This is a genomic window from Streptomyces sp. NPDC029138, assembly GCF_055564375.1.
Map to the genome: position 1 here is coordinate 1 of NZ_JBVHWM010000020.1, position 57,671 is coordinate 57,671.

The 57,671-nt window shown below is 70.6% G+C and carries 48 protein-coding genes and 1 pseudogene (1 of these 49 running past the window's edge); 15 read left to right on the plus strand and 34 right to left on the minus strand.

Annotated elements, in window-relative coordinates; genetic code table 11:
- From ACZ4WH_RS18135 to ACZ4WH_RS18155, 5 genes are all read right to left on the minus strand, one after another.
- Positions 1-331: ATP-binding cassette domain-containing protein (locus ACZ4WH_RS18135; protein WP_468181486.1), on the minus strand; the 331-nt coding region annotated here is incomplete at its 3' end.
- On the minus strand, positions 315-1,298 hold the full coding sequence (locus tag ACZ4WH_RS18140; RefSeq protein ID WP_468181488.1) for an ABC transporter ATP-binding protein: 984 nt from the start codon (positions 1,296-1,298) through the stop codon (positions 315-317). The genes ACZ4WH_RS18140 and ACZ4WH_RS18135, both read right to left, overlap by 17 nt.
- Before the next feature lie 8 nt (positions 1,299-1,306).
- Entirely contained in the window at positions 1,307-2,287 is a 981-nt protein-coding gene (locus tag ACZ4WH_RS18145; RefSeq protein ID WP_468181491.1) for an ABC transporter permease, read from the minus strand.
- Complete coding sequence (locus tag ACZ4WH_RS18150) at positions 2,280-3,200, minus strand: ABC transporter permease (RefSeq protein ID WP_468181494.1); 921 nt, start codon at positions 3,198-3,200, stop codon at positions 2,280-2,282. The genes ACZ4WH_RS18145 and ACZ4WH_RS18150 overlap by 8 nt, the downstream gene beginning before the upstream one ends.
- Positions 3,201-3,206: 6 nt before the next feature.
- Positions 3,207-4,823 carry a peptide ABC transporter substrate-binding protein gene (locus tag ACZ4WH_RS18155; RefSeq protein ID WP_468181495.1) on the minus strand — a complete coding sequence of 539 codons (1,617 nt, stop codon included), beginning with the start codon at positions 4,821-4,823 and terminating at the stop codon, positions 3,207-3,209.
- Positions 4,824-5,332: 509 nt separating this feature from the next.
- Here ACZ4WH_RS18155 and ACZ4WH_RS18160 point away from each other — a divergent pair.
- The 6 genes from ACZ4WH_RS18160 (at position 5,333) to ACZ4WH_RS18185 (ending at position 12,579) form a co-directional block, all read left to right on the plus strand.
- Positions 5,333-6,322: an ABC transporter permease gene (locus ACZ4WH_RS18160; RefSeq protein WP_468181497.1), complete on the plus strand. Its 990-nt coding sequence runs from the start codon at positions 5,333-5,335 to the stop codon at positions 6,320-6,322.
- Between the two features lie 84 nt (positions 6,323-6,406).
- Positions 6,407-8,167 carry an ABC transporter substrate-binding protein gene (locus ACZ4WH_RS18165; protein ID WP_468181499.1) on the plus strand — a complete coding sequence of 587 codons (1,761 nt, stop codon included), beginning with the start codon at positions 6,407-6,409 and terminating at the stop codon, positions 8,165-8,167.
- Positions 8,168-8,262: 95 nt separating this feature from the next.
- Entirely contained in the window at positions 8,263-9,243 is a 981-nt protein-coding gene (locus ACZ4WH_RS18170; protein ID WP_468181501.1) for an ABC transporter permease, read from the plus strand.
- Between the two features lie 71 nt (positions 9,244-9,314).
- A complete protein-coding gene (locus ACZ4WH_RS18175; protein WP_468181502.1) occupies positions 9,315-10,352 on the plus strand; it encodes an ABC transporter ATP-binding protein in 1,038 nt (345 codons plus the stop codon).
- 26 nt (positions 10,353-10,378) lie between these two features.
- Entirely contained in the window at positions 10,379-11,422 is a 1,044-nt protein-coding gene (locus ACZ4WH_RS18180; RefSeq protein WP_468181503.1) for an ABC transporter ATP-binding protein, read from the plus strand.
- 395 nt (positions 11,423-11,817) lie between these two features.
- Positions 11,818-12,579, plus strand: coding sequence for a class I SAM-dependent methyltransferase (locus ACZ4WH_RS18185; RefSeq protein ID WP_468181504.1), 762 nt, complete (start codon positions 11,818-11,820; stop codon positions 12,577-12,579).
- 19 nt (positions 12,580-12,598) lie between these two features.
- Here ACZ4WH_RS18185 and ACZ4WH_RS18190 read toward each other — a convergent pair.
- From ACZ4WH_RS18190 to ACZ4WH_RS18230, 9 genes and pseudogenes are all read right to left on the minus strand, one after another.
- Positions 12,599-13,595, minus strand: a pseudogene (locus tag ACZ4WH_RS18190) (IS5 family transposase).
- Positions 13,596-13,722: 127 nt separating this feature from the next.
- On the minus strand, positions 13,723-15,069 hold the full coding sequence (locus ACZ4WH_RS18195; RefSeq protein ID WP_385513668.1) for an FG-GAP and VCBS repeat-containing protein: 1,347 nt from the start codon (positions 15,067-15,069) through the stop codon (positions 13,723-13,725).
- A 290-nt stretch (positions 15,070-15,359) separates the two neighbouring features.
- A complete protein-coding gene (locus tag ACZ4WH_RS18200) occupies positions 15,360-16,481 on the minus strand; it encodes an ABC transporter ATP-binding protein (protein WP_468181506.1) in 1,122 nt (373 codons plus the stop codon).
- A 13-nt stretch (positions 16,482-16,494) separates the two neighbouring features.
- Positions 16,495-17,556 (minus strand): ABC transporter ATP-binding protein, encoded by a 1,062-nt coding sequence (locus ACZ4WH_RS18205; protein ID WP_468181508.1) that lies wholly within the window; start codon positions 17,554-17,556, stop codon positions 16,495-16,497.
- Between the two features lie 15 nt (positions 17,557-17,571).
- Positions 17,572-18,549, minus strand: coding sequence for an ABC transporter permease (locus tag ACZ4WH_RS18210; RefSeq protein WP_468181510.1), 978 nt, complete (start codon positions 18,547-18,549; stop codon positions 17,572-17,574).
- 92 nt (positions 18,550-18,641) lie between these two features.
- Positions 18,642-20,435, minus strand: coding sequence for an ABC transporter substrate-binding protein (locus ACZ4WH_RS18215; protein WP_468181512.1), 1,794 nt, complete (start codon positions 20,433-20,435; stop codon positions 18,642-18,644).
- A 103-nt stretch (positions 20,436-20,538) separates the two neighbouring features.
- The gene (locus ACZ4WH_RS18220) at positions 20,539-21,579 is read right to left on the minus strand and encodes an ABC transporter permease (RefSeq protein ID WP_468181514.1); all 1,041 of its coding nucleotides are present in this window, start codon (positions 21,577-21,579) and stop codon (positions 20,539-20,541) included.
- Between the two features lie 481 nt (positions 21,580-22,060).
- A complete protein-coding gene (gene typA / locus ACZ4WH_RS18225) occupies positions 22,061-23,977 on the minus strand; it encodes a translational GTPase TypA (protein ID WP_468181515.1) in 1,917 nt (638 codons plus the stop codon).
- Between the two features lie 171 nt (positions 23,978-24,148).
- Positions 24,149-26,437, minus strand: coding sequence for an ABC transporter family substrate-binding protein (locus ACZ4WH_RS18230; protein WP_468181517.1), 2,289 nt, complete (start codon positions 26,435-26,437; stop codon positions 24,149-24,151).
- A gap of 313 nt (positions 26,438-26,750) precedes the next feature.
- On the opposite strand from ACZ4WH_RS18230, the gene ACZ4WH_RS18235 reads away from it, so the two are divergent.
- Genes ACZ4WH_RS18235 through ACZ4WH_RS18250 form a run of 4 tightly spaced genes read left to right on the plus strand, consistent with a single transcriptional unit; the run spans position 26,751 to position 30,637 of the window.
- Positions 26,751-27,038 (plus strand): hypothetical protein, encoded by a 288-nt coding sequence (locus ACZ4WH_RS18235; protein ID WP_468181519.1) that lies wholly within the window; start codon positions 26,751-26,753, stop codon positions 27,036-27,038.
- Positions 27,039-27,067: 29 nt separating this feature from the next.
- The gene (locus ACZ4WH_RS18240; RefSeq protein ID WP_468181521.1) at positions 27,068-27,889 is read left to right on the plus strand and encodes a hypothetical protein; all 822 of its coding nucleotides are present in this window, start codon (positions 27,068-27,070) and stop codon (positions 27,887-27,889) included.
- Positions 27,890-27,911: 22 nt separating this feature from the next.
- Positions 27,912-29,867 (plus strand): fumarate reductase/succinate dehydrogenase flavoprotein subunit, encoded by a 1,956-nt coding sequence (locus tag ACZ4WH_RS18245; protein WP_468181522.1) that lies wholly within the window; start codon positions 27,912-27,914, stop codon positions 29,865-29,867.
- Positions 29,864-30,637, plus strand: a complete 774-nt coding sequence (locus ACZ4WH_RS18250) for a succinate dehydrogenase/fumarate reductase iron-sulfur subunit (RefSeq protein WP_468181524.1) — start codon at positions 29,864-29,866, stop codon at positions 30,635-30,637. The genes ACZ4WH_RS18245 and ACZ4WH_RS18250 overlap by 4 nt, the downstream gene beginning before the upstream one ends.
- Here the strand turns inward: ACZ4WH_RS18250 and ACZ4WH_RS18255 are convergent.
- On the minus strand, positions 30,615-31,895 hold the full coding sequence (locus ACZ4WH_RS18255) for a hypothetical protein (RefSeq protein ID WP_468181526.1): 1,281 nt from the start codon (positions 31,893-31,895) through the stop codon (positions 30,615-30,617). The genes ACZ4WH_RS18250 and ACZ4WH_RS18255 overlap by 23 nt on opposite strands.
- A gap of 80 nt (positions 31,896-31,975) precedes the next feature.
- Between ACZ4WH_RS18255 and ACZ4WH_RS18260 the strand changes: the two genes are divergently transcribed.
- Entirely contained in the window at positions 31,976-33,625 is a 1,650-nt protein-coding gene (locus tag ACZ4WH_RS18260; RefSeq protein ID WP_468181528.1) for a hypothetical protein, read from the plus strand.
- Positions 33,626-33,709: 84 nt separating this feature from the next.
- Here the strand turns inward: ACZ4WH_RS18260 and ACZ4WH_RS18265 are convergent, their stop codons facing one another.
- From ACZ4WH_RS18265 to ACZ4WH_RS18290, 6 genes are all read right to left on the minus strand, one after another.
- The gene (locus ACZ4WH_RS18265) at positions 33,710-36,298 is read right to left on the minus strand and encodes a SpoIIE family protein phosphatase (RefSeq protein WP_468181530.1); all 2,589 of its coding nucleotides are present in this window, start codon (positions 36,296-36,298) and stop codon (positions 33,710-33,712) included.
- 272 nt (positions 36,299-36,570) lie between these two features.
- Positions 36,571-36,999: an ATP-binding protein gene (locus ACZ4WH_RS18270; protein WP_468181532.1), complete on the minus strand. Its 429-nt coding sequence runs from the start codon at positions 36,997-36,999 to the stop codon at positions 36,571-36,573.
- A gap of 113 nt (positions 37,000-37,112) precedes the next feature.
- Positions 37,113-37,592 (minus strand): (deoxy)nucleoside triphosphate pyrophosphohydrolase, encoded by a 480-nt coding sequence (locus ACZ4WH_RS18275; RefSeq protein WP_468181534.1) that lies wholly within the window; start codon positions 37,590-37,592, stop codon positions 37,113-37,115.
- A gap of 30 nt (positions 37,593-37,622) precedes the next feature.
- A complete protein-coding gene (locus ACZ4WH_RS18280; protein WP_030649874.1) occupies positions 37,623-37,814 on the minus strand; it encodes an SPOR domain-containing protein in 192 nt (63 codons plus the stop codon).
- 397 nt (positions 37,815-38,211) lie between these two features.
- Positions 38,212-38,964, minus strand: a complete 753-nt coding sequence (locus tag ACZ4WH_RS18285; protein ID WP_468181536.1) for a GntR family transcriptional regulator — start codon at positions 38,962-38,964, stop codon at positions 38,212-38,214.
- Between the two features lie 149 nt (positions 38,965-39,113).
- Entirely contained in the window at positions 39,114-40,184 is a 1,071-nt protein-coding gene (locus ACZ4WH_RS18290) for a DUF4190 domain-containing protein (RefSeq protein ID WP_468181538.1), read from the minus strand.
- Between the two features lie 235 nt (positions 40,185-40,419).
- Here ACZ4WH_RS18290 and ACZ4WH_RS18295 point away from each other — a divergent pair, with 235 nt between their 5' ends.
- Complete coding sequence (locus ACZ4WH_RS18295; RefSeq protein ID WP_468181540.1) at positions 40,420-41,637, plus strand: serpin family protein; 1,218 nt, start codon at positions 40,420-40,422, stop codon at positions 41,635-41,637.
- A 6-nt stretch (positions 41,638-41,643) separates the two neighbouring features.
- On the opposite strand, the gene ACZ4WH_RS18300 is transcribed toward ACZ4WH_RS18295, so the two are convergent.
- The 11 genes from ACZ4WH_RS18300 to ACZ4WH_RS18350 form a co-directional block, all read right to left on the minus strand.
- Positions 41,644-43,443 (minus strand): ABC transporter substrate-binding protein, encoded by a 1,800-nt coding sequence (locus ACZ4WH_RS18300; protein WP_468181542.1) that lies wholly within the window; start codon positions 43,441-43,443, stop codon positions 41,644-41,646.
- On the minus strand, positions 43,440-43,832 hold the full coding sequence (locus ACZ4WH_RS18305; protein ID WP_468181544.1) for an avidin-fold protein: 393 nt from the start codon (positions 43,830-43,832) through the stop codon (positions 43,440-43,442). Before ACZ4WH_RS18305 ends, ACZ4WH_RS18300 begins: the two co-directional genes overlap by 4 nt.
- A gap of 5 nt (positions 43,833-43,837) precedes the next feature.
- A complete protein-coding gene (ddaH, locus tag ACZ4WH_RS18310; RefSeq protein ID WP_468181546.1) occupies positions 43,838-44,680 on the minus strand; it encodes a dimethylargininase in 843 nt (280 codons plus the stop codon).
- Positions 44,681-44,785: 105 nt separating this feature from the next.
- On the minus strand, positions 44,786-46,030 hold the full coding sequence (locus ACZ4WH_RS18315; RefSeq protein ID WP_468181548.1) for an ATP-grasp domain-containing protein: 1,245 nt from the start codon (positions 46,028-46,030) through the stop codon (positions 44,786-44,788).
- Positions 46,027-47,307, minus strand: a complete 1,281-nt coding sequence (locus ACZ4WH_RS18320) for an MFS transporter (RefSeq protein ID WP_468181550.1) — start codon at positions 47,305-47,307, stop codon at positions 46,027-46,029. Before ACZ4WH_RS18320 ends, ACZ4WH_RS18315 begins: the two co-directional genes overlap by 4 nt.
- Before the next feature lie 39 nt (positions 47,308-47,346).
- On the minus strand, positions 47,347-48,921 hold the full coding sequence (locus tag ACZ4WH_RS18325) for a class I tRNA ligase family protein (RefSeq protein ID WP_468181552.1): 1,575 nt from the start codon (positions 48,919-48,921) through the stop codon (positions 47,347-47,349).
- On the minus strand, positions 48,918-49,334 hold the full coding sequence (locus tag ACZ4WH_RS18330; RefSeq protein WP_468181554.1) for a cupin domain-containing protein: 417 nt from the start codon (positions 49,332-49,334) through the stop codon (positions 48,918-48,920). The genes ACZ4WH_RS18325 and ACZ4WH_RS18330 overlap by 4 nt, the downstream gene beginning before the upstream one ends.
- 30 nt (positions 49,335-49,364) lie before the next feature.
- Positions 49,365-50,681, minus strand: coding sequence for a SidA/IucD/PvdA family monooxygenase (locus ACZ4WH_RS18335; RefSeq protein ID WP_468181555.1), 1,317 nt, complete (start codon positions 50,679-50,681; stop codon positions 49,365-49,367).
- A gap of 99 nt (positions 50,682-50,780) precedes the next feature.
- Positions 50,781-52,043 (minus strand): ATP-grasp domain-containing protein, encoded by a 1,263-nt coding sequence (locus ACZ4WH_RS18340; RefSeq protein ID WP_468181557.1) that lies wholly within the window; start codon positions 52,041-52,043, stop codon positions 50,781-50,783.
- Positions 52,040-54,526, minus strand: coding sequence for an aminopeptidase N (gene pepN / locus ACZ4WH_RS18345; protein WP_468181559.1), 2,487 nt, complete (start codon positions 54,524-54,526; stop codon positions 52,040-52,042). The genes ACZ4WH_RS18340 and pepN overlap by 4 nt, the downstream gene beginning before the upstream one ends.
- A 48-nt stretch (positions 54,527-54,574) precedes the next feature.
- Positions 54,575-54,730 (minus strand): hypothetical protein, encoded by a 156-nt coding sequence (locus ACZ4WH_RS18350; RefSeq protein WP_468181561.1) that lies wholly within the window; start codon positions 54,728-54,730, stop codon positions 54,575-54,577.
- A 109-nt stretch (positions 54,731-54,839) separates the two neighbouring features.
- Between ACZ4WH_RS18350 and ACZ4WH_RS18355 the strand changes: the two genes are divergently transcribed.
- Both ACZ4WH_RS18355 and ACZ4WH_RS18360 read left to right on the plus strand, forming a co-directional pair.
- Positions 54,840-55,319 carry an MmcQ/YjbR family DNA-binding protein gene (locus ACZ4WH_RS18355; RefSeq protein ID WP_468181563.1) on the plus strand — a complete coding sequence of 160 codons (480 nt, stop codon included), beginning with the start codon at positions 54,840-54,842 and terminating at the stop codon, positions 55,317-55,319.
- Between the two features lie 12 nt (positions 55,320-55,331).
- Complete coding sequence (locus tag ACZ4WH_RS18360) at positions 55,332-55,679, plus strand: cupin domain-containing protein (RefSeq protein WP_468181565.1); 348 nt, start codon at positions 55,332-55,334, stop codon at positions 55,677-55,679.
- A 45-nt stretch (positions 55,680-55,724) separates the two neighbouring features.
- Here the strand turns inward: ACZ4WH_RS18360 and ACZ4WH_RS18365 are convergent, their stop codons facing one another.
- Positions 55,725-56,096: an NIPSNAP family protein gene (locus ACZ4WH_RS18365; RefSeq protein ID WP_468181567.1), complete on the minus strand. Its 372-nt coding sequence runs from the start codon at positions 56,094-56,096 to the stop codon at positions 55,725-55,727.
- An 81-nt stretch (positions 56,097-56,177) separates the two neighbouring features.
- Between ACZ4WH_RS18365 and ACZ4WH_RS18370 the strand changes: the two genes are divergently transcribed.
- A complete protein-coding gene (locus ACZ4WH_RS18370; protein WP_468181569.1) occupies positions 56,178-56,927 on the plus strand; it encodes a hypothetical protein in 750 nt (249 codons plus the stop codon).
- Here the strand turns inward: ACZ4WH_RS18370 and ACZ4WH_RS18375 are convergent.
- A protein-coding gene (locus ACZ4WH_RS18375; protein WP_468181571.1) for a cation:proton antiporter crosses the window boundary here: on the minus strand, positions 56,837-57,671 show its 3' portion. The gene runs 509 nt beyond the window's last position; 835 of the gene's 1,344 nt are visible here — the last part of the coding sequence; the start codon falls outside the window, past its right edge; the stop codon is at positions 56,837-56,839. The genes ACZ4WH_RS18370 and ACZ4WH_RS18375 overlap by 91 nt on opposite strands.

The following is a 57,671-nucleotide window of genomic DNA, read 5'->3' on the forward strand; positions in this document are numbered from 1 at the left end:
TGAGGGAGGTGTAGGGGTCCTGGAAGACCATCTGGATGTTGCGGCGGACCGCTTTCAACGCCTTGCCGGAGAGCCGGGTGATGTCCTCGCCCTTGAACTTGATGGTGCCGGCGGTGGGTTGTTCCAGGTTGCACAGGAGTTTGGCGACGGTGGACTTGCCGCATCCTGATTCGCCGACGATGCCGAGGGTTTCGCCCTTCACGAGGGTGAAGTCGACGCCGTCGACGGCCTTGACCGCGCCGATCTGCTTCTTGAACAGGACACCCCGGGTGAGCGGGTAGTGCTTGATCAGGCCGGTCACTTCAAGGAGGGGCTCAGTGGTCGGGGCCATCGAGGCACTCCCTCCAGAAGTGGCAGGCGCTGCCCCGGTCGTCGGACACCTCGTAGAGCGGGGGTTCGTCGGTGCGGCAGACGTCCCTGGCCATGGGGCAGCGGGGGTGGAAGGAGCAGCCGGGCGGGATGTGGGTCAGGTTCGGTGGCAGGCCCTTGATGGCGTAGAGCTGCCGGCCCTTCTGGTCCAGGCGGGGGATGGAGTCGAGCAGGCCCCGGGTGTAGGGGTGGGCCGGGGCCTTGTAGAGGTCGTGGACGGGGGCGGACTCCACGATCCGGCCCGCGTACATCACCGCGATCCGGTCCGCGACGTCGGCCACCACGCCCAGGTCGTGGGTGATGAGGATGAGTCCCATGCGGTACTCGCGCTGCAACTCGGCGAGAAGGTCCATGACCTGGGCCTGGACGGTGACGTCGAGGGCGGTGGTGGGCTCGTCGGCGATGATGAGGGCCGGTTCCAGGGCCAGCGCCATGGCGATCATGATGCGCTGGCGCATCCCGCCCGAGAACTGATGCGGGTAGTCGCGGACGCGCTGGGCGGCGGCCGGAATCCGCACCCGCTCCATCAGCTCGACGGCCCTGGCCCGCGCGTCCTTCCTCGACATGCCCCGGTGGACGACGAACATCTCCCCCAGCTGATCCCCCACGGTCATCACCGGGTTGAGGGCGGACAACGCGTCCTGGAAGATCATCGCCATCTGCCGGCCACGTACCCTGCGGCGTTCCTCGGCGGACAACGTCAGCAGATCGCGGCCGTCGAAGACGATCTCCCCGCCGGTGATCCTGGCCGGGGGCGTGTCGAGGATGCCCATGACGGCCTGCGCGGTGACGGACTTCCCGGACCCGGACTCGCCGAGCACGGCGAGGGTCTCCCCCGCGTCGACGGCGTAGCTGACGCCGTTGACGGCGTGGGCGATGCCGTCGCGGGTGTGGAACTCCACGTGGAGGTCCCGGACTTCGAGGAGCACGGTGAACGTCACCTCAGCTTCGGGTCGAGGGCGTCGCGGACCGCGTCGCCGAGCATGATGAACGCCAGCACCGTCACCGCCAGGGCGCCGGAGGGCCACAGCAGGGCGTGCGGGGCGTTGCGGATGTAGGGGGAGGCGGCGGAGATGTCGATGCCCCAGGACACGCTGGGGGGTTTGAGGCCCACGCCGAGGTAGGACAGGGTCGCTTCCAGGGCGATGTAGGTGCCCAGCGCGATGGTCGCGACCACGATCACCGGTGCGACGGCGTTCGGGGTGATGTGCCGCAGCAGGATGCGGGAGTCGGAGGCGCCCAGCGCGCGGGCGGCCTGGACGTAGTCGTTCTGCTTGGCGGTGATCACCGAGCCGCGCGCGATCCGGGAGATCTGCGGCCAGCCGAGCAGCACCATGAACCCGATGACCGGCCAGACCGTATTGGAGGTCACCACCGAGAGCAGGACCAGACCGCCGAGGACCACCGGGATCGCGAAGAAGATGTCGGTGATCCGGGACAGGACCGAGTCCCAGACGCCGCTGAAGTACCCCGCGAGCCCGCCCAGCACCGAGCCGAGGAGTGCCACTCCCAGCGTGGCGCACACGCCGACCGTGACGGACGTACGGGCCCCGTAGACGGTGCGCGTGTAGACGTTGCAGCCCTGTCCGTCGTACCCGAAGGGCGCACCCGGTCCCGGGCCGTCCTGGGCCTTGGCGAGGTCGCACTTCAGGGGGCTGCCGGGGGCGATCGCCGACGGCCACAGGGAGATGAAGACCAGGAAGAGGATGACCAGGGCGGAGACGATGAAGACCGGGTTGCGGCACAGCTCCCGCCAGGCGTCGGACCACAGGGAGCGCGGTCGGCCGGCCGGCCCCGTGCCTTCCGGCCCTCCTGGCGTCTTCTCCAGCGTGACGGCCTCGCTCGCGCCGAGGTCCATCGCCCCGCCCATGCCGGTGCCGGCGATCGCGCCCTCGGGCTCGTAGGGCTGTTCAGGCATAGCGGATCCTCGGGTCGAGTACGGCGTACAGGAGGTCGACGAGGAGGTTGGCGACCAGGAAGACCAGCACCAGCACCGTCACGAAGCCGACGACCGTCTGGGTGTTCTGCCGCAGGATGCCCTGGTAGAGCTGGTAGCCGACGCCGTGGATGTTGAAGATCCGCTCGGTCACGATCGCCCCGCCCATCAGCGCCCCGATGTCGGTGCCGATGAACGTCACCACCGGGATCAGGGAGTTGCGCAGCAGGTGCCGGACGATGACCCGGCGCCGGGGCAGCCCCTTCGCGACCGCCGTACGGACGTAGTCCGACCGCCTGTTCTCGGCGATCGAGGTACGGGTCAGCCGGGTGACGTAGGCGAGCGAGACGGAGGCCAGGACCAGACCCGGCACGATCAGCTCGCCGAAGGTGCCGCTGCGGACCGAGGGCCTGATCCACTGCCACTTGATGCCGAGCAGCAGTTGCAGCAGCAGACCGGTGACGAAGGTCGGGACGGAGATCACGACGAGGGTGGCGAGGAGCACACCGGTGTCGACGGGCCGGCCGCGCCTGAGTCCGGTGACGACACCCAGCGTGATGCCGATGACGATCTCGAAGAAGACGGCCACGATGGTCAGCCGGACGGTCACCGGAAATGCCGTGGCCATCAGCTCGGTGACCGGCTGCCCGTTGAACGCCGTACCGAAGTCGCCGGTGAAGACGTTGCCCATGTAGGTCAGGTATTGCTGCCACAACGGCTTGTCGAGGCCGAACTGCTTCTCCAGCTGGGCGGTCGTCGCAGGGTCGCAGGCCCGTTCCCCGCACAGGCCGGCGATGGGATCGCCCATCACGTTCACCATCACGAAGATCAGCAGCGTGGCCCCGCCGAACACGGGGATCATCTGGATCAGCCGCCGGAGGACATAGCGCCCCATGGCGGCTCAGCCGACCTTGATCTCGTTGTAGACCGGGACGCTGAAGGGGTTGAGCGCCACGTGGGACAGCCGGTCGGAGTAGCCGGCGCTGCCGTTCTGGTACCAGAGCGGGATCGCGGCCATGTGGTCCCGCACGACCTCCTCCGCCTTCTGGAAGGTGGAGACCGCCTTGGTGGTGTCCGTCTCGGCGTTGGCCTGGTTCACGAGCTTGTCGAAGTCCTTGTCGGACCACTTGCCGTCGTTGGAGGAGGCGCCCGTGTAGTACAGCGGCTGCAGGAAGTTCTGGATGAGCGGGTAGTCCATCTGCCAGCCCGCCCGGAAGGGGCCGGTCATCTTGTGCTGCCCGATCTGGTTGCGGAAGTCGGCGAAGGTGCCGACCGGGTTGCCGACGCAGGCCTTGTCGTTGCCGAGGGCGTTGTTGATGGAGTTGCACACCGCGTCGATCCACTCCTTGTGCGAGCCCGTGTCCGCGTTGTACGTGATCTTGACCTGACCGCCGGGGATGCCGCCGCCCTCCTTGATCAGCCTCTTGGCCTCGTCCGGGTCGTAGTCGCAGGCCTTGCCGCACAGGCCGTCCTTGAAGCCGCCGGCCGTGCCGAGGACCGGTGAGGTCCAGTCGGTGGCCGGGGTCCTGGTCCTCCGGAAGATGGTGTCGGTGATCTGCGCGCGGTTGATCGCCATCGACAGGCCGGTGCGGACCTTCTCGGAGCCGGGCTTGTTCCAGGCCTTGTCGTAGAACGGGAAGGCGAGGGTCTGGATGATGCCCGCCGGGGTGTTGATGTAGCGGTCGCCCAGGTCGCCCTTGACGTTCTTCAGCTGGGCGGCGGGCACGTCGTCCACGAGGTCGAGGTTGCCGGCCAGGAGGTCGGTGTAGGCGGTGTTGCTGTCGGTGTAGACCATGAGGGTCACGCCGTCGTTCCGCGCCTTGTCCCGGCCGTGGTAGCCGTCCCACCTCCTCAGGTACATCTGCGAGCCCTTGGTGTAGGACTCGATGGTGTACGGGCCGTTGCCGACCGGTTTCTTCACCCAGGCCGCGTGGTCGGTGAAGAACGCGCGGGGCAGCGGGGCGAAGGCCGCGTAGCCGAGCGTGTCGGGGAAGCCGGAGAACTTCTGGTTGAGCTTGACGGTGAAGGTGTGGTCGTCCACCACCTTCAGCCCGGACAGCGTGTCGGCGCTCTGCTCGCCGCTGACGGGGTGGACCTTGTCGTAGCCGTCGATGTAACCGAAGAAGTAGGCGTTCTTCTGGTTGTTCCTCAGGCTCGCCCCGTAGTTCCAGGCGTCCACGAAGGACCGGGCCGTCACCTTCTCGCCGTTGGAGAAGGTCCAGCCGTCCTTCACCTCGATGGTGAAGTTCCGCGAGTCCTCGGTCTTGATGGACCGGGCCAGCCAGTCCTGGGCCTTGCCGGTCTTCGGGTCGTACTTCTTCAGGCCCCGGAAGATCATGTCCAGGACCTTGCCGCCCTGCACCTCGTTCGTGTTGGCCGGCTCCAGCGGGTTCTGCGGGTCACCCCAGGAGGAGCTGAGCACCGCGCCGCCGCTCGAACCGCTGCCCCCGCAGCCCGTGGCCGCGAGCGCCAGCGCCACCGCGCCGGCGGCCCATCGGGCGTGCGTGCCTCCACGCATGGCGCGCCTCCTCCATGAGCGTTGATCATTATCGGACAATATCGACTCATACCGCGCATAGCGCCTGTACGCTGCCCAACTGAGGGGCCTTTGGGGGGGCACGCCACCCGTATGCAGTCACCACCCCCAGGGGGCTTGGTGATCTTGCGCGGGAAGCGCAATAGATCTTCGCGCAACGATGCCGAAACGTTGGATTACGACGTTCCGATGTACGCATGTCGACACTCCACCGTCCGCATATCGAACCCCTTGCCCGATTAGTCCAATTAGCCCGACGTGAGACACGGATTGATTACGGCGCGCTACCCGCGTAGCTACGGAATGATCAAGGACGAGCAAAGAAGGTAAAGAGACAACCAAGGCGACCGAGAATTTATTGACCTTGAATGAATTGCGTTGAAAAAGTCCGGCGTAGCCCGTAGGGGAGCGCCCTGCGGAGTCATCAGACCCTCCCTTGGGCCAGGAGCACCATGACCCCCCCAACTCCATCCGCGGCTGCCCCGCTTGAGGTGACCGACGAGACTGTCGAGAAGTCGACCGCTTCGGACGGTTCCAAGGGCAGCGAAGGCCGCTCTCCGGGACGGCTTGCCTGGAAGCGCTTCAAGCGCGACAAGACGGGCGTCATATCCGCCTATGTCGTGATCTTCTTCTTCGTGATCGCGATCGCGGCACCGCTGATAGCGAAGCTGTACGGCAAGAACCCGTACACGACCTACGCGAGCGAGAACCCTGACCTGCTCGACGCCTTCTCGTACCCCGCGGGGCCGAACGGCGGCATCAGCTCGCAGTTCTGGTTCGGCATCGAGCCGCAGCTCGGCCGGGACGTCTTCACGTTCCTGCTGTACGGCATCCGGACCTCGCTGGGCATCGCCACGGCCGCCACCCTGCTCACCACCCTCCTGGGCGTGGTCATCGGCGTCACCGCGGGCTACCTGGGCGGTCGGACCGACTACCTCGTCAGCCGGGTCATCGACATCCTGCTGTCGTTCCCGTCCACGCTGTTCTTCATCGCCTTCATGCCGGTCGTCTACGGTCTTTTCGTCGCCGACGACGACAACATCCCGACCTGGCTGCGGGCCACCTCTCTCATCCTCGTCCTGTCCGCCTTCGGCTGGGCCTCCATCGCCCGCCTGCTGCGCGGCCAGGTACTCGGTCTGCGTGAGCGGGAGTTCATCGAAGCCGCCAAGGTCACGGGCGCGTCCCCGCGGCGCATCGTGTTCAAGGAGCTGCTGCCCAACCTCTGGACGCCGATCATCATCCAGTCGACGCTGCTGCTCCCGGCCTTCGTGACCGCCGAGGCCGGCCTGGCCTTCCTCGGCGTCGGCATCATCGACCCGACCCCGGACTGGGGCGTGATGATCCAGCGAGGAGCCCAGTTCTACTCCCAGGACCTCACCTTCATGCTCTTCCCGGGCCTGTCCATGGTGATCTTCGTCCTCGCCTTCAACCTTCTCGGCGACTCCGTGCGTGACGCGCTCGACCCCAAGTCCAAGCGCTAGCGAGCAACTTCGTTCTCCCGGCCCGGTTCGATGACGTCCGGCTGGTTGTGTCCGTCCGTATTGACCCCTATAGGCAGGCTCAGCATGTCTTTTTCCCGTAGAAACTTCCTGATCGCCACCGGTGTGGCAGCGGCCTCCACGACCGTGCTGAGCGCCTGCGGCAGCGGTGACGACAAGGGCGGCTCCGGCAGCAAGGTGCCGTCGGTCAGCGGCGCCAAGACCGTGAACATCCCGGTCGGCACCAAGGCCGACTCCACCGGCCCGGCCCCCGAGGTCCCGGGCGCGGTCAAGGGCGGGACGCTCTACTCGCTCGACCAGTTCGACATGGACCACCTGGACCCGGCGCAGATCTACGTCTCCACCGAGGGCGCCATCACCGTCCCGATCATGCGTGGTCTGACCGGCTACAAGATCGACGACAAGGGTGGCTGCACCCTGGTCGGCGACGCGGCCACCGACGCGGGCACCATGAAGGACGGCGGCCGGACCTGGTCGTTCACGATCAAGGACGGCATCAAGTGGGAGGACGGTTCCGACCTCTCCATGGACGACGTCCGCCACACCTTCGAGCGCCTCTTCGCCTCGTTCGTCACCGAGGGTCCGCGCTACGTCCAGCAGTGGCTGGTCGGCGGTGACAAGTACAAGGGCCCGTACAGCGGCAAGAAGCTCGACTCCATCGAGATCTCCGGCCGGACGATCACCTTCCGCCTCACCGAGCCGCGCACCGACTTCAACTACACGCTCGCCATGCGCGGCTACTCCCTGGTGCCGAAGAAGCACGACACCAAGGAGAAGTACGACAAGCGCCCGTTCTCCTGCGGCCCGTACAAGATCGACAGCCGCAGCATCGGCAAGTCGATGACCTACGTGCGCAACGAGCACTGGGACCCGAAGACGGACTCGATCCGCAACGCCTACCCGGACAAGTTCGTCTTCCAGTTCGGCTTCCAGCCCATCGCCTCGACCGACCGCTTCATCGCGGACCGCGGCAACGACCAGTACGCGATGGCGATCTTCAACGAGGTGGCGGCGGAGCGCATCGCGCAGGTCCTCACCAACGCCAAGCTGAAGCAGCGCGTCCTCACCCAGGTCGACACGGTCACCTACTACTGGCCGATCAACATGACCCGTATCAAGGACGTCAAGGTCCGCCAGGCCATCAACTGGGCGTGGCCGCACCAGCAGCTCCAGACCATCCGCGGCGGCAAGGCCAGCACCGAGGTGGCCACCACCATCCTCAGCCCGGTCACCCCCGGCTACGAGAAGTTCGACCTGTACGGCGCGAGCACCAAGCCCGGTGGCGACCCGGCCAAGGCCAAGGCGCTGCTGAAGGAGGCCGGCAAGCTCGGCCAGAAGCTGGTCATCGCCTACCAGCAGTCGGACAACGCCGTGAAGCAGGCCGTCGCGATCAAGAACGCGCTGGAGGCCGCCGGCTTCGAGGTCGTCAACAAGCAGATCGACAAGTCGACCTTCTACACGCAGATCGGCAAGATCGACAACGACTTCGACCTGTTCGCCGCCGGCTGGAGCCCCGACTGGCCGAACGGTTACTCGGTGTTCTATCCCTGCTGGAGCGGCAAGAACATCGGCGACGGCCGCAGCAACTACGCCCAGCTGAACGACCCGGGCGTCAACAAGGCGATCGACGCCGCGGCGAAGATCGCCGACCCGGAGGAGGCCAACAAGGCCTGGGGCAAGGTCGACCGCCAGATCATGGAGCTGGCGGCGGTCGTCCCGGACTACCACTCCATCCGCAACTGGATGCACGGCTCCAAGGTCGGCAACGTCGTGTTCGACGCCGGCAACACCTGCATCGCCCTCTGCAAGCTGTACGCCAAGAAGTAAGCGCGATCGTTCCCGGGGGGCGGCCACGACCCGGCCGCCCCCTCCGGCCCACCCCTCACCCCGGCGACGGCGCCCCGTCCGGAAAGTCACGCCCCATGCTCCGCTTCCTTGTCCGCCGAGTCATCGGCGCGCTGGTGATCCTGCTGATCATCAGCGCCGTCACCTTCTGGCTCTTCTACGCCATCCCGCGTGACCCCGCCCAGTTGTCGTGCGGCAAGAACTGCACGCCCGACCTGCTCAAGCAGGTCCGGCACAACCTGGGCATCGACCACCCGGTCCCGGTCCAGTACTGGTACTGGCTGAAGGGCATCTTCGTCGGACGCAGCTACGGGGACTTCGGTGACTGCAGCGCCCCCTGCCTCGGTTACTCGTTCGCCAACCGCGAGCCCGTCCTCGGCACCATCCTGGACCGGCTGCCGCTGACCCTCTCGCTGGCGTTCGGCTCGGCGATCGTGTTCCTGGTGCTCGGCGTCGGCGCCGGCATGATCGCCGCCGTGAAGCAGGGCAAGTGGCAGGACAAGCTGGCCAGCTCCGCCTCGCTGCTCGGCTCGTCGCTGCAGATCTACTTCATCGGCTACATCGCGATGTACTTCCTCGTCGCGAAGCTCGACATCCTCGACAACCCGTCGTACACGCCCATCACCGAGAACCCCGTCGAGTGGGCCTCCGGCCTGCTGCTGCCCTGGCTGGTGCTCGCGATCATCTTCACCGCGAACTACACCCGTATGTCCCGCTCCCAGCTGGTCGAGCAGCTCAGCGAGGACTACGTGCGCACCGCCCGCGCCAAGGGTCTCTCCTCGCGCAGCGTCTTCTTCCGGTTCGCCTGGCGTGGTGCGATGGGTCCCATCGTCACGGTCTTCGGCATCGACCTGGGCACGCTGATCGGCGGCGCCATCATCACCGAGTACACCTTCAGCCTCCAGGGCGTCGGCCGACTCGCGGTGGACGCCGTGGACAAGAGCGACCTGCCCATGGTGCTGGGCGTGACCCTGCTGTCCGCCGGCGCGATCGTGCTCTTCAACATCATCGTGGACGCCGTCTACGCCCTCATCGACCCGCGGATCCGGCTCGCCTGACCTCCGCCCCGCCGTCCCTTCCCACCCGCCCCACCCGGCGCCACCTCGCATCACCCCCCAGGAGCGTCCCCGTGACGAGCACCGATCAGCAGCCGTTCCTCTCCATCAAGGACCTCAGGGTCCACTTCTCCACCGAGGACGGCATCGTCAAGGCCGTCGACGGACTCAGCTTCGACCTCGTCAAGGGCCAGACACTCGGCATCGTCGGCGAGTCGGGCTCCGGCAAGTCCGTCACCAACCTGACGATCCTGGGCCTCCACGACCGCGACCGCACCGCGATCGAGGGCGAGATCGTGCTGGACGGCAAGGAGCTGCTCACCGCCTCCGAGCGGGAGCTGGAGCGGCTGCGCGGCAACAAGATGTCCATGATCTTCCAGGACGCGCTGGCATCCCTGTCGCCGTACCACACGATCGGCACCCAGATCGGCGAGACCTACCGCAAGCACACGGGCTGCTCCAAGTCCGAGGCGCGCAAGCGCGCGATCGAGATGCTGCGGCGGGTCGGCATCCCGCAGCCGGACATGCGGGTGGACGACTACCCGCACCAGTTCTCGGGCGGTATGCGCCAGCGCGCGATGATCGCCATGGCGCTGGTCTGCGACCCCGAACTGCTGATCGCGGACGAGCCGACCACCGCCCTGGACGTGACGGTCCAGGCGCAGATCATGGACCTGCTCAAGGACCTCCAGCAGGAGTTCGGCACCGCGATCATCTTCATCACGCACGACCTCGGCGTCATCGCCGACATCGCCGACGACGTGCTGGTGATGTACGGCGGCCGGTGCGTGGAGCGGGGCACCAAGGAGGAGGTGCTGCGCGACCCGCAGCACCCCTACACGCTGGGTCTGCTGGGCTCGATGCCGAGCCTGCACGGACCGGTGGACGTGCCGCTGACGCCGATCCCCGGTTCGCCGCCCTCGCTGCTCAACCCGCCGTCCGGCTGCCGCTTCCACCCCCGGTGCGCCTTCGCCGAGAAGGTCGCGGGCGGGCTGTGCTCCCAGGAGAGCCCGCTGCTGGAGGTGGCCGACGGCCGCGGCGCCGCCTGCCACCTCACCGCGGAACAGAAGCGGGAACTCTTCGCCGACTTCGCCGGAACCCGGCACCACTGACGGACACGAGACGGGACTTCACGATCATGAGCAACACGAACCCCCTCCTGGACGTCTCCGGGCTGACGAAGCACTTCCCGATCAAGGGCGGCTTCCCGATCCGGCGGACGGTCGGCGCCGTGCAGGCCGTCGACGGCCTGGACTTCCAGGTCGCCGAGGGCGAGAGCCTGGGTCTGGTCGGCGAGTCGGGCTGCGGCAAGTCGACCACCGGCCGGCTCATCACGCGCCTGCTGGAACCGACCGGTGGCAAGATCACCTACCGGGGTCAGGACATCACGCACGCCAACCGCAGGCAGCTGGCGCCGATCCGGTCCGAGATCCAGATGATCTTCCAGGACCCCTACGCCTCGCTGAACCCGCGGCAGACGGTCGGCAAGATCATCTCCGGGCCGATGGAGATCAACGGCGTCAACCCGCCCGGTGGGCAGGAGAAGCGGGTCCGCGAACTCCTGGAGATCGTCGGCCTGAACCCCGAGCACTACAACCGCTTCCCGCACGAGTTCTCCGGCGGCCAGCGCCAGCGCATCGGTGTCGCCCGCGCGCTCGCCCTGGAGCCTAAGCTGATCGTGGCCGACGAGCCGGTCTCCGCGCTGGACGTCTCCATCCAGGCCCAGGTCGTCAACCTGCTCCAGAAGGTGCAGCGGGAACTCGGCATCGCGTTCGTCTTCATCGCCCACGACCTCGCGATCGTGCGGCACTTCTCACAGCGCGTCGCGGTCATGTACCTGGGTAAGATCGTCGAGATCGCCGACCGCGAGGATCTGTACGACAACCCGCGCCACCCCTACACGCGGGCTCTGCTCTCCGCCGTGCCCGAGGCGACGGTGGACGAGGAGCCGCGTGAGCGCATCCGCCTGACCGGTGATGTGCCGTCGCCGATCAACCCGCCCTCCGGCTGCCGCTTCCGCACGCGGTGCTGGAAGGCGACCGAGAAGTGCGCCACGGAGGCACCGCCGCTGGTGCGGGTGGAGGGCAACAAGCCGGGTCATCTGACGGCGTGCCACTACCCGGAGACGGCGGACACCGTCCCCGCTCCGCGCCTCTCCAAGGACCCCGAGGCGGCGGCCTGACACACCCCTTTCCGTCGGCCGCCCCCTTGCGGAACGGACTTTCACGGCCCATTGACCCGAGCCCAAGATCGTCCGCTCCCGGGGACGAGGGCCCGCGCCTCCCCAGGCACGGGCCCTCTTCCGCGTTCGGGGGCTCCGGCGTTCGGGGCCCCCGCGTTCGGGGCTTCCGCTGTCCAGGCCTCCGCGTTTGAGGCTCCCGCGCCTCGGGCCTCCGCGCCCCGGGTCCCCCGCGTCCCGGCCCCCTCCTCCTCCCCCCTCCCCCCCGCATTCCGAGCCCCCGGCACCCCAGGCCCCCGCATTCCGAGCCGCCGCCTCAACGGCCGTGTCGGTCGGAGGACTTCGGGAAGTAAGTCGTTCCTGACGCACCGTTCAACAAGGTGTGTCACACTGCCGCGGTGGTGGATCACGTCTTTGCCGATCTCTCGCTCGCCTCGCTGTACGACAGCCTCAACCCCTGGGGACCGGGTGACGACTTCTACCTCGGCCTGCTGCGGGAGGCCGGCTCCGTGCTGGACATCGGGTGCGGCACGGGCCAGTTACTGCGGCGGGCCCGGGCCGAAGGGCACCCGGGGCGACTGATGGGACTCGATCCGGCCGCCGCCATGCTCGTCCAGGCACGACGGGCCCGGCCGGACGTCGAGTGGGTGCTCGGTGATGTGCGGGTGCGCCGGTGGCAGGGTGAGTTCGACCTCGTCGTCATGACCGGGCACGCCTTCCAGGAGCTGCTGACGGACGAGGAGATCCGGGTCTGCCTGCGCGCCGCCCGAGCGGCCCTGCGGGACGGGGGGCGGTTCGTGTTCGAGACGCGCAATCCGGGCGCCCGTACGTGGGAGCGCTGGACTCCGGACCGGGTGCACGAGATCACCGCCGCCGACGGCACTGCGGTGCGGGTCTGGCACGAGGTGCGGAGCGAGGGCCTGGAGCGGGGCCGGATCCGCTTCACCGAGACCTACGCCGGCCCGCACTGGCCCGCCCCCCGGGTCAACCACGGCACCCTGCGCTTCCTGGACGCCGAGTCGCTGGAGACCTTCCTCACGGAGGCGGGCCTGACGGTCACCGAACAGTACGGCGACTGGAGCCGGGGCCCGGTGACGAACACGTCCCCGGAAATCATCACGGTGGCCCGCCGGGCCCAGGGCCCGGCCGAAGCCCCCTAGGGCCTGTTCTGAGTCGGGATCACGGGAGGGCTGGCAGGCTGCGTAACCAGAGGATGGATCCGCGCAGGTGGAGCCCGGCGGCGTAGCTCTCGGGTGTCTTGTCGTAGCGGGTGGCCAGCCCCCGCCACTCCTTGAACTTGTTGATGGCTCGCTCGACGGTGTTGCGATCTTTGTAGAGCGTGGCGTCGTGGCTGACCGGGCGGCCGCCGGAGTGTCCCTTCTTCTTGGGGTTGGCGGCCTGGTCGGCCTTCTCCGGGATCACCGCCTTGATGTTGCGTCTGCGCAGGTGGGCACGGTTGGCGCGGGAGGAGTAAGCCTTGTCGCCGGCCACTGCGTGCGGCCTGGTCCTGGGACGGCCGACCCGGCCGCGGACCTTGATCTTCCTGAGGACGGGGATGAAGCGCGGGCTGTCCGCGGCCTGACCGTGGGTGAGGATGATGGACAGCGGACGGCAGTGCCGCTCAACGGCGAGGTGGACCTTGCTGGTCAGCCCGCCCCGGGAGCGGCCCAGTTCGGCGGCCCGCAGCCGGGCCCTGCGGCGTCGGCGCACGGTCGGCGCTGGTCCCGCTCGGGATCCTCCATGTCCGCGGACCCCTCTCCTACGGGGTCGTTTTGCCCCTTTGCTGCAGCCCCTTTTCCTCCGCCACGGCCTTCTCCAGATCCTCAAGGAGTTCCGGCTCGACCACCATGCCCGCCGCATGGTGATGCGCGCGGACAACCGTCGAGTCCACACCGGCCAGGTTGAGATCGACATCGTCGCGGGCCGCTGCCTCGGCGATCACCGCGTCCATGAGGGTCTGGAAGACCGCGCCACGCGCCCACATCCGGAACCGGTCGTAGATCGTCGACCAGGAGCCGTAGCTGTCCGGCACATCCCGCCAGGGGCTGCCGGTACGGAACCGCCACATCACCGCGTTGAAATAGCTACGCAGGTCAGGGATCGGTCCGAACGCCCCCAGCGGCAGGTGCGGCTCGATCAACTCCCACTCGGCAGCGGTCAGGTCACCACGAGTCACGCGACCGGTCTACCGCAGCCAGCACCCTCCTGGAGCGGGAATGTGCGGGGAAATGCGCGAGCGGCCACGACGCGGGCGCACTCGTACGAACAAGGCGAACCCCAGGCAGCTGGGCGGGAGGCCCGGCCTACTGGAGCATGCCCCAGATGAGTTCGGTGTCGGCGTCGGTCACACCGGTCGTGGTGACGCCGGACGACGTGCCGGGGAAGCGCAGCGAGCCGTTGATGGCGCCGACGTAGAGGTCGGCCTTGCCGTCGCGGTTGGTGTCGCGGAGGCGGACCGGCTCGCCGAAGCAGTCGTTCCATGCGACGTCGCCGGGGACGCCGGCGGTGTTGCGGGCGAGCCACTGGGAGTTGGTGCCGGTGATCCCGCTCGCGCTGCCGCGCAGGACGTGGACGCCGCCCTCGGTCGTCTCCTGGCTGATCTTCTCTCCGTAGACGCCGATCGCGAGGTCCTTGTAGCCGTCGCCGTTGATGTCGGCGGCCGAGACGGAGGAGCCGAACAGGTCGCCGGACTCTGGGGTACCGGCGACGTTGGTGGTGGCCTGCGTGATACGGACGGCGGTAGCGGGGCCGGTGGAGGAGCCGTACCAGATGGACACCCGGCCCTGGTAGTTGTTGTACATCTGGCTGCCCGCCGCGAGGTCCCCGTAGCCGTCCTTGTTGAAGTCGGCGATCACCGCCTCGCTGGGGTCGCCGTAGTTCGTGACGAGGCGCAGGGTCTTGCCCGCGCTGAGCGGGGAGCCGCCCTTGATGAACCACGCGTCCGTGCCGAAGTTGTCGGGCTCGTCGGTGATTCCGATGATCACCAGATCGGTCTTGGAGTCCCCGTTCATGTTGCCCGAGACCAGGGACGTGGGCGCGAATCTCGTCGTCTTGTCGTGGCTGGTGACCGAGCCTGCCACACCGGTGCGCGTGATGCTGCGGTAGACGTAGGCCTTGCTCCCGCTGATCGCGGCCAGGTCCTTCTTGCCGTCCCCGTTGAAATCCCCGGCGGCGAGGTCGCGGCCGAAGCGGGCGTTCGACACCTTGGCGCCGGCGTTGGGGATCGCGGTGCCACCCGAGAGGCCGGTCGCGCTTCCCCACAGGATGACGACGCCGCCCTCGTCCGTGCGTCCGTCGACGTCCTCGCGCGACACCGACACGGCGAGGTCCCCGTATCCGTCGGCGTTGAAGTCGGCGGGCACCCGGACGTCGCCGAACTGGTCCTCCGTCTCGTCGGCGCCGGGGACACCGGGGCTGTCCTGGGTGATCAACTGGGTCTGGGTGCCGGGTCCGGAGGCGGTACCGAAGGTGATCCGGACGCCGCCGCCCTTGCTGTACTGCTCATAGGTGTAGCTGGCGTAGTCGCGGTAGCCGTCGCCGTTGAAGTCGTCCGCGTACCTGGCCGCCGCCGCGCTGGCGGGAGGTGCCGTGAGGACGGGGGCGAGGGACGCCACAAGGAGTGCCGCGCAGGCTGCGGGGCGAATGCGCATGAAGTGTCTCCTGATGATTCTGTGCGACCGCTCCTGTGCCGATTGACTTCTCAGGGACCACAGAGACAGGAGCGGTTGATGATCAGGAGACAGTCGGACGGGGGAAAAGGTTGCAGGCGGATAGCTACGCAGGTCAGGGATCGGTCCGAACGCCCCCAGCGGCAGGTGCGGCTCGATCAACTCCACTCGGCATCGGTCAGATCACCACGAGTCACGTGACCGGTCTACCGCAGCCAGCACCCTCCTGGAGCGGGAATGACCGATCCCGTGATCTCGACTAAGAACACTCCCTAGCCCGCCTGGTCCTCCTCCAGTGCCGCCAGTGCCGGGTCCAGGACGATGTCCTCGGCCCGGGCCTCGATGGTGGGGTCCTCCGGGAAGTGGCAGGCCGTCAGGTGGCCGTCGCGGTTGCCCGAGAGCTGGATCAGTGGGGGTTCCTCGGTGGCGCACTTGTCCTGTGCCTTCCAGCAGCGGGTGCGGAAGCGGCAGCCGGAGGGCGGGGAGATGGGGGACGGCACGTCGCCGGCGAGGCGGATGCGCTCGCGCTGCGGTGCCTCCCCTTCCGTCAGGGTCACCTCGGGGACGGCGGACAGCAGGGCGTGGGTGTAGGGGTGGCGGGGGCGGGTGTAGATGGAGTCGCGGTCGCCCACCTCGATGATCTTGCCGAGGTACATCACCGCGACGCGCTGTGAGAAGTGCCGCACGATCGCGAGGTCGTGGGCGATGAAGACGAACGCGATGCCCAGTTCCCGCTGCACCTTCTGGAGCAGGTTGACGACCTGGGCCTGGATGGAGACGTCCAGCGCCGAGACCGGTTCGTCGGCCACGATCAGCTTCGGCTCCAGGGCGAGCGCGCGGGCCACACCGATGCGCTGGCGCTGGCCGCCGGAGAACTCGTGCGGGAAGCGGTTGTAGTGCTCGGGGTTCAGACCGACGATCTCCAGGAGTTCGCGGACCCGCTTCTCCCGGCCGCCCTCCGGATCGATGCCGTTGATCTCCATCGGACCCGAGATGATCTTGCCGACCGTCTGCCGCGGGTTCAGCGACGAGTACGGGTCCTGGAAGATCATCTGGATCTCGGAGCGGATCGGCGCCAGCTGCTTGCGGTTCGCGTGGCTGATGTCCCGGCCGCGATAGGTGATCGTGCCGCTGGTGGGCTCCAGCAGGCGCGTGATGAGCCGGCCGGTGGTCGACTTGCCGCAGCCCGACTCGCCGACCAGGCCGAAGCTCTCGCCCTCGGCGACCTGGAAGTCCAGGCCGTCGACGGCCTGCACCGCGCCGACCGTCCGCCGGATCGGGAAGCCGCCCTTGACCGGGAAGTGCTTGACCAGCCCCGAGACCTTCAGCAGCGCCTTCGGCACCGCGTCGTCACCGGCCTCGCGGGTGGTGGGGAGGACCAGGTCCTCTTTCATGACGGTTGTCCTCCTAGCCCAGACGGGGCCTGATCTCTTCGATGAAGATGGTGCGTTTCTGCTCCGCGGCCAGATGGCACGCCGAGGAACGGTCCGGTCCGAGCAGCGGGCGCTCGGTGACGCACCGGTCACCGTCGACCCGGTCCCGGAACGTGCACCGGGGGTGGAAGCGGCAGCCGGTCGGCGGGGTGAGCAGGCTCGGCGGGGTGCCGGGGATCGGCGAGAGCGGGGTGCCGAGGTCGGAGTCCAGCCGGGGCATGGAGTTCAAGAGGCCCCAGGTGTACGGGTGGCGGGGCGACCTGAGCACCTCGTCGACGGTGCCGCGCTCCACCGCGCGCCCGGCGTACATGACCATGATGTCGTCGGCCATGTCGGCGATGACCCCGAGGTCATGGGTGATGAAGACGATCCCCGTGCCGAACTCCCGCTGGAGGTCCTTGAGCAGGTCCAGGATCTGGGCCTGCACGGTCACGTCCAGCGCCGTGGTCGGCTCGTCGGCGATCAGCAGGTCCGGGTCGCAGACCAGCGCCATGGCGATCATCGCCCGCTGGCGCATACCGCCGGAGAACTGGTGCGGGTAGTCCCGGGCGCGCTCCGCGGGGTTGGGGATGCCGACCTTGGCGAGCATCTCCACGGCCCGTTCCCAGGCAGCCCTCTTCGAGGCGCCCGTGTGCTTCATGTACGGCTCGGCGATCTGCCGGCCGATGGAGTAGAAGGGCGACAGCGCGGTGAGCGGGTCCTGGAAGATCATCGCCACCCGGTTGCCGCGGAGCTTCTCCATCTCCTTCTCGGTGGCGGTGATGAGTTCCTTGCCGTCGAGGAGGATCTCCCCGTCGATCGTCGTGAACATCGGGTCGTGCAGCCCGAGGATCGTCAGGTTGGTGACCGACTTGCCCGAGCCCGACTCGCCCACGATGCCGAGGGTCTTCCCGCGCTGGAGGTCGAAGGAGAGGCCGTCGACGGCCTTGACCGGGCCGTCCTCGGTGGAGAACGTCACCTGGAGATCGCGGACCGAGAGGAATCCGTCCGGCCCCGTCGGGGCCGGCGCGCCCTCGGCCTTGGTCACTGTGGTCACGATGGCTGGTTCTTCCTAGGAGAGCCGGATGCGGGGGTCGATCCACGCGTAGGTGATGTCGGTCAGGATGTTGATGATCAGGATGAAGAAGGCGCCGAACAGCATGACCCCCATCGTCAGCGGCAGGTCCTTGTTGACCGCGCCGTCGACGGCGAGCCGGCCGATTCCCTGGAGGGAGAAGGTCAGTTCGGTGACGACAGCGCCGCCCAGCATGGAGCTGACGTCGATGCCGAGCACGGTGACGATCGGGATGAGCGAGCCGCGCCAGGCGTAGCGCAGGAAGACGTACTTGCGCGACATGCCCTTGGCCCGGGCGGTGCGCACATGGTCCTCGGCGAGCTGTTCGATCATCGAGGAGCGCGCCATACGGGTGTACTGCGCGGTGAAGATGGTGGCCATCACACAGACCGGGATCGACATCCCGACGAACCAGCCGATCGGGTCCTGGGTGAGGGGCACGTACTTGGGGTCCTCCATCCAGCCGGTGCTGTAGACGAGGATCGTCAGCACGATCGGGCCGAGGAAGTAGATCTGGAAGGAACTCAGCACCATGGACGCGCCGGTGGCGACCTTGTCCACCAGCGTCCCGCGCCGGTAGGCGGCGAGCATTCCGGCGCCGACGCCGATGATGAGGAAGACGACCGCGCCGCCGGCGGTCAGGGTGAGGGTCAGCGGGAACCGGTCCGTGATGGTGCTCCAGACCATGTCCCCCGAGTAGAACGACACGCCCAGGCAGGGGGCCGGGCAGTGCCCGGTGGGGAAGTCGCGGCCCGTCACGATGCCGGACATGAAGTCCCAGAACTGCTGGGCCAGGGGCAGGTTGAGCCCGAGGGCCTCCCGGATGTCCGCCAGCCGCTGGGGCGAACAGTCCTTGCCGCAGGCCAGGGAGGCGTAGTCGGAGGGTGCGGCCACGAAGAGGAAGAACGTCGCCGCCCCGATGAGGAAGAGCGTGACGAAGGCGCCGACCGTGCGCCGGAGGATGAACTGAAGCATGGCGGGCTGGCTCTCTGCGGAGACGGTGGGTAGGGGCGCTCGGGCAGGGGGGCGCGCTCGCTCCGGAGCGCGCCCCCCTGATCAGCCGCGGGTCACGACTTCAGGTACAGCCGGGTGATGTCGATGAGGCTGGACACCGAGCCGTAGCGGGCACCGCCCACGTTGGAGCCGGAGATCTGGAACTGCTTCGTGTACCACAGCGGAGCCGCCGGGATGACGTTCTCCAGCAGGTAGTGGTGCGCTTCCTTCCAGGTCTTGGCGGCCTCGGTCGGGTTCTGCGTCAGCGCCTTCTTGATGAGGGCGTCGACCTTCGGGTCCTTGACGTGCGAGTAGTTCGAGGAGCCGTCGAAGACCTGCGAGCCGTCGTAGATCGGGGTGACGACCGTGCCGGGGGACGGCCAGTCCTGGCCCCAGCCGGTGATGTAGGCGTCGTACGGGTTCTTGAGCTTGCCGATCTGCTCGTAGTAGCTCGCCGCGTCGACCTCCTTGGCGACGACGTCGAACCCGACCTTGGTCAGGGCGTCCTCGATGGCGACCTTGCGCTTCTGGCCGGCCTCGCTGTTGGCGTAGGCGAAGACGATCTTCTTCTCGGCGGCCGGGACGCTCTTGAGGATCTCCTTGGCCTTGGCGATGTTGCCCTGCGGGGTCTTCAGGCGGCCGTAGGGGTCGTAGCTCGGCTCGTAGCCGGGCAGCGTCGGCGCGAAGTAGTTCGGCGCGACGTCACCGCCGTAGGCGCCGCCCTCACCGGCGATGAGGGACTTTGAGTTGACCGCGTAGGTGGCGGCCTCGCGGACCTTCTTGTCCTTGACCCGGTCGAGGTTGAAGGTCAGGGTCATCACGTAGGGCTGGTAGCCCTTGACCGTGCGCTTGCTGGCCTCCGGGTTGTTGATGACGTCCTGGATCTGCGTGGCCTCGACGCCGTTGGTGAGCTGGATGGCGTTCTTGTTGTCGCCCTCGTCGGCGATCAGGCGCTTGGTCTGGGTGGACTCGGTGACGCCGAACTGGATGGTGAAGCCGTCGACGTACTGGTGGCGCACGGAGTCGGTCTTCGGGTCCCAGTTGGTGTTCTTGACCAGCTTCAGGGTCTTGCCGGCCTTGTTCTCGGCGATCTTGTACGGGCCGGTGGAAACCGGCTTCTTCTCGTACCTCTCCTTGGTGTCGCCCTTCGCCGGGACGACGGCGTAGCCGGCCATGGCGAGCGTCTGCGGCAGGTCCGGGCGCGGCTGGTCGAAGTGGAAGACCACCGTCTTGTCGTCCGGGGTGTCCAGCACCGAGGCCGGCAGGTGCTTGCCGTCGAAGCCGCCGCCCGGCAGGGCCTTGCGGTAGTCGGCGCCGCTCAGCCAGGTCTGGAGGTAGGTCGGGCCGTCGAAGATGAACTTGGCGTACAGGCGCTCGACGCTGTGCCGGACGTCGGCCGAGGTGATCGGGTTGCCGTTCTCGTCCTTGATGCCGTCCTTCAGCGTGAAGGTCCAGGTCTTGCCGCCGTCGGAGGACTTGCCGGAGTCGGTGGCGAGGTCACCGGCGACGGACACGTTGCCCTTGTCGTCCTCCTGGAACTGGGTCAGGCGGCGGAAGAGCAGGTTGGCGACCTGGCCGGCGTCGGAGACGTAGATCTGGCCCGGGTCCAGGTGGGACAGGCCCGCCTCCTGGTACACCGTGATCGTGCCGCCGGGCTTGGCGCCGGGCACGTCCTTCGCGGGTCCGGTCGAACCCGCGGCGTCGACGTAGGTGACCGCCTTCGACTGGACCGCCGCTTCCTTCTGGTCCTTCTTGGAGTCCTTGCCGGACTTGCCGCCCTCGTTCTTGGAGCAGCCCGTGAGAGCCAGGGAGCCGGCCGCGATGGCGATCACTACGGCACGCGCTCCGCGGGCGCGATGAGACATCATGTGGCGAATCCACCTACCTGTCGGTTGTTATCCGTGAGATCTGCCGGGCGCCGGCCGGGTGCTGGCCGGCGGGGGCGGCAGCCACCCCCACCCAACGGACGACCTACCGCCCGGACTTGGGGTCGAACGCGTCCCGTACGGAGTCCCCGAGGAGGTTGAAGCACAGGACGAAGATCACCAGCGCCACCCCGGGGAAGAACATGAACGCCGGGTCCTGCTCGGCGTATCGGGCGCCGGCGGCGAACAGGCGTCCCCAGTCGGGCGTCGGCTCGACGAACCCGACGCCCGCGAAGGACAGGAAGGCGATGCTGAGGATGGTGCTGGGCAGTTGGTACGTGAACTGCACCAGGATCGGGGTGACGACGTTGGGCAGGATCTCCTTGCGCACGATCCGCCACGGCGAGGCGCCCGAGACCTTGGCCGCCTCCACGAACTCCCGCTCGCGCAGGGACAGTACGGTCGACCGGACCAGTCGGGCCATGCCCATCCAGCCCAGCAGCCACAGCACGATGAGCATGGCAAGGGCGCGGAAGTAGGTCGGCGTCTCCTCGCGGGGATCCACGAAGAACGACGTCACGACGGGCATGAAGGCGATGAAGAACAGCTGTTGCGGGAAGGAGAGGAAGAAGTCCGTGCCGCGGCCGATCCAGTAGTCCGTGCGACCGCCGAAGTACCCGCCGATCAGGCCGATGACGACACCGGTGACCATGACGAGGACGGTGATGCCGAGCGCCATGTACAGCGAGGTGCGCATGCCGTACAGCAGCATGGCGTAGAGGTCGCGGCCGTACTGCGGTTCGACGCCGAACCAGTGGTCGCCGGAGACGCCCCCCAAGTAACCGAGCGGAAGCCCGAATTCGTCGAGGACGGGCTTGTCGGCGTAGGTGGGGTCCTGGCCGTACAACGTGTACGGATCGGTGCCCGACAGCTTCACCAGCAGCGGTGCGAGCAGGGCGACGACGAAGTAGCCGATCACCACCACGGCGCAGATGACGCCCGTGCGGTCGCGCTTGAAGCGCAGCCACATGAGCTGGCCGGGGGACCGGCCCGCGAGCTTGACGGGTTCGCTCTTCGTCTCCGGCCCTGGTGTGCCGTCGACGACGATCGAAGCCCCGCCGCCCTCTATGTCGATAGGACTTGTCACGGTTCGTCCGTTTCACAGGTATAAGCGTGAGAGGTGTCCGCGTACTCCGAGAACGCGCGTGACCGCAGTCGGACGCGCGTAGTTACCGGGGTTCCCTCCTCATGACTTCACGTGTTCACCAACTGGTGAGGGTTTCCGTCTTCCCTCCGACACCCCTGACGGAGGGCCAGAAACCCTGTGGTGCTCGTGAGTCGGCGCTGTCCCCACAGCGCGAGACCCATTGACCCGAGCGCTACGCGGCTAACTATCTGCCATGGGTCGAGCACCGACCACTGCCCGTAGATCTCAATTCAGTCACAGCTCATGCCTACTTCTTCCAAAATCTGGACAAACTGTTCGACGGAAGAAGGCGCGAAACGGACTTGTTACATGGCTATCGGGCAGCGATCTCCGCATGTCGGACATGGGGCTCCCGAAAATGGGTTGCAAAAAGCCCGGGTTCACCCACCATGGGGGGAACCCGGGCTCAGGTGTCCGAGAATCAGCTGTGCTTGGCGCGGCTCGCGGCGCGGGCCCGCTCCCGCTGGTCGAGCACGACCTTGCGGATGCGAACGGCCTCCGGGGTCACCTCGACGCACTCGTCGTCGCGGCAGAACTCCAGCGACTGCTCCAGCGACAGCTTGCGCGGCGGCACGATCGACTCGGTCACATCGGCCGTCGAGGACCGCATGTTGGTGAGCTTCTTCTCCTTGGTGATGTTGACGTCCATGTCGTCGGAGCGCGAGTTCTCGCCGACGATCATGCCCTCGTACACCTCGGTGCCCGGCTCCACGAAGAGCACGCCGCGCTCCTGAAGATTCGTCATCGCGAACGCGGTGACGGCACCGGAGCGGTCGGCGACCAGGGAGCCGTTGTTCCGGGTCTGGAGCGGGCCGGCCCACGGCTCGAAGCCCTCGTGGATGGAGTGGGCGATGCCCGTGCCACGCGTCTGCGTCAGGAACTCGGTACGGAAACCGATCAGGCCACGGGAGGGGACGACCCACTCCATGCGGACCCAGCCGGAGCCGTGGTTGGACATGTTGTCCATACGGCCCTTGCGCACGCCCATCAGCTGGGTGACGGCACCCATGTGCTCCTCGGGCACGTCGATCGTCATGCGCTCCATCGGCTCGTACGTCTTGCCGTCGACCTCCTTGGTGACGACCTGCGGCTTGCCGACGGTCAGTTCGTAGCCCTCCCGGCGCATGGTCTCGACCAGGATGGCGAGCGCCAGCTCACCACGGCCCTGCACCTCCCAGGCGTCCGGGCGCTCGGTCTCCAGGACCCGGAGGCTGACGTTACCGATCAGCTCGCGGTCCAGGCGGTCCTTGACCTGGCGGGCGGTGACCTTGCGGTCCTTGACGGCCGCCTTCTTGTCGGCGCCCTTGCCGGTGGCGCCACGGCCGACCAGCGGGGAGGTGTTGGTGCCGATCACCATGGAGATCGCCGGCTCGTCGACCTTGATCAGCGGCAGCGCGACCGGGTTCTCCGGGTCGGCCAGCGTCTCACCGATCATGATGTCCGGGATACCGGCGACCGCGCAGATGTCACCCGGGCCCGCCTTCTCGGCCGGCTTGCGGGTGAGCGCCTCCGTCATCATCAGCTCGGAGATGCGGACGTTGCTGACGGAGCCGTCCCGCTTGATCCACGCGACCGTCTGGCCCTTGCGCAGCTCGCCCTGCTCGACCCGGAGCAGCGCGATACGGCCGAGGAAGTTGTCGGCGTCCAGGTTGGTGACGTGCGCCTGGAGCGGGGCGGCCTCGTCGTAGGTCGGGGCCGGGATGTGCTCCAGGATGGTGGAGAAGAACGGCTCCAGGCTGGTGGAGTCCGCCGGGACCGTGCCGTTGTCCGGCTTGGTCAGCGAGGCGATGCCGTCACGGCCGCAGGCGTAGACGATCGGGAACTCGATCTGCTCCTCGTCCGCGTCCAGGTCGAGGAAGAGGTCGTAGGTCTCGTTGACCACCTCGTCGATGCGGGCGTCCGGGCGGTCCGTCTTGTTGATGCAGAGGATGACGGGCAGCCGGGCCTGGAGCGCCTTGCGGAGCACGAAGCGGGTCTGCGGCAGCGGGCCCTCGGAGGCGTCCACGAGCAGGACGACGCCGTCGACCATCGACAGACCGCGCTCGACCTCGCCGCCGAAGTCGGCGTGGCCGGGGGTGTCGATGATGTTGATGGTGATGGGCTCCCCGCCGTCCTTCGGGTGGTACTTGACCGCCGTGTTCTTGGCGAGGATCGTGATGCCCTTCTCACGCTCCAGGTCGTTCGAGTCCATCATGCGGTCGTCGACGCCCTCGAGCTGGTGGGCGGCGAAGGCACCGGCCTGCTTCAGCATCGCGTCGACGATGGTGGTCTTGCCGTGGTCGACGTGGGCGACGATGGCGACGTTGCGGATGTCGTGACGCGTAGAAAACGCAGTCATATTGTGGCGTACTCCCGGAGTGTGCGGACTGCCCTGCGCGTACGTCCGTGTCGCGCGGGCCCTGCCGGGCTGGACACGCCACGGCCTCACCCCATGGTACGTGGCCGCTGCCGCTGGGGCTCCTCGGGATACGTCGGCGCAGTTCAGGCCCGTTTCCGACGCACCCGGCGGCTACTTCTTGCTCGGGCTCGGTGAAACCTTCGCTCCCTTCTTCAGGAAACCCATGTCCTCGAAGATCGGCGTCTGGAACCCGAACGCCCCCGCGTTGACCACGTTCTTCCGCGCCCCCACCAGCTGAGGCCGCTGGTAGAGGGGGATCGAGCCGGCGGCGGCCCAGATGCGGGCGTCGGCCCTGCGGATCAGGGAGCGGGCCTCGTCCTCGTCCAGCGTGGCCTGGGCCTGGTCGAAGAGCTGGTCGACCTGGTCCGTGCCGACCCGCGTGTAGTTCTGCTCGACGTTCACCGAGCCGTCCGCCGCCGCGACCGGCTTGGCGTAGATGGGCCGGGCGTCGGTCGCCGGGAAGGCGGAGGACGGCCAGGAGTACAGGGCGAGGTCGTAGTCGCCGGCGGCGATGTGGTCCTTGAAGTAGGTCTCGTCCGAGACCTTGGTGATCGTCGTGCGAATGCCGACCTGCTCCAGCATCGCGGAGATCCGCTCGGCGACCGAGTTCAGGGTGTCCGAGCCGGAGCCGGAAGGCAGGACGAAACGCAGCGCGAGCGGCTTGCCGTCCTTGGCGAGCGGTCCGGCGGGCGCGGCGGCCGGGGCGGCCGTGCCCTGGGGGGCGTACGCGCCCGGCGCGCCGCCGTGCTTGCCCTCCCGCGCGAGGTGCTGGTCGGGGTGCTCGTGCTGGTCGCCGGCGGTCTCGTGGTGTTTGCCCTTGTCGTCGCCGTCCGTGCCGCCGTGGCTCCCGCCGCCGGCCCCGTCGTCGTGGCCCTTTTCGTCGTCCTCCTCCCCGACGACGTACTCGCCCTCCTTGCCGCCGTTCGACACGTCCTCGGAGGGGCGCTGGGGGCCGGCCGCCTTCTCGGGCTTCTTCGGCTCCTTGAGCGGGCCGCCGCGTACCCAGCCGGCGTCGGCGAGCAGCGCCTGTGCCTCCTTGGCGTCCTGGCCGCCGATCGCGCCGCTGCCGTCGGCGTAGGCGGCCTGCCCGGACAGGGCGAGGTGGCTGCCGACCGGCACGGCGGGCAGCCCCAGTGGGGTGAGCACCAGCCGGGCCAGCTCCACGCGGTCCAGGGCGCGGGCGAGGGCCCGGCGGACCCGTTCGTCGGCGAGGGGACCGGTGGAGCCGTTGAGGGCGAGCTGGGTGTAGGCGGGCTCCAGGGACTTGCGGACCTCGACGTCCCGCAGCGCCTGCTGCTGCTCCAGGTACCGGGTGACGGCCTTGTGCAGCTTCGTCCTGCCGGCGTGCACCTGGTCGGAGTCGAAGCCGTGCGCGAGCGCCCAGTCGCGCAGCTTCTTAACGGAGGTCTTGCCCCCGGCGCCCTGGAGCGGGGTGCCGGTGCCCTTCTCGCGGTGGGCGAGAGCGATGCGCTGGGCGTCGGCGGAGTCGATCTCGGCGAGGTCCACGCTGCCGTCGGCGAGCGCGGCGGCCCGCTTGTCGCGCGACACGGCGTGCAGCACGATCTCGTTCAGCTTGGCGGGCTTTCCCCACCAGCGCGGGTTGCGGGTGAGGACGACGTCCTTCTTCGCGGTGTCGACCTTCTTGACCTTGAAGGGTCCGGCGGTGACCTTCAGCTTGCGCCGGGCGCCGTCGTTGAAGGCGTCCGGGGTGCCCATGACGTCCTTCGGGTACAGCGGGGAGAACAGCGACTTCCAGTCGGCGTAGGGGCGGGAGAAGGTGACCCGGACCTGGAGGTCGTTGGCGCCGCGCTCGATCTTGGCGATGCGGTCGTAGCCCGCGTTGCGGGCGGTCCAGTAGGCGCTGTTCCTGCCGGACAGGGCGCGCCACTGGGCGACGAAGTCGGCGGCGCCGATCTCCCGGCCGTCGGTCCAGACGGCCTGCTGGTTCAGCTTGTACAGCACGACCTGGCGCGGCTCGGTCTCGATGACCTTGGCCGACTCCAGGTAGGCCGGGTTGGGCACCGCCCGGCCGGTGGCGTCCAGCCGGAACATGGACGGCAGTACGGCCTGGGCGACCCGGCTGGTGCCGGCGTCGGCGTCGGCCTGGAAGGTGTTCAGGGTCTCCGGTACGGCGTCCACGGCCCACTTCAGGGTGCCGCCGTCGACGACCTTCTCGCGGGCGGCGAGAGCGATGTCCTGCGGTGCGAGGGGGGTGCCGGCCTCGTCGTCCTCGCCGCAGCCGGCGAGGAGGGGGACGGCGAGGGCGCCGACGGTGAGGAAGACAAGGCTCCGGCGCAGGTGCCGGGATCTGCCGTCGGCCGTCTGCGGGTGCTTCGTGGCTGGTCGCGCAGTTCCTCGCGCCCCTGCGGGTCGCGGACGCTGACGAACGTCGTAGGACATCTCTGCTACCTCCGAGGACCCACGGGCCTTATGCTCGCATTTGTCGGTATATGGAGCTGATCACGTTTGGCGGTATATGGAGCTGATCAGATCTATGCGGCCACTGAAGAGGAAAGGATCCGGCCACAGCGGGCGACACGGCGACGACGGCCGCCAAGCCCACCCGTGCGGCGCAACACACCGGGCGATGCATCCGTACGCCCCGGCCAATCGCTGCACATCCCTTCACACCGGCGGGCGTGAGGCGCAACACTCCAAGGCGCATGAACGTTGCCGCCCATGACCGCCGGACCCGCGGAAGCGAGGGCAAGTCATGTCCGTGCACGACGACATCAACGCCGTCCAGCGCTGCCTCGACGACCTCAACCGGTCGGTGAGCCGCCTGGAACACCAGCTCGGCAGCGGTCTGGAGATACGCCGGGTCCGCCTGGACGCCGACCATCTGCGTGAGAGCGTGGCACTGCTGCGGGAGGCCGCCGCCGACCCGGCCACGCCGCGCCGACCCGACCTCGTCACCATCTCCGACGCGCCCTACGACATCAGCCTGTGGACGGACTCGGACGACGAGGGCCTGGGCGCCCGCGACCGCCGCGCCCCCTGACACACCCCCCGAACCGACCGGAGTCCCCCTTGGCTACTGGTACGGAACCCCAACAGAACAGCGGCGGCGTACGCGCCCGTACGCGTGCCGCGATCGCCGCCCCGCACCTGCGGACCGACCGCTGGTGGCTGGCGCCCGCCGCCACCGCGGCCGGTCTGCTGGCCTTCGTCGTCTACTCGACCTGGCGGGCCTTCGCCAACGCCGACTACTACGCGGCGCCGTACGTCTCGCCGTTCTACTCGCCGTGCCTGGCGGAGAACTGCCGGACCATGCGCGCCGGGCCCAACGCCGACCTCTTCGGGGGCTGGTGGGGCATCTCGCCCGCGATCATCATCCTGATCTTCCCGCTCGGCTTCCGGCTGACCTGCTACTACTACCGCAAGGCGTACTACCGGGCCTTCTGGGCGTCCCCGCCCGCCTGCGCGGTGGCCGAGCCGCACCGGACGTACACCGGCGAGACCCGCTTCCCGCTGGTCCTCCAGAACATCCACCGGTACTTCTTCTACGCCGCCCTGCTGGTGGCCGGCGTGCTGACGTACGACACCGTGCTGGCCTTCCGGGACGAGCACTACCGGTGGGGGCACATGGGCCTCGGCACCCTGGTCTTCCTCGCCAACATCGTGCTGATCTGGGCGTACACCCTCTCCTGCCACTCCTGCCGGCACATCGTCGGCGGCAAGCTCAAGCACTTCTCCCGGCACCCCGTGCGCTACCGGGCATGGCAGTTCGTCGGCAGGCTCAACGCCCGCCACATGCAGCTGGCCTGGGCCTCGCTGCTGAGCGTGGCGCTCGCCGACTTCTACGTCTACCTGGTCGCGTCCGGGGTCTTCGACGATCCGCGCTTCTTCTAGAGATCCAGTGAGGGACTGACTGATGTCCGTGGTCGACCGGCAGGAGTGGGACGTCGTCGTGGTCGGCGCCGGGGGCGCGGGCCTCCGCGCGGCGATCGAGGCGCGCGAGCGGGGCGCCCGTACGGCGGTGATCTGCAAGTCGCTGTTCGGCAAGGCGCACACGGTGATGGCCGAGGGCGGCATCGCGGCGGCGATGGCCAACGCCAACGAGCACGACACCTGGCAGGTCCACTTCCGCGACACCATGCGCGGCGGCAAGTTCCTCAACCAGTGGCGGATGGCCGAGCTGCACGCGCAGGAGGCCCCGGAGCGGGTGTGGGAGCTGGAGACCTGGGGCGCGCTGTTCGACCGTACGAAGGACGGCCGCATCTCGCAGCGGAACTTCGGCGGGCACGAGTATCCGCGCCTGGCCCATGTGGGCGACCGCACCGGCCTGGAACTGATCCGCACGCTCCAGCAGAAGATCGTGGCGCTCCAGCAGGAGGACTTCAAGGAGACGGGGGACTACGAGTCCCGGCTGAAGGTCTTCCAGGAGTGCACGGTCACGCGCGTCCTCAAGACCGTGCCCGACGGCGGCTCCGCCGCGGGTTCGCGCGTGAGCGGCGTCTTCGCCTACGACCGTGAGACCGGCCGCTTCTTCGTCCTCCAGGCCCCGGCCGTGGTCCTCGCGACCGGCGGCATCGGCAAGTCCTTCAAGGTCACGTCCAACTCGTGGGAGTACACGGGCGACGGACACGCGCTGGCGCTCCTGGCCGGTGCTCCGCTGCTCAACATGGAGTTCGTGCAGTTCCACCCGACCGGCATGGTCTGGCCCCCGTCGGTGAAGGGCATCCTCGTCACCGAGTCGGTGCGCGGGGACGGCGGGGTGCTCCGGAACTCCGACGGCAAGCGGTTCATGTTCGACTACATCCCGGACGTCTTCAAGGAGAAGTACGCCGAGTCGGAGGAGGAGGCCGACCGGTGGTACGAGGACCCCGACAACAACCGCCGGCCGCCCGAACTCCTCCCCCGCGACGAGGTGGCCCGCGCGATCAACGCCGAGGTGAAGGCGGGCCGGGGTTCCCCGCACGGCGGGGTCTTCCTGGACGTGTCGACCCGAATGCCCGCCGAGGTGATCCGGCGCCGGCTGCCGTCGATGTACCACCAGTTCAAGGAGCTGGCGGACGTCGACATCACGGCGGAGGCGATGGAGGTCGGGCCGACCTGCCACTACGTGATGGGCGGCATCGCGGTCGACTCCGACACGGCGGCGGCCCGCGGGGTGCCGGGGCTGTACGCGGCCGGTGAGGTGGCCGGCGGTATGCACGGCTCCAACCGGCTCGGCGGCAACTCCCTCTCCGACCTGCTGGTGTTCGGGCGGCGGGCGGGCCGGCACGCGGCGGAGTACGCGCAGGGGCTGGCGTACCAGCGCCCGACCGTGGACGACGCCCAGGTCGACGCGGCCTCGGCGGAGGCGCTGCGGCCGTTCTCCGCCGAGGCGGAGGGCGAGGCGGGCCCGCCGGAGAACCCGTACACCCTGCACCAGGAACTCCAGCAGGCGATGAACGACCTCGTCGGCATCATCCGCCGCGAGGGCGAGATGGAACAGGCCCTGCGCAAGCTGGCCGAGCTGCGGGTCCGGGCCCGGCGGGCCGGCGTCGAGGGCCACCGCCAGTTCAACCCCGGCTGGCACCTCGCCCTGGACCTCAGGAACATGCTGCTGGTCAGCGAGTGCGTGGCCCGAGCCGCGCTGGAGCGCACCGAGTCGCGCGGCGGGCACACCCGCGAGGACCATCCCCGGATGGACCGCGCCTGGCGCAACGTGAACCTGCTGTGCAGCCTCGCCGACCCCGCCGGCGGCCTCGCGGCGACCGACCCCGCCCGGGGCCAGATCCGCCTCACCCGCGAGACCACCGACCCCATCCGCCCGGACCTGCTCGCCCTCTTCGAGAAGGAGGAGCTGGTCAAGTACCTCGCCGAAGAGGAGCTGTACGAGTGAGCAGCTACGAAGCCCGCTTCCAGGTGTGGCGGGGCGACGAACAGGGCGGCGGCCTGAAGGACTTCACGGTCGAGGTGAACGACGGCGAGGTGGTCCTGGACATCGTCCACCGCCTCCAGGCCACCCAGGCGCCCGACCTCGCCGTGCGCTGGAACTGCAAGGCGGGCAAGTGCGGTTCGTGCTCGGCGGAGATCAACGGCCGACCCCGGCTGCTGTGCATGACCCGCATGTCGGTCTTCGACCGCGCGGAGACGATCACGATCACCCCGCTGCGCGCCTTCCCGGTGATCCGGGACCTGGTGACGGACGTCGGCTTCAACTACCAGAAGGCACGCGAGGTCCCGGCCTTCGTGCCGCCGCCCGGTCTGGGCCCCGGCGAGTACCGCATGTTCCAGGAGGACGTGGACCGCCCGCAGGAGTTCCGCAAGTGCATCGAGTGCTTCCTGTGCCAGAACACCTGCCATGTGGTGCGCGACCACGAGGAGAACAAGCAGGCGTTCGCCGGCCCGCGCTATCTGATGCGCGTCGCCGAACTCGACATGCACCCGCTGGACGCGGCGGCCGAGACCGGCCTGGACCGCGGAAGCAGCGCCCAGGACGACCACGGCCTCGGCTACTGCAACATCACCAAGTGCTGCACGGAGGTCTGCCCCGAGGGCATCAAGATCACCGACAATGCCCTGATCCCGCTGAAGGAACGCGCGGTGGACCGCAAGTACGAGCCGCTGGTCTGGCTGGGCTCCAAGATCAGGAGGCGGTCGGGGGCATAGCCACCCAGTCCTCCCGGTACGCACGCCAGTCCGCCTCGGTGGCCGCGAAGTCCACGTAGAGGGCGACGCCGAAGCGGGCGCGGTCGGCGTCCGTGCGGCTCAGACCCAGGCGGACCCCGCGTACGGCGGCCGGGACGGTCTCGGCGTGCGCCCAGTGGCCGAACCGGTTCTCGTGGTAGAAGGGCAGACCCATCAGCAGGTCGGTGCTCTCGGGGGTGACCTCCAGGGCGAGGCTGGTCTGCTGGGCCACATAGCCGCCGTACAGGCTCTCCAGCGGCTGCATGGTGTCGTACGACATGACGGCGATCTGGTCCACACGGCGGGCCACCTGCCCGAAGTACGCCTGCGACCACCACTTGGGGTGGCCGGTGGTCGCGCCCGCGAGGGAGTGGAAGGCGGGCAGCGGGTCGATCTGGTGGGCGGCGACGGAGAGGACGGCACCCCGGGCGTGGGTGAGGTCGCGCAGGTCGTCGAGGAGGGACAGGTAGTCGCGGTCGCCGGAGTGGAGCGGTTCCAGGTCGAAGTGGGTGCCCTCGAAGCCGGCGGCGAGGATCTGCCGGGCCGAGGTGACGATCGCGGACCGGGTGGCGGCGCGCTCCAGCCGCAGGCCGTCCGGGCTCTCACTGGCCAGCTTGTCGCCGAGCCAGGCCTGGACGCGGACGCCGGGGAGTTCCCGGTGGACGGCCGCGATCAGCCGGCGGGCCTTCGGGTACGCCGACGCCGGGAGGGTCCCGTCGTGTTCGAGAGGCCCCGCGTGGACGTACAGATCGCGGATACCGGTGCCCCGGAGGCGGCGGGCGAGGGCCCCGACGTCCCGGTCGCTCTTCCGTCCGTCCACCCAGGCATGCCCCAGCCAGAGGGCGTCCTGGTTCCGGGTCCGGGTGCCGGGGGCCGGATCGCCGGTGTAGTTGAGCCGGAGGGCGGTCTCGGCGGTGAGGAGGGGGAGCAGGAGGAGGGCGAGGAGGGCCGCGACGATCCGGAGGAGGCGGCGGGGGCGGAGGCGCGGGCGGAGGCGGGGGGTCGGCTGGGTTGCGGGGTCGCCTGGGTGAGGGGGTTGCTGCTCGGCGGGGTTCTGTTCGGGGCGGTCCTGCTCGGCGGGGTTCAGCTCCTCGGGTATGTGCTCCGCGCCGCGTTCCTGTTCCCGCCCTTCGTCCCCCCGGTCTTCTTCGGTCCGGTCTTCTTCGGTCCGGTCTTTGTTCGCCCCGTCGTCCGGCCGGTGGTCGTCGGTCCGGCTGTCGTCCGTCCGGTTCTCGTCCATTCCGCCCCCCTGTCCGTCTGGTCCCCCACCCGTATCCATCCCGCTCGCGGAGCCGCCTACCTGCCCATACGCTCCGAAATGTGACGTCCTCCCTGATCCGGGGCCGGCCCCGGCGGGCCACCGCGCACATACGGGTGCGGGTGGCGCATGCCGTGCTGGGCGCCCTCGTGGGAGCCGGGTGGCTGGTGTTGTCGGTGATGACGGCCGATGCCCATGATCCGGTTCCCGTGGCCCCCGTCGGCGCGGTGGCGAGCGCGGCCGCCCCGCAGCAGGACGGGACGTCGCCCGCCGACCTCGTGCTGCCGCTCGTCGCCGGGGTCGCGGCCGTGGCCCTGGCCGGATACGGCTATCTGCGGCGCACCCGCCGGGCCCGGACCCGGACGACCCCGGGGATCGTCTCGACGCATCCGCCCGTGCCCACCCCGGCCGACTCCGAACGCCAGGCCCGGGCGGCGCTGCGGCTGGCCGACGACTGCGTCCGGGCCGCACGGGAGGAACTGTCCTTCGTCCGGGACCGGTTCGGGGTGGAGCGGACCGAGCCGTTCACCCACGCGCTGCGGGCCGCCGAGACCGAGCTTGCGGCGGCGTTCGCGATCTGGCGGCGGTACGAGGAGGGCGTCCCGGAGGAGGCGAGTGCCCGGCGTCAGGCGCTGGTCGGGGTGATCGGCCGCTGCGCGGAGGCCGGGCGGCGGCTGGACGCGGAGGCTGAGGCGCTGGACCGGTTGCGGGGGCTCACGACGGACGAGGAGGGGTTGCGCGCGGCGCTGGAGGTGGCGGAGGAGCGGTTCCGGGAGCTGGCGGCACGGGCGACGGCCGCGCAGAAGACGCTGGCGGTTCTCCAGGAGCGGTACGCGCCCTCGGCCACCCGGTCGGTCACCGGGTACGTCGAACAGGCCAAGGACCGGCTGGTGTTCGCCGGCGCACGGCTGAACGAGGCCCGGCAGGCCGCCGACGTGGGCGAGACACGGCGGGCCGCGTGGCAGGTGCGCGCGGGTGAGGGCGCTGTGGCGCAGGCGGGGGTGCTGGTGGGCGGGGTGGAGCGGCTCGCGGCGCAGCTGCGGGAAGCGGCCGGGCTGGTGCCGGCCGCGCTGACCGGCGCGGAGGCGGAGTGGGCGGCGGCCCGGCGCACCGCGCAGACACCGGGTGACCCACCTGCCCGGCCGGCGGCGGTCCGACATGGGACCGGGCAGGCCTCGCCGACCTCGGATGAGCCGCCCGCCCGGCCGGCCCACGTCGAAGGGGACCCGACGGGGGAGCCGGAGGCCCGGCCGGCCCATGTCGACGGGGTGCTGGCGGGGGTCCGGGAGGAGCTGACCGGTGGGCCGTACGACCCGTTGGACGCGCTGCGCCGGATCACCCGGGGCGTCGAGCGGCTGACGGGGGCGTGGTCGGGGGTGCTGGACACCGCGGCGCTGCTCGTGGCGCGGAGTTCGGTAGCCGGGGCGGAGGAGTGCGTCGGGGTGCACCGGGGGGTGGTGGGCGCTGAGGCCCGGGCCCGCCTGGCGGAGGCGGTACGGGAGCTGGGCGCGGGCCACGCGGGGCGGGCCGACGTGGTGGCCGGTGAGGCGCGGAGGCTGGCCGACCGGGATGTCCGGGCCTACGGCACCGAGGGGAACGCGGCCGACGTCGCCGGTGCGGTGCCGGCCGGCATCCTCCTCGGAGAGGACCCGGACGGCGGCCCCCCACCCACCTTCGGCGGCCCCGAGACCCGCTCCCGGCTGCACACGTAGGGGCCGCCATCCCACCAGCCGACACCGGCAGACGCACCGCTGGGTCCACCTCTCAGCCGAGCGAGTCGGGTGGGTGGGCCGGGGTCAGAACAGGCTCAGCAGCGCCTCTGCCGGGTCTGTGAGGCCGCCCTCTCCGCCGGGCAACGGCAACTCGAACCACACCGTCTTGCCGCGGGGTGTGCGCCGGGAGCCCCAGGCCGCGCTGAGCAGCCCGACCAGCTGGAGCCCGCGTCCGCCCTCGTCGGTGTCCCGGGCCCGTCGGCGCCGGGGCTGGACGAGCCCGGAGTCCCAGACCTCGCAGACCAGCGTGCGGTCCAGCAGCAGCCGTAGCCGGATGTCCCCCTCGCCGTACCGCAGCGCGTTCGTCACCAGCTCGCTGACCAGCAGTTCCGTCGTGTCGACCAGCGGCTCCAGGTCCCAGGACAACAACTGCCCGCGGGCGTACTCCCGGGCCCGGCCCACACTGCGCGGCTCGCGCGGCAGCGTCCAGTCGCCGACGGACTCGGCGGGCAGCCCCTGCACCCGGGCCATCAGCAGGGCGATGTCGTCCTCGCCGTGATGGGTGTCGAGGGTGTTGAGGACGTGGTCGCAGACGTCCTCCAGGGGCTGGGAGGGGTCGGTGAGCGCGCCGACGAAGGCCTGGAGCCCCTCGTCCAGCGGGTGGTCGCGGGATTCGACCAGGCCGTCCGTGTAGAGCGCGAGCAGCGCCCCCTCGGGGAGTTCGACCTCGACCTCCTCGAACGGCTCGCCGCCCACGCCCAGCGGCATGCCGGGCGGCACGTCGAGCATCAGCGCCGCCTCACCGGGCTCGACCAGCACCGGCGGCAGATGGCCGGCGTTGGCGAACGTACAGCGTCTGGTGACGGAGTCGTACACGGCGTACACGCAGGTCGCGAGGTACACCTCGGAGAGGTCCGCGTCCCGGGGCTGACGGGCCGTACGGGTGGCCTGCTGGACGCCCCCGGGCGTGCCGAGCCCCCGCGCGATCTCGTCCAACGCCGAGAGAACTTCCGCCGGTTCCAGGTCCAGCAGGGCCAGCGTGCGTACGGCGGTGCGGAGTTCGCCCATGGCCACCGCCGCCCTGAGGCCCCGGCCCATGACGTCACCGACCACCAACGCCGTGCGGTGGCCGGGGAGTTCGATGACGTCGAACCAGTCGCCGCCCACCTCCGTCGCCGCGTTGCCGGGCAGATAGCGGCAGGCGATGTCCAGGCCGGACGCCTCGGGGTCGCCGGGCGGGAGCAGGGAGCGTTGCAGTATCAACGCCCGTTCGTGTTCCCGGCGGTACAGCCGCGCGTTGTCGATGCAGACGGCGGCCCGTGCGGCCAGTTCGACCGCGAGGTCCCGGTCGCGGTCGCCGAACGGCTCGCTGCCCTTCGTCCGGGCGAACTGCGCGAGCCCCACGACCGTGTCGTGGGCGACCATCGGCACCGCCAGCGTGGACTGCACGAGGCCGCCCTCCTCGGCGGGCACGCGCTGTGGGCGTGCGGTGCGCAGGGCGTCCGCGCAGGGCGAGGTGAACGGGAAGTGGTGGACCGCGCCCACCTCGACGGGTTTGCCCGAGCTGGCGAAGGGGGCGCCGGAGACGGCGCTGGCGAAGGCGACGCGGCGCAGTTCGGCGCTGCCGTCGGCGAGGCCGGGCGGGGTCTCGTCGCCGGCCAGCAGGCCCTGGTAGAGGTCGACGGTGGCGAGGTCGCAGAAGCCGGGGACGACGACGTCGAGGAGTTCGCGGGCCGTGGTCTCCAGGTCGAGGGAGTTCCCTATGCGGGCGCCGGCCTCGTTGAGCAGGGCGAGGTTGCGCCGGGCGGCGGCGGCCTCGCGGGCGGCGGCGCGGCGGGAGGTGATGTCGGTTCCGAGCCAGGCGATGCCGATGGGCCGGCCGCTGCCGCTGTGCACGCGGTAGAGGTTGACCGACCAGTGCCGGCGCTCCTCGGAGCCCGGGACGAAGCCGGTGACGTGCATGTCGGTGATGGACTCGCCGCTCTCCAGCACCCGCCGCAGGGTGGCCGAGACCCGCTCGGCCTCGCCGCGCGGCAGATAGTCGTGAACTCCCTTGCCCCGGTGGTCGTCCGGGGTGCCGCCGAAGATGGAGGCGAACCGATTGTTGGCGCGGCGCACCCGCAGGTCCGTGTCGATCAGCAGGAAACCGAAAGGGGATTGACCGAAAATCGCCTGCGAGGCGGCGAGGTCGGTCTCGATGCTGCGCAGCGTGCGGACGTCCACGACGATGCACACGGCGGCCTTGTCGCCCTCGGCGGTGCGCGTCGGCATGACGTACACCTCGGCCAGGCCCTCCTCGCCGCGCGTGCCGTCGGGCCGGTCCGGCATCCGGAACGGCACCACTCCGGTCCACTCGCGCCCGTCGAGGATTTCGGCCATCTTCCGCTGGCCGCGCTCGCGCAGGTCGGGATCGATGAAGGCCTCTATGGGGTCCATGCCGACGGCGCGTGCGGCGGGGATGCCGAACAGCTGCTCGGCGCGCAGGCTCCACTGGTCGACCAGCCCGCCGGGACTGATGGAGAAGGACGCGACCTTGATGTAGTCGTAGATGGAACCGGGCGGACTGCTCTGCCACATGGCGTCACCGGGTGCCGCGTCAGCCTCCGCGGCCTGCCTCCTCGCGCCGTCCGACGGGTCCTCGGACTCCGTGGCCTTCGCTGGTATCTCGCTCACGCGAACCGTCCCCTCCAGCTCACCGCGTCCGGCACCGGTCACCGGGGGCGGCTGCCCGCAGTATCCAGCACTACGGCGCCGCACGACACGGTGTTCACGATCACAGCTCGGTCCAGGTGCTTTTCGGACCGGTCCGTGACAACACTTCCACTCTTCTAACCAGGGAACACACCGCCGAATCACGCACCGCGGGACCACGTGCGCCCCCGGCGCGAACGATGGACGGCACGCCGTCGGCTGTACACCCCCGTGCCCCTGCGCGTGCTGTGCCGTCACCCGGGCACCGCCAGTTCGAACCAGACGGTCTTTCCGCTCGCGCCGGGCCGGGTGCCCCAGCTGCGCGAGGAGCCGGCGACCAGCTGGAGGCCGCGTCCGCTCTCGTCCTCGGGGTGGGCGACGCGTTCGCGCGGCGGGTCGGGGAGCGGGTCGGAGACCTCCACGCGCAGCGTGCCGTCGAGTCCGGCGGGGCGCACGAGCCGTACGCCGATGGGGCCGGTGGCATGCCGCAGCGAGTTGGTGACCAGCTCGCTGACCAGCAGCGCGGCGAGGTCGGCGACGCAGTCCAGATGCCAGCCGTGCAGCTGGGAGCGGACCGCGGCCCGGGCGGCGCGCACGACGCCCGGTTCCGCGGGAAAGGACCACTCGGCGCAGTCGCCATCGGTGTCGATCACGCCGATCACTTCCCAGGCCAGCGAGCCCACCCATGTCCGATTTCATGGGGTTAATGGGCCCATACCCGATATCCGGGTGGCAGTACCGCGCGAGAGGGCGCACGGTGGCACGAACGGGCGCGCTCCGCTTGGGGGCCATGCACCTAAGCGCCCGGGTGGTGCGGTCGCCCTGCGGCCGCGGGTCCGTTGTGGCTGGTCGCGCCGTTACCGGCGCCCCATCGGGCGGACACCTCCCGGACCGCCGGGACGTCCTGGTCCAGCCACGGTACGTCCCACAGCTCGGCCGGCGTCAGCCAGCGCAGCTCGTCGTGGTCCTGGAGGGGGCGGGGCAGGGGTGAGCCGGGGCGCAGGCGGGCGGTCCACACCTGAAGGACGTACGGCGTGCGCAGCGGCCACTGCCCGGGCACGCGGTCGACCGGCTCGGCGTCGACACCCAGTTCCTCGCGCAGTTCACGCACCAGCGCATCCTCGGGCCGCTCCCCCGCCTCGACCTTGCCGCCGGGCAGCTCCCAGCGCCCGGCCAGGTCGGCGGGCGCACTGCGGCGCGCGGCCAGCAGCCGGCCGCCGTCGAGCAGGGCGGCTCCCACCACGATCCGTTCCGCCTCGGGGGTCGTACGCGTCATGCAGCGGAGCCTACGGGAGCCCCCGACCGGTCAGTTCTGCGTGCCGTCCCCGTTCTGACCGATGCGCTCGACCCAGTAGAGCTGCTTGTGCCCCCGGTCGTCGAGGCTGTCGGCGATCTTCTGCGCCTCCGCGCGGGTCGCGTACCGGCCGACGCGGTAGCGATTGCCGTTGTCGTCCTGCCGTATGACGATCCAGGGCAGGGACACCGTGCCCTCACTCATGGCCCCCACCGCCCGCGTTCCTTCTCGCACCGCCCCGCCCTCCCCCGGGCCCGGGCCCCCGCCGGGCCCCGTCTAAGGAAACCGCAATCCGCATATGCCCGAGCGTACGCCCAACCTTCACGCTGCGAATACGGCTTTTCACAAAGAGGTACGCATCGAGCCAGAACGCCGGGGGCGCACGGGACCGAATGCGCCGTCGACAACGCTGCTGTCCCGGGTCGGGGGCATGCCAAAGGCACCCCGGGCCACCTGCGAGAACGGCCGGATTGCTGCGGCTGTCGCGGCACGGGCGGGGGCGGGACGGCGCCGGTGACCGCCCGGGCGGAGCGTCAGGGTGTGCGCTACCTCACGCCGAGGGGCGCGCGGCAGACGGTGAGGACGGCCCGGGCGGGGGCGGTCACTTGACGGGCAGGTGGTAGGCGACCCGGTAGCGGTCGGCCGGGATGACCACGTCGGCGGTCTCGACCGGACGGCCGGAGGCGAAGTAGGTGCGCTGGACGACCAGGACCACATGCCCGGGCACACCGCCGAGCAGATGCAGTTCCTCGGCGAGGCCGGGGCGGGCGCCGACCTCCTCGGTGACGTTGTCCACGATGACGTCGATGGCCCGCATGCGCTCGACCACGCCCATCCCGCCGAGCGGACCCTCCTCGGGGAGCATCACCGGGGTGCGGCCGGTGACGGCGAGGGGTTCCCAGGAGGTGGAGAGCATCATCGGCTCGCCGCCCTCCCGGAACAGGTACTTGGTACGCATGACCCGGTCGCCGGCCTGGATCGCGAGCCGCTCGGCGATGGCCGCGCCGGCCTCGGTCTGCTCGCTGCTGGACTCCCAGGTGCCGCGCACGGAGGCGTCGGCCTGCTCCTGCCGGAACGGGGTGGCGCCGCCGGCCGGGCGGTATCCGGAGCGGGCGACCCGCCGGGGCACGGGCCGCTCGCGCACGTACGTCCCCGAGCCGGAGCGGCCCTCGACCAGCCCCTCGGCCATCAGCACCTTGCGGGCCTCCAGCGCGACCGTGTCCGAGACGCCGTACTCCTCGCGGATGCGGGCCTGGGAGGGAAGACGGGTGTGGGGCGGCAGTGAACCGTCGACGATCTTCTTGCGGAGATCACCCGCGACACGCAGGTACGCCGGCTGCTCACCGAAAGTCACTGGCCGCTCCCATCAGGCTGTACAGACAGCAACAGCGTGGCAACCGTGGGTTGAGCCGTGCAAGCAAAGGCCAGAGAATCACTCGATGTGATGACAAGGGGCCGGGGAGGGCTTTACCCAGGCGCTTTCTGCCCCGTATAGGCGCGCTCTCACACCTGGATGCTCGAATCGGATGCGGCGTCGCCCGTCGGCACGGTGGTGGTGAGCCCCAGGGCCTCCCGCGCGGCGACCCCCCGGGACGGGTCGATGAGGTCGAAACCGGTGTCGTAGTGCTCGTAGAAGGCGTCCGCGTCCCCGGCCTTCGCGGCCTTCGCCCACTCCGCGCGCGCCCTGTCCAGATCGGCGGCGAGCGCGGCCAGGGTCCTTCGGGCGCCGGCGGGCCAGTCGTGGGCGCGCAGCATCCGGGCCTGTTCGCCCAGCGCGGCCGACACCCGGCCCGCCCAGGCCTTGTGCCCCGGCAGGTCGTCCTCCACGTACTCCTCGTCAGGAGCGGTGTCCAGGGCCGCGTTGAGGACGTGAGCGGCCTTCAGATAGGCGACCTGGTCGGCGTCGAGGACGGTCTCGTCGTTGCGCAGCGACCCGGTCAGGTCCTTGCCCTCGGTGGTGTTGCCGAACACGCAGGTGATCTCGCGGTCCCCGGCGGCCCAGCTGTCCTCGGTCGGCGTCAGGTAGTACACGTCGACGTCCCGCGGCACCGCCCAGCCGTCCATCGCGTAGCTGTCCTGGAGGCTCCAGCAGCGTTCGTCGGCGGTGTCGGCGACCGCGTCGTCCCCGGGATAGGAGCCGCCCGGCAGCGTGACGGTCGCGAACACCTCGCCGTCGTGCGCGCCGGCGCAGGAGACCTTGTCCACGTCGTACGTGTCGCCGCTCAGCGCACCGCCCGGCGCATCGAAGCACTCGCCCTCGGCCAGCGAGAGGGCCGCGCCACCGCGTGCGCCGTCCTTGAACCCCTGCCACACGTGCGAGGCGCCGCCCGTGGCGAGCAGCAGCGCCCACAGCGCGAGCCCGACCCCGGACAGCACGGCGCCGCCGACGGCCAGCCCCGTGCCGCGCTCGCCGCGCCGGCGGATCTGGCGCAGCCCGACCAGCCCGAGCACCAGCCCCACCCCGGGCACGAAGCACAGCACCCCGAGCACCAGGGAGGCGATGGCGAGGCCGTTGACCGGCGCGGGGCGGTTGTAGGGGCTGTAGCCCTGCGGCCACGACCGGTAGGCGGGCAACCCCGGAGGGCCGCCCGGCTGTTCGGGGTACGGCGACGGCCCGTACGGCTCCCCCGGCTGTGACCGGGGTGGCTGGAACGGCTCTTGCGGCTGGTGGGGGCCGGGAGGCGGGGGGAGGGACACCGGTACCGTGCTCCTGGATCGGGCGGCGGCAGCACAGGGGACCGGCGGCCGGCCGGCGGCTGGACTGACGTACGACTGGCCGCATGGTAAGCGGGACCGGAACGGGGGCGGAATGCGGGTGGAGACGAGCACGGTGGCCGAGGAGACGGTCCGGCGTGTGAACGGGCTGACGGCTCGGTGGGCACAGGCCCTGAACGGTGAGGGCACGGTGTTCTCGGCGCCGGGCGTGTGGCCCCTGCTGGCCTTCCTGGCCGACGGCGCGGCCGGCCCGGCGCGGGCGGAACTGGCCGGTGCCCTGGGCGTGCCCGCCGAGCAGGCGGCCGGTGCCGCGCGGGAGTTGCTGGCGGGGCTGGCGGGGGTCGCCGGGCTGGACGCGGCGCTCGGCCTGTGGACGCACCACGGACTGGCGTTGCGGGAGGAGTGGCGGGCCGGGCTGCCCGCCGGGACCCACGGGGTCTTCGGGGACGACCTCGTCACCGCGCAGGAGCGGCTGGACGTCTGGGCGGCGGAGCGGACCGGCGGGCTGGTCGAGCGCATGCCGGTGACGCTGACCCGGGAGGCGCGGATGGTGCTGGCCACCGCCCTCGCCCTGCGCACCGAGTGGCGGCAGCCCTTCACGGAGCAGCCGCTGCGGCCCGGCTCGGGCCCCTGGCAGGGCCGTACCCTGCGCGGCCTGCACCGGCGCAGCGTGCGCCCGGACCGGGTGGGGGTGGCGGGCACCCCGGACGGCTTCGTCACCGCGCTCACGGTGCCCGGGGACAACGGCGTCGACGTCCATCTGGTGCTCGGCGAGGAGCGGATGACGCCGGATCAGGTGCTGGCGGCCGGGGTGGGGATCGTGGAGCGCGGGCTGCCGCTGACCGGGGGCGGCGCGCTGCCGCACGGGCATGTCGGCCCCGGCCTGCATGTGGAGCAGCAGCCGGCGACCGCGCCGCAGCCGACGACCCTGGACGTGACGACGGTGGCGTACGAGGTACGGGCCGACCACGATCTGCTCGCCCTGCCGGCCCTGTTCGGCCTCACCGCGGCGACGGACACCGCGACCGGTCACTTCCCGGGGGTGAGCCCCTATCCACTGGCCGTCGGGGAGGCCCGCCAGTCGGCCGTGGCCCAGTTCGGCGCGCTCGGCTTCCGGGCGGCGGCGGTGACGGCGGTCATGCCGGCGCCGGCCGGCGGGGTCCCGCAGTACCGGTACGAGACGACGGTCGTCCGGGTCAGCTTCGACCGTCCCTTCGCCTTCCTCGCCGCCGACCGCGAGTCCCGTCTGGTGCTGGCGGCGGGCTGGGTGACGGAACCGGCGCCGTACCCGGTCCCGTCCCCCGTCCGGTGAGGCGGCTCAGTCCTCCTTGTAGTACCAGTTCTCCGGAGCGATCATCCCGAAGGGGTTGACCGGGCCGAAGCCGCCGATCTTCCGCGAGACCTCGAAGAGCCGGATCGGGAAGTTCGGGGTGAGGATCACCGGCACCTGTTCGGCGATGTAGTCCTGGTACTCGTACAGCGCCCGCGGGTCGTCCGTGGTCACCGAGCGCTCGATCAACTGGTCGGCGCGCTCGTCCGTCCAGTGGCCGAAGTTGCCGCCCGCGTCGGTCTTGAACAGGATCTCGCCGCTCGGGTGGTGGTACACCCAGCCGCCGTTCCAGCAGCAGATCTCCCACAGGCACGGGGAGTCCGGTCCGGGCACGCACGGCGCGTCCTCCGCGACCAGGACCGAGCCGTAGACCTCTTCGAGGCGCAGCTCGATGCCGGCCTCGGCCGCGTCCTGCTTGTACTGGCGCATCAGCGCGGTGAGCGAGGGGCGGCCTTCGACGTAGCGGATGAGGATGCTCAGGCGGTGGCCCTCCGGGATGCCCTCGCCGGCCTCACCGGGTCCGGTGCCGGGCCGGACGCACACGGCCGGAGTGACGCTGGTGTCCCAGCCGTTCTCCTCCAGCAGCCGCTTGGCCCGTGCGGGGTCGAACCGCAGCGGTCCGTTGCCGCCGCGCAGCGCCGGGGACTCCAGGCCGGTGTCCGGGTGGCGCGGCACGGGCCCGTCCTGCCGGTAGGCGTAGCCCTGGTAGATGTCGCGGACCGCGCTGTCCTGGTCCAGGGTCAGCTGGAGCGCCTGCCGCAGATAGGTCCGGGCGAACAGCCTGCCGGTGACGGTCGGGTTGTTGAAGTTGAGCGACATGTACCGGATGCAGTACGCGGTCTGCGGGACCAGCTGGTAGGTGTCGGCCAGCGGGTTGGGGCCGCCCGTGGTGGGGTCGTCGGTGCGTCCGGAGGCGAAGCTCAGCGGCAGGTAGCCGACCTGGACGGCGTCCGGGTCGGCGCGCAGCAGCTCGTACTGCTCCTCGTCGGACACGGTCGGGATCTGCCGGAACTCGTCCAGATACGGCTTGTTGGGCCCGGAGTAGTGCTCGTTCGGGACGAAGGTGACGACGCCGTCGAGGGTGTAGCTCTTCAGCTTCCAGGGGCCGCTGACCACGCTCCAGATCGGGCTGTCCGCCCACCGGGTACGGTGTGCGTTGCCCTCGTCGCAGATGTCGCCCTGCTCGGCCATCAGGTAGTCGTAGACGGCCTCGACGTCGGCCGTACCGCCGGAGGCGTCGGCCGGGCCGTCGGCGGTGCGGTCCCACGCCCTGGGCAGCGGGGTGATGGTGCTGAGCTGGTTCTTGAGCACCCACTGCTGGGAGTAGACCTTGTCGAAGGTGAAGTAGACCTCGTCCTCGGCGGACTTGCCGTAGTCGGTGAGGTTGTCGGGGAAGTAGCCGGGCACGTACTCGCCGTACCGGTCGCCCTTGACGGCCATGAGGTTGACCCAGAACAGCACGTTGTCGGCGCACAGTGTCTCGCCGTTGGACCACTTCCACGGCTTGACCCGCACGTGGACGGTGAGGCCGTCCTCCGACCACCGCGGCGGCTCGCCGATGCTGAGGTCGTAGTTGACGTCAGGGGTGCCGTCCGCGCCGAAGTAGTAGAGCGTGCGGTACATCAGGGCCTGGAACTCCAGGACGTTGCGGGTGCCCATCCGCTCGGCGGGGGTGAACGGGAAGATCACGGCGGGCGGGAAGCCGGGGGCGCAGGCCCAGGTGACGACGCCGCCCTTGCGGGGTGTGCCGGCGGTGATGTCGACGGGTCGGGTGAGTGCGGTGGTCACGGTGTGTTCTCTCCGGTCGGGGCGCCCTGGCCGGGCGCGGGGGCGGCTGGGACGGGCGGGAGTTCCTCCAGGTACGACATGCCGCTCGCGGCGTGCTGCCCGTACCGCTGCCAGGTCTCGGTGAGCCGGACGCGCCCGTCGTCGAGGACCTCGGGGACGCTGCGGCAGCTGCCGGCGACGACCCGGCCGTCGGTCAGGACGACTCCGTAGACGAAGTCCAGCCGCCCGTCCTCGGCGACCGTGCCGGTCAGGGTGCCCCGGCGGGCGTCACCGCCGGAGAACTCCCCCCACAGCAGGTCGTCCCGCTGGTGGTAGACCGCCTGCCGGGCCGCCTCCTGGTCGTCCGTGCCGACGGGGCGGAAGCGGCGTCCGTCGTAGTCGATGGCCACCCGGGTCACCCTTCGGCGGAGCCGCGGCCAAAGCCGCCGCGCAGCTCAAGCGTGCAGCACTTCGCGCTGCCGCCGGACTTGAGCAGCTCGGTCAGCTCGACACCGATCGGGTGGAACCCGCGGTCGCGGAGCTTGTCGGCGAGTTCGGTGGCCTGGGCGGCCATCACGACGTTCCGGCCGTCGGAGACCGCGTTGAGGCCGAAGACCTCGGCGTCGTGGTCGGTGGCGATGACGGCGTCGGGGTACAGCTCCTCCAGCCGCCGGCGGCTGCCCTCGGAGAAGGCGGCCGGGTAGTACATGATCTCGTCGTCGTCCAGGACGGCGAGCGCGGTGTCCAGGTGGTAGAAGCGCGGGTCGACCAGGTTCAGGCCGACGACCTCGCGGCCGAAGACCTCCTCGGCCTCCGCGTGGGAGCGCAGCGCGGTGCGGAAACCGGTGCCGGCGAGCACCCGGGTGCCGGTGAACAGGTAGTCGCCCTCGCCCTCGTTGACGTGGGCGGCGTCGTGGACCCGGTAGCCGCGTCCGGCCAGCCAGTCGCGGTAGGCCGGGCCTTCGGCGGCGCGCTGCTCGTAGCGGAACTTGGCGGAGAGCACGGTGCCGTCGATGACGGTGGCGCCGTTGGCGGCGAAGACCATGTCGGGCAGGCCCTCGATGGGGTCGATCAGCTGCACGTCGTGGCCGAGGCCGGTGAGGATGCCGTACAGCTCGTTCCACTGGATCAGCGCCAGTTCGGTCGCGGTGGGCTTCTCCGGACGCATCCACGGGTTGATCGAGTAGGTGACGTCGAAGTGGGTGGGGCGGCACATCAGGTACGTGCGGGTGCGGGCGGTGCGCGCGGTGGTGGACATGGGTGACCCTTCTGCGGGCGTCTGACGGATGTGGGGTGCGGGGCGGCCGGGTCGCGACCGCCCCGCGGTGGTGGCTCCTGCGGAGCCCTGGTGCGCGGTGGCGCGTCAGTCCTCGAAGGAGACGGTGATCTTCTTGGCGAGGTCGGTCATCGCGGAGTGGGCGGACTCCAGCGAGTCGCCGGTGGTGCCGAGGAACCCGAGGATGGTGTTGCCGTGCGGCGGACGCTTGATGACGTCCCCCGGCCGCGCGGTGATCTTGAGCAGGAAGACCCGGTCGTCCTGGCGGACGTCGGCCGGCACCTCGACGTGGCGTACCGTGCCGGCCTCGCTGATCAGGCACATGGCGGTGATGTGGGTGCCGGTGGGCGTGTAGTGCCGGACCCGCGGCACGACCCCGGCGCCGATGTCGGCCACCGCGCGGATCGGGTCGTGCCCGGCGGTGAGCCGCGCGATGGCGTCGAGCCCGCCGCCGCCGACCCGGGCGGCGATCTCCAGGATGTACGGCTCGCCCTGGTGGAAGCGGACCTCTGCGTGCATCACGCTGCGGCGCAGCCCCTGGGCGTGGGCGGCCGCCCGGACCACCTCGTGGAGCGCGGCGAGGTCCTCGGCGCCGAGCGAGGTGGGGGCGTGGTGGACGTCGTCGTCGAAGGTCTCCCCCTCGCTGGTGATGCGGTCCACGACCGACCCGAGGTACACCTCGTCGTCCCAGGCGACGGCCTCCACGAGGAACTCCCGGCCGTCCAGGAAGGATTCCACGAGCAGTCCCTGCGGGCCCAGGTCCAGGCCGTCCGCCTCGGAGACCGCCCAGAACATCTCCCGTATGCCCTCGGCGGCCTGGGCGTAGCGGAGTTCGAGTTCCGCGTCGTCGTCGATCCGGAAGACGAAGTTGCTGCCGGCGCCCATGGTGGGCTTGAGGATGACCGGATAGCCGAACTCCGCGGCGGCCTCCCGGGCCGCGTCGAGGCTGTCGGCGAGGCGGAAGCCCGGGTGCGGAACGCCGTGCCGGGCGTGCGCCTGCCGCATCAGGTACTTGTTGCGGCAGTTGACGGCGGCCTCGACTCCGATGGACGGCAGCCCCAGCGCCTCGGCCACCGCGGCGACGGCGATGACGGCCGACTCCGAGAAGGTGATGACCCCGTCGAACCGCTCCTCGGCGTGCCAGGCGCGGGCCTGCTCGATCATCGCGTCGATGTGCTTGGAGCCGACCAGCCGGTACCGCTCGGCCGGCCAGAAGTCCTCGGTGCCCTCGCCGTTGAGGACGTACAGCTCGACGCCGTGGTCCTCGACCTGCTGGTAGCGGGAGTGGTAGTAGCTGAGGTACTGCCGGGTCTCGATGGTCAGGAGCTTCACGATGTGGCTGCCTTTGCTGCGTCGGACGACCGGAGGGAGTGGGGGCGGGCGTAGAGCGAGCCGACGACCACGACGGTCGCGAGGGTGCCGAAGGCGGCGAGGGTCGCGTAGCCCCGGACGACTCCGTAGTGGTCGCAGACGTAGGCGACGACCAGGGTCAGCACGAGGCTCACCGCCAGGCCCGCGCCGTTGGCGGCGCCGAACACGCGGCCCGCCCGGTTGTCGGGCACGTTGCGCATCAGTTCGGTACGGGCGGGCAGCCGGCCGAAGACGAACGTGAGGCCGGCCAGGAAGACGCCGGGAAGCAGGGTCCACAGGGCCAGCGGCTGGACGAAGGCGAGCCCGGCGCAGATGCCGTACCCGACCAGCATCAGCAGCCGGGGGTCCACCTTCTCCTGGACCCTCTTGTAGACGGCGATGCCGATGAGGATGCCGGTGCAGGCGAGGGCGTCGGCGACGCCCAGGGTGGCGGCGCCCTGGTGGAACCGGTCCACGACGACAACCAGCAGCAGGGTGTTGGCCACGGTGACGATGACGCTGCCGATGCTGAACAGCGCGCCCAGCCGGGCCACCGGCCCGCGCGGGGCGGCCTCGGCGGCCGGTGCGGCCGCCTCCTTCTCCTCGCCCGCCTCGGTGTCCGGCTCCGCGGTCGCGGGGGCGGGCTCGATGACGGGGCGGCGGCCCAGCGAGAACAGCAGGACGGCGGAGGCCGCGAAGGTTGTGGCGTTGAAGAAGAAGAGCGGGGTGGCGCCGAAGTACTGGACGGCGAACCCGCCGACCACGCCGGACAGCATGGTGCCGCCCTGGTAGGCGAACTCGTAGTTGGCGTTGAAGCCGCCGAGCCGCTCGGCGGGCACGCGTTCCTTCATCAGCGCCATGCTCGCCGGCATGAACAGGGCCGACAGCACGGCCAGCATCAGGTTGACCGCGTAGGCGGCGCCGCTGCCGGTTCCGCCCAGGACCAGCCAGAGCGGCAGGAAGGCCGCGGTCAGCGCGCTGAGCACGTCGGTGGTGACGCACAGCGTGCGGCGGTCGAACTTGTCGGCCCAGCGGCCGAACAGCACGGACAGCAGCACCTGGGGCAGCGCCACCAGGACGTAGACCCAGCCGACGGACAGGGTGGTGCCCGAGTCCTTGTAGATCAGCAGCGAGGACGCGATCAGCTGGATGTTGTTGCCGAGGTTGGTGATGAAGACCGCGGGCAGCAGCAGCCGCTCAGTCCTCCGTGCGACGGGACCCACCGCCTGCGGTGGGGTGTCGGCGAGCAAGGTGGTCATCTACGGGTTCTCATTCCGGGTGGGAGGAGGCGACCGGGGTCAGCCCAGGCGGGGCAGGGCGAACGGGGTGATCCGCTCGGCCGGCGGGGCGGCCGGGTCCAGGTCCAGGCCGGCCGCGACGGCCTGTTCGGCGGTGTCCACGAGGATCGGGGCGGCACCGGTGAGCACCGCCGCCACCTGCGCGAACAGATCGCCCAGGTCCTGCGGGCCGGCCGGGTCGGCCAGGGCCGCCTCGGCGGCACCGCGCAGCCGGGCGGTCTGCTGGACGACGGTGTCGGCGGCCTGGGCCGGGCTGAAGGTGCCCAGGGTGTAGGCGAGCGCGAAGCGGTCGGCGATGGCCGTGGCGCGGCGGCGGCCCTCCGGGCCGACCGGCAGCCCGGTGTCGCCTCTCGCGCCGGCCGCCAGCCGGTCCAGGGCGGCGGCCAGGTCGTTCCACGGGGTGGTCAGGCGCTCGTCGACCAGGGCGCGGAAGTTCTCCCGGTCGAAGTTGGTCCGGTGGTGCTCGGGAGCGGTCAGCGCGAGGAAGAAGCGGGCCACGTCACGCGGGGCGTCCCGCAGCAGCTCGGTGCTGTTGATGAGGTGCTGGCGCGAGGTGGAGAACTTGGCGTGATCCAGCTCGTAGAACTCGTTGCACACGTTGGCGGCCGGGGTGATGTAGCGGTCCCCGTGGGCCAGCAGCATGACCAGGTCCATCAGGCCCCAGTGGTAGACGTTGTCGAAGCCGTGGAAGTACACCAGCTCGGCGTCCTGGTCCGCACGCCAGTGGGTGTCGGTCTCGCCACGGGTGTCGCCCTGCCGTCCGGCCGCCCACCAGGTCGCGTAGATCGAGGCGGGCATGGCCTCGATCCACGGGTAGAGGATCTGCCCCGGGGTCTCCTCGAACGGCGCCTCGATGCCCCACTCGCCGGGCACGGTGACCGGGATGTCGGGCAGCGGCCGGGCCAGGATCTCGCGGACCAGCTGGGCGGCGTGGGGCCGCCACAGCGGGCTCACCCGGGCGAAGTGCTCCTCGATCCGGTCGCGGTACTCCTCGGCCGGGAGGACCCAGATGGTGCACTCCCGGTGGCTGACCGGCTCCTTCGGGTCGAGGACGTTGTACGGGCGGAGCAGCTCGGTGAAGTTGTTGGGGTGGCCGCAGCCCTCGCAGGCGCCGGCGCTGCTGGGCACCAGGCAGACCGGGCACTCGCCGCCGACCAGGCCGTCGTAGAGGAACGTGCCGGTCGTCTCGGCGTAGGGCAGGCGGACGGTGCGCAGCCGGAGCCGGCCGTCCGCGTGGAGCCGGCGGACGAAGTCCAGGACGGTGGCCCGGTAGGTGTCGTCGATCGGCGGCAGGCCGTCCATCGAGATGCCCATCGCGTGCAGGGACTTCTCGATGGCGGAGGTGGCGCCGGCCACCAGCTCCTCGGGGGTGACGCCCTTGCGGCGGGCGCTGGCCACGACGTAGCTCTGGCTGTCGTCGGTGCAGGTGGTGAGGATGACCCGGCGGCCGAGCGCGCGCTGGCGGCGGGCGTAGATGTCCGCGGACAGGTACGGCCCGGCCAGGTGGCCGACGTGCAGGTCCCCGTTGGGCGTGGGGGTGGCGGGGATGAGGATCGCGGGACGGGCGTCGGTCATCGGACGGCTCCGTCCGTGGCGGCGGCCGGCTCCTGGCCGCCGGCCTCGGTGCGGGCGTGCCGCTGCGCGAAGCCGCTCGCGAGGTCGGCGTCCCACCAGACGGCGTACATCTCGAAGTCCTCGTCGCCGCGGTTGACCACCTGGTGGCGCTGACCGGGGACGAAGTGGACGATGTCGCCCTTGGCGAAGGGGTGGTACTCGCCGTCCACGAACAGTTCGGCGGAGCCGGTGACCGCGATCCAGATCTCGTACTCGTGGTGGGCGTGGGCGCCGGACTCGGCGCCGGGTCGCACCAGGCACCACGAGCCCTCGAAGGGGGCGTTCAGCAGCGGCCAGGGCATCAGCCGCTGGGCGGCGAGGCCGTTGTCGGGCTTGAGCCCGGCGCGGTCGAGCGCGCGGATTTCCATGGTCATGACAGGGTGTTCTCCTGGGTGGCGGGGCGGTCAGGCGGCGTGGGCCGCGGGAGTCGTCATGACGCCCCGGTCGGCACCACCGGCGCGGACGGCGAGCAGGTCGGTGACGATGTCGCCGGCCCGGGCGGCCAGCACGCTCAGCAGCGAGTCGGCGATGCCGTGGGTGGCCTCGTTGACGCCCTGCAAGTGGCAGGTGGCGGTGCTGCCCTCGGGCAGCCGGAGCCGGTAGTTGCGGTCGACGGTGATCCCCGCGGGGTCGGCGATCCCGGCGGACGCGCTGAGGTCCCGGATCAGCCAGGGCATGCCGCGCTCGAACCCGGTGCCGAGCAGCACGGTGTCGCAGCGGTGCTCGCTGACCTCGCCGGTGCGGCGGTCCGACAGCGTGAGGACCACGTCGTCGCCGTCCAGGTCGGCCGCGGTGACGTCGGTCATGGTGACCATGCGGAGCCGCTCCTCGCCGTTGAGCTTCTCCAGGTAGGTCTGCTTGTAGAGGGTGTCCAGCATGGCCGGGGCGAGGCCGGCGTAGTTGGTGCGGTGCATCTCGCGCAGCAGCTGTTCGCGCGAGCCGGGGGAGGTCGCGTGGAACTCGTCGATGAAGGACGGGTAGAAGATCTCGTTGGTGAACTTGCTGCTCTCGTAGGAGTTCAGCCCGATGGACCGCATGATCATGGTGCACTCGGCGTGCGGGAAGCTCTGGTGGGCGGTCCACAGCATCTCGGCGGCGCTCTGGGCGGCGCCGATGACGGCGAACCGGCGTGTGCGCCGCTGGTCGAGGGCGGCGAAGCCCTCGGTGAAGCGGGTGCTGTGGATGGCCCGGTCGGCCGGCAGGCCCTGGAAGACCTCGGGGACGTGCGCCTCCCGGCCCACGCCGATCACCAGGTCGCGGCAGGTCAGCGTGGTGCCGTCGGTCAGGTGGACCCGCCAGCCGGTGACCGCGCCTGCGGGGTCGCGCAGCGCCTCCGTCCGGCGGACCCCACGCCCGAACTCGATCTTGGTGTGGACGAGGGACTCGGCGACCCAGGCGAAGTAGCCGGAGATCTCCTGGCGGAAGGGGACTGCGCTGCCCAGGTTGATGAAGTCGTCCAGCCTGCCGATGGAGTGCAGGTAGTTGACGAAGGTGAAGCGGCTGCGGGGGTTCCGCAGGGTCACCAGGTCCTTCAGGAAGGACACCTGGCTCTGGGCCCAGGGCAGCAGCATGCCGCGCTGCCACACGACGTCGTCGGCCTGCTCCAGGATCAGCGTGCCGGCCGCCACGTCGGCGGGAGCGAGTTCCTCCAGCGCGATGGCGAGGGCGAGGTTGGCGGGGCCTGCGCCGACCAGAAGGGTGTCGATGTCGAACGCGGTCACTCGGATCTCCTGATTCGATGCGGGTTGCGAATGGGGCTGCGGGGCCGCGTGGCCCGTTCGGGCGGCCGGGGCGCCGTGGGGGGTGCGCCCCGGCCGGTCTCAGGCCAGCCGGACCGACGACGCGGCCTCCGCGGCGTCCAGGACGGCGGCACAGGACGCGGGATCGGGTCCCTCGCCCACCAGCAGGGCGTAGCGGCTCAGGTTGGCGTAGCCTCCGGGCGGCAGTCGCAGGGCCGCGCCGTCCGGGGTGATCTGCTCGGCTTCCAGCAGGCCGGGCGTGCTGCCCGGGGCGGGCAGGGTGACCGCGGCGACGGTGCCGTCCTCGGGCGGGTAGCAGAAGCGGATGCCGACCGTGGCGATCCTGGCCGGGGCGAGGTCGGCGGCCCGCCCGCGGGCGGTTTCCACCGCCGCTTCGGCCGGGTCGACGCCGGTGGCCAGGCGGCCCACGTACGGGATCAGGTCACCGCCCAGCCGGCCGTTGACCTCGACGATCGCCGGCCCCCGGGAGGTGAACTTGACCTCGGTGTGGGTCATGCCGGTGGAGACGCCGAGGGCACGGTGGGCGCGTTCCAGCGTGTCGAGGAGGACCGGGTCGGTGAGCAGCGGGTCGTCGGCGGAGACGGTGTGGCCGGTCTCCTCGAAGTAGGGCGCCAGGCCGACGGACTTGTGCGCGACGAACATCGGCCGGTACACGCCGTTCAGGACGGCGCCGTCGACGCTGATCTCGGGGCCGGTGAGCATCTCCTCGACGAGGACGCCGCCCTCGAAGTCGGGGTTGCCGGCCCGGCCGGCCGCCTCGGCTGTGGTGAAGGCGGAGTCGAGGGCGGTCTCGTCCTCGACACGGACCACTCCGATGCTGGCGCCCATGCCGCGCGGCTTGACCACGACCGGGTAGCCGAACCCGGCGGCGGCCTCGCGGGCCGCCGCGAGGTCGGTGACGTACGCGAACCCGGGCTGTACCAGGCCGGCTTCGGTGAGCAGGGCCCGGGTGCGGGACTTGTCGCGGCAGTTGAGGGCGCCCTCGACGGTGAAGCCGGGCAGCCCGAGGGCCTCCGCGATGTGGGCGGTGGCCACCACCAGGGTCTCGTCGTACGACATCACGCCGGCCACCGGGTGCGCGGCGGCCACCTGACGGGCGGCCTCGACGAGCGCGGGGACGTCGGGGGTCATCCGCTCCGGGTGGAGCTGGGGGACCACGGTGTGGCCGGTGACGTGGGGCAGCTGCCAGACGGGTTCGGCGGCGTCCAGCAGCCAGACCGGGTGCTTGCCGGCGGAGGACAGCAGGTACTCGCGGTAGCGCTGCACCCCGCTGCCGACGACCAGGATGAGACCGTCGGTGGGGGTGGGGCCGTCTGTGGTCATCGGGTCTCCAGTCCGCGTGCCGCGGTGACGCGGCGCAGGTCGTCGGTCAGGTCGGTGAGGTTGCGGCGCAGCAGCGGGCCGAGGTCGGCGCGGGCCAGTGCGCGGCCGGCCGCGCGCAGGGTTTCGGGGCCTGCGGCGTAGCGGGGGTAGAGGTGGCGCACGAGGAGCACCGTCAGTCCCTCGCGGCCCTCCAGCGCGGCCGGCAGGTCGGTGAAGAACCGGTCGGTGTACTCGGCCGTCAGGGCGGCCTGTTCGGGCTGCCAGAAGCCTTCGGCCAGCGACCAGACGGTGTGGTGGGACAGCGTCCGGTCACCGGTGACGGCCTCCCAGGCCGCCTTCTTCGCCACCGGGTCGGGCAGCGCGGCCCGGCACTTGGCCGCCCAGGCGGCGGACTGACCGCCGGGGGCGGCCTCCGCTGCGGCGGCCAGCTCGTCGGCGTCCAGCCCGCCGAGCACGGCCAGCCGGTACCGCACGCGCCAGCCGAGGTCGGTGTCCAGGGGGACGCCCGCGGGGAGCACGGCCCCCGGGGCGAGCCAGCCGCGCAGCAGCGCGGGGTCCGTGGCGCAGTCGACCAGGGAGCGCAGGGCGGGCAGGCGGAGGTCCGGGGCGGTGGCCGGGTCGGCCAGGAGCCCCTCGAGCGCGCCGGACAGGGCGGCGAGGGCCTGGTCCCGGTCCTCCGGGGCGAGGTAGCGGTCGGCGATCTCGGTCCGGGCCTGGCGCAGCACCTCGGTGAGGATGGGGAGTTCGCGCTCGGTGCCGAGTGCCGCGACGGCCAGGGCCAGGTAGTCGGCGGCCGGGTAGCTGCCGTCCTGGACGGAGAGCAGCAGGGACCCCCAGACCATGGCCCGGTTGAGCGGGCTGAGGCCGGGCAGCCGGGCGGCGAGGGCGGGGGTGGCCGAGGCGTCGTAACGGACCTTGGCGTAGGCCAGGTCGCCGTCGTTGACCAGCAGCAGTTCCGGCGCGGGCAGGCCGGTCAGGGCGGGCAGCTCGGTGCGGGCGCCGCGCACCTCGGCGCGTACGACGGTACGGCCGTCCGGCCCGTACAGGCCGATGTCGAGGGTGTGATCGCGCAGGACCGGGTGGGCGGCGGGGGCGCTCTGGATGATCTCGGCGGAGGAGATCCGGCCGTTCTCCGTGCGCACCACCGGGGTCAGGGTGTTGACGTCCGCGGTGGCCAGCCACTGGCCGGCCCACTCGGTGAGCCCGGCTCCGGCGGCCTCGCCGAGCGCGGCGAGGAAGTCCTCGGTGGTGGCGTTGGACCAGGCGTGCCGCTCGAAGTAGCGGCGCAGGCCGGCGAAGAGCACGTCGTCGCCGAGGCGGGCGGCGAGCTGCCGCAGCACGGCGGAGCCCTTGAAGTAGGAGATCCGGTCGAAGGCCAGCTCGGCCTCGTCGATGTCGGCGGCCGTGCCGGCCACCGGGTGGGTGGTGGGCCGCTGGTCGGCGGCGTAGCCCTGGCCCTTGCGGCCGACCGCGAACGACATGCGGGCGCCGGTGAAGCGGGTGGCGTCGGAGGCGACCCGGTGGCCCATGTGGTCGGCGAACGACTCGTTCAGCCACAGGTCGTTCCACCAGCGCATGGTGACGAGGTTGCCGAACCACATGTGGGCCATCTCGTGCGCGATGACCACGGCCCGGTCCTCGCGGTCGGCGCCGGTGGGCTCCGACTCGAAGACGAACTGGTCCCGGATGAGCACGCAGCCGGGGTTCTCCATGGCCAGGTTGCCGAACTCCGGGACGAACACCTGGTCGTAGCGGGTGTACGGGTAGCGGACCCCGAACAGCCGGTGGTACTCGTCGAGGCACTGCGCGGTGATCTGAAGGATCTCCGGGTGCTCCCGTTCGAGGGCGCCGGCCAGGGAGGCGCGGGCGTGCACCCCGAGCGGGATGCCGTCGTGCTCGCCGAGGTGGGAGACGTACGGCCCGGCCGCGACGGTCATCAGGTACGTGGGCTGGGGCGGGGTGGCCGGGAACCGCCAGCGGCGCTCGTCCAGCCGTTCCGCCTGCCCGGTGCCCAGCACCCGCCAGTGCGCGGGCACGGTGACCCGGAGGGTGAGGGGGGCCTTGAGGTCGGGCTGGTCGAAGCAGGCGAACACCCGGGGCGCGGCGTCGACGGCGCAGTGGGCCCATACGTAGGTCTCCCCGTCGACCGGGTCGACGGTGCGGTGGACGCCCTGGCCGTCCCGGGAGTACGCCATGTCGGCGACGACGGTGACGGTGTTCTCGGCACTCAGTCCGGTCAGCGCGATCCGGCCGTCGGCGAGGTCGGCCGGGTCCAGCGGGCGGCCGTTGAGGACCACCGAGTGCAGGGCGGCCGGCCGCAGTTCCAGGAACGTGGAGCCGCCGGGTGCGGTCGCGGAGAACGTGACGACGGTGGTGGACCGGAAGACGGTGTCACCCGTGGTCAGGTCCAGTTCCACGTCGTAGGACCGGAGCGTGAGGGCACAGGCGCGCTCCTGCGCTTCCCGGTGCGTGAGGCGTGTCATGTAGGGCCTTCAGAATCTCTCGGTTTCCCCCTGCCGAATATTCCGGTATCAGTCCCAGTGGAAGTCGTCGGGCGTCTGTGTGACATCCGCGACGACGGCCGGCCGGATTTCGGATTCCGTGGCGGACGCGGTCGCGTTGGTCAGTGCGAGTGCGGCGACGGTGCCGACGAGAAGCAGCAGGAACTTGCGGAAACTGGTGTACATTTTTGGATTCCTGTCGTGCGATGGGGCGGAGATCCCGTCGACGGACGGGACCGGGCCTTTCTGGGAATAAGATTTCCGGGATCGCCCGGCACGGTCAACGAAGCGGGACGTGCATAATTTCGCGACGCACTTTCTCGCACGTTCCATGTACGAACCATTGCCCGCATACTCGGGCGAATCGGACAATCGGAGGGTTTACACGGTGAAACCGACCACGGAGGATGTCCGGCGGGTCGCCACCGCGCTGCCACGCACGGAAGAAGCGCTGGTCCGGGACCGGATCAAGTTCCGCGTCGGACGGATCGTCTATGTGGCGCTGTCCCGCGACGAGACCCTGATGGGCTTCGCGTTTCCGCGCGAGGAACGTGCCGCCCTGGTGGCGGCGGAGCCGGACAAATTCCGGTTCCCCAGCGAGTCCGACATGCGGTTCAACTGGGTCGTCGCACGGCTGGACGCACTGGACGTCCCGGAGATGTCCGAACTGGTCGTCGACGCGTGGCGCATGTGCGTGCCGAAGAGCGTGGCAGCGGCCCACGCGGCCACCCTGCAACATTTCCCGGAAAGCTTGCCGGATTCCGAGGGGCTGTGAAGAATCGGCGGAATGGAATCGCTTGCATCAGTTCCCCGCTTCTTCGAGACGGACACGCTGTCGGCCGAGCAGGACCGGATGGCGATGCGCTATCTGGAATTCCTGCGGGTGCCCGCGCTCAGCGCCGGCCTGTACGTGCTGCCGGCCGACGGCACCGATCCCCAGCTGCCGCACCACGAGGACGAGCTGTACGTGGTGCTGGCCGGCCGGGCCCACCTCCGCGTGGGCGCCACGGATCACGCCGTGGCGCCCGGCTCGGTCTGCTACGTGCCCGGAGAGGCGGAACACCGCTTCCACTCCGTCACCGAGGAACTCCGGGTGCTGGTGGTGTTCGCGCCCGCCGAGACGCCCTGTCCCTGAGCGGACGGCGGCGGACCGCCCCCGCCGCCTCGCGGCGGGGGAGGCTCAGGCCCCGGCCGCGGCGCCGGTCACCCGGCCCAGTTCGGCGAGTTTCTCCGCGCTGATCGACGTGGTCACGGCGTGGTAGTCCTCCACCATTCCCATGACGGTGTCCTCGAAGGCGAGCCATTCCTCGCTGGCGTAGAACGCCTCCGACACGGCCCGCCGGTCCTCCGCGTCCCTGAACGCCCGGACCAGGAAGAAGCTGTCCTCGTCGGTCGACGAGAGCCAGTGTCCGAGGACGTGGATGCCCCACTTCCGCATCAGCGGTACCGTCCCCTCGTCCGCCACCCGGTAGAACTCCGGCCCGGTGCCGGGCTTGAGCCGGAAGAACCGGATCTCCAGCATCCAGGGGTCGCGGCCCTCCATGGATTCCATGTACTCCCTCTCCCACTCGGCCGGCCGGTCCGTCGACCGGCCGGCTCTCCATCAGTTCCGCTTCTCGCGAGGTGACTTCACGTGAACCACTCCTCCTCCGCGGCCGGGCCCTCGCTCGCCCTGCTGCGCACCGCGGTCGCGGCCTTCGGTCGCTACACCGCGGCCGAGGACTCCTGGGCGGCGTTCCTGACCGCCACGGCCCCCGGCGTGGACCCCTCCCTGCCCGGACACCGCACCGCGCTGCTGCGCTGGCTCAATGCCGCCGGCTGCCGCATCCGCTACCCGAGGACCGGGGAACCCGACCTCTTCGACACCTCGGTCGCCGGCTGGTGGGAGGAGTACGGCGAGCTGCTGCCCGCTCCCGGGGAGCGGCTGGCCGGCCTGGACGACGAGCGGATCACCGCCGTCGGCACGGCCTTCGCGGCCCTGAGCGCCGGCCCGGCCTCGTTCGGCCGCAGGCCCCGGCCGCTGGGTCCGACCGCCGCCTCCAAACTGCTGCACGCCCTGCGTCCGTACGCGGTCATGCCCTGGGACGCCGCCATCGCCGCGGCCCTGCACCGGACCCGGGACGGGTCCGCCTTCGCCGCGCACCAACGACTCGGACGGGACTGGGGGCGGGCCGTGCTGGCCGAGGCCGCCGGACCGGCCGGGGCCCCGGCGGACGCGGACGCCGAGAGCGCGCTCGCCGCCGCCTTCGGGACCCCGGGCAGGCCACTGGCCAAGATGCTCGACGACTACTGCTACCTGGTCTTCACGGCCGGTTCGGTGGAGCCCCCGGCGGACGCCACCGGCTCGGCGAGCGGCGCCTCCGCCGTACCGGCCATCGGGTAGAAGCGCTCCAGGAGCGGCCCGGTCATGAAGGTGGTGACCACCGCCATGACGACCATGGCGGTGAACAACCTCGTGTCCAGCAGGCCCAGTTCCAGGCCCACGCCGAGGATGACCAACTCGGTCAGCCCGCGGGCGTTCATCAGGATGCCCAGCGCCCGGGCCTCCCGGCGGGGCACCCCGGTGAGCCGGGCCGCTCCGAGCGTGCCGCCGAACTTGCCGGCGATGGCGGCCAGCGTGACCACCGCGACCACCGCAAGACCGCTGAGCCCCAGTCCCCCGAGGTCCACGGACAGCCCGGTCACGGTGAAGAACACCGGCAGCAGCAGCCTGCTGCTCTGCTCGATCCGCACCGGGACGTCCGGCATCGAGCGGGCGATCTCCTCCTTGGGCACCACCGCCCCGAAGGCGAAGGCACCGAACACCGCGTGCAGGCCGATCTCGTGCGTGGCCCAGGCGGTGACCAGGGCCCCGGCCACCAGGAGGACCTGCCCCAGCCCGGCGTCGGCGAACCGGCCGCCCGGTGCCAGCAGCCGGCGCAGCGCGGGCCGGACCCCGTACACCAGGGCCGCGATCAGCAGCGCCGCCCAGCCCGCCATCCGCAGCAGGGACCACACCTCACCGGCGCTCACCACGACGATCAGCGCGGCCAGCCCGCACCAGGCGATGAGGTCCTGCACGGCGGCACAGGCCAGCGACATGCTGCCCAGCCGTTCCCGGTGCAGCCCCCGGTCGGCGATGATCCGC

What these genes read in the sequence shown, in the direction of transcription:
- ACZ4WH_RS18145 (WP_468181491.1), bottom strand. Translation starts at nt 2,287, where the DNA reads ATGCCTGAACAGCCCTACGAGCCCGAGGGCGCGATCGCCGGCACCGGC.
- ACZ4WH_RS18150 (WP_468181494.1), bottom strand. Translation starts at nt 3,200, where the DNA reads ATGGGGCGCTATGTCCTCCGGCGGCTGATCCAGATGATCCCCGTGTTC.
- ACZ4WH_RS18155 (WP_468181495.1), bottom strand. Translation starts at nt 4,823, where the DNA reads ATGCGTGGAGGCACGCACGCCCGATGGGCCGCCGGCGCGGTGGCGCTG.
- ACZ4WH_RS18165 (WP_468181499.1), top strand. Translation starts at nt 6,407, where the DNA reads ATGTCTTTTTCCCGTAGAAACTTCCTGATCGCCACCGGTGTGGCAGCG.
- ACZ4WH_RS18170 (WP_468181501.1), top strand. Translation starts at nt 8,263, where the DNA reads ATGCTCCGCTTCCTTGTCCGCCGAGTCATCGGCGCGCTGGTGATCCTG.
- ACZ4WH_RS18180 (WP_468181503.1), top strand. Translation starts at nt 10,379, where the DNA reads ATGAGCAACACGAACCCCCTCCTGGACGTCTCCGGGCTGACGAAGCAC.
- ACZ4WH_RS18195 (WP_385513668.1), bottom strand. Translation starts at nt 15,069, where the DNA reads ATGCGCATTCGCCCCGCAGCCTGCGCGGCACTCCTTGTGGCGTCCCTC.
- ACZ4WH_RS18200 (WP_468181506.1), bottom strand. Translation starts at nt 16,481, where the DNA reads ATGAAAGAGGACCTGGTCCTCCCCACCACCCGCGAGGCCGGTGACGAC.
- ACZ4WH_RS18210 (WP_468181510.1), bottom strand. Translation starts at nt 18,549, where the DNA reads ATGCTTCAGTTCATCCTCCGGCGCACGGTCGGCGCCTTCGTCACGCTC.
- ACZ4WH_RS18215 (WP_468181512.1), bottom strand. Translation starts at nt 20,435, where the DNA reads ATGATGTCTCATCGCGCCCGCGGAGCGCGTGCCGTAGTGATCGCCATC.
- typA (WP_468181515.1), bottom strand. Translation starts at nt 23,977, where the DNA reads ATGACTGCGTTTTCTACGCGTCACGACATCCGCAACGTCGCCATCGTC.
- ACZ4WH_RS18230 (WP_468181517.1), bottom strand. Translation starts at nt 26,437, where the DNA reads ATGTCCTACGACGTTCGTCAGCGTCCGCGACCCGCAGGGGCGCGAGGA.
- ACZ4WH_RS18235 (WP_468181519.1), top strand. Translation starts at nt 26,751, where the DNA reads ATGTCCGTGCACGACGACATCAACGCCGTCCAGCGCTGCCTCGACGAC.
- ACZ4WH_RS18245 (WP_468181522.1), top strand. Translation starts at nt 27,912, where the DNA reads ATGTCCGTGGTCGACCGGCAGGAGTGGGACGTCGTCGTGGTCGGCGCC.
- ACZ4WH_RS18255 (WP_468181526.1), bottom strand. Translation starts at nt 31,895, where the DNA reads ATGGACGAGAACCGGACGGACGACAGCCGGACCGACGACCACCGGCCG.
- ACZ4WH_RS18275 (WP_468181534.1), bottom strand. Translation starts at nt 37,592, where the DNA reads ATGACGCGTACGACCCCCGAGGCGGAACGGATCGTGGTGGGAGCCGCC.
- ACZ4WH_RS18280 (WP_030649874.1), bottom strand. Translation starts at nt 37,814, where the DNA reads ATGAGTGAGGGCACGGTGTCCCTGCCCTGGATCGTCATACGGCAGGAC.
- ACZ4WH_RS18295 (WP_468181540.1), top strand. Translation starts at nt 40,420, where the DNA reads ATGCGGGTGGAGACGAGCACGGTGGCCGAGGAGACGGTCCGGCGTGTG.
- ddaH (WP_468181546.1), bottom strand. Translation starts at nt 44,680, where the DNA reads ATGTCCACCACCGCGCGCACCGCCCGCACCCGCACGTACCTGATGTGC.
- ACZ4WH_RS18320 (WP_468181550.1), bottom strand. Translation starts at nt 47,307, where the DNA reads ATGACCACCTTGCTCGCCGACACCCCACCGCAGGCGGTGGGTCCCGTC.
- ACZ4WH_RS18325 (WP_468181552.1), bottom strand. Translation starts at nt 48,921, where the DNA reads ATGACCGACGCCCGTCCCGCGATCCTCATCCCCGCCACCCCCACGCCC.
- ACZ4WH_RS18330 (WP_468181554.1), bottom strand. Translation starts at nt 49,334, where the DNA reads ATGACCATGGAAATCCGCGCGCTCGACCGCGCCGGGCTCAAGCCCGAC.
- ACZ4WH_RS18340 (WP_468181557.1), bottom strand. Translation starts at nt 52,043, where the DNA reads ATGACCACAGACGGCCCCACCCCCACCGACGGTCTCATCCTGGTCGTC.
- pepN (WP_468181559.1), bottom strand. Translation starts at nt 54,526, where the DNA reads ATGACACGCCTCACGCACCGGGAAGCGCAGGAGCGCGCCTGTGCCCTC.
- ACZ4WH_RS18350 (WP_468181561.1), bottom strand. Translation starts at nt 54,730, where the DNA reads ATGTACACCAGTTTCCGCAAGTTCCTGCTGCTTCTCGTCGGCACCGTC.
- ACZ4WH_RS18360 (WP_468181565.1), top strand. Translation starts at nt 55,332, where the DNA reads ATGGAATCGCTTGCATCAGTTCCCCGCTTCTTCGAGACGGACACGCTG.
- ACZ4WH_RS18365 (WP_468181567.1), bottom strand. Translation starts at nt 56,096, where the DNA reads ATGGAATCCATGGAGGGCCGCGACCCCTGGATGCTGGAGATCCGGTTC.